Origin of the sequence: Streptomyces sp. NBC_00285, from assembly GCF_036174265.1 — a bacterium.
Lineage (GTDB): Bacteria > Actinomycetota > Actinomycetes > Streptomycetales > Streptomycetaceae > Streptomyces.
This window is the reverse complement of sequence record NZ_CP108055.1, coordinates 9,006,155-9,063,340: the sequence shown is the minus strand read 5'-3', so window position 1 is coordinate 9,063,340 and position 57,186 is coordinate 9,006,155. Positions and strand designations below refer to the sequence as shown.

Genomic DNA, 57,186 nt, shown 5'->3' with positions numbered 1-57,186 from the left:
ATGTTGGTGAGGCCCCGGTACGGCGTGACGACGCCCTTGGGACGGCCGGTGGAACCGGAGGTGTAGATGACGTACGCCGGGTGTTCCAGGCCGAAGGCGACGGAGACCGAGTCGCCCGGTAGCGCGTCGAGTTCGGCGGCGATCTCCGGGTCGTCGAGCAGCACGCGGGGTGTGTCGCCCACCAGTCGCGCCGACACGGCGGCCGTGGACAGCAGCATCGTCGGACGGGCGTCGTCGAGCATCGCGGCGAGCCGGTCGTCCGGGTAGTCCAGCTCCAGTGGCAGATAGGCGGCGCCCGTGCGCAGTACGGCGAACAGGGCGACGACCATGTCGAGGGAGCGGGGCAGGCCGAGGGCGACGACCCGTTCGGGGGCGGCGCCCCGCGCGATGAGCAGCCGGGCCATCCGGTTGATGCGGGTGTCGAGTTCGGCGTAGGTGAGGGTGCGGTCGCCGAAGACGACGGCCGTGGCGTCGGGGGTGGCTGCGGCCTGGCCGGCCAGCAGGTCGGCGATGGTCTCCGTGGGATCCGGGACCCGTCCTGCGGCCCGCTCGACCGCCAACTGGGCGTGCTCGGCGGGGAGGAGCGGGTCGAGGCCACCGACCGGGGCGTCGAGGTCCTGGGTGAGGCGGTCCAGGAGGAGGGTGAAGCGGTCGAGCAGGTCCTGGGCCCGGGGGCGGGCGATGACGTCGGCCCGGTGGGTCAGGGTGACCTGGATGGAGCGGCCCGGGGTGACGACGAGGTTGACCGGGTAGTGGGTCGCGTCGACGTTGGCGACGGCCGTGGCGCCGTGCCGGTCGCTCAGCTCCGCGAGCCGCTCCTCGGTGTCGTTGTTGCGCAGCACGAACAGCGTGTCGAACAACCGCCGGTGCCCGGTCTCGGCCTGCAGCACACCCAGACCCAGATACTCGTACGGCATGACGGCGAGCCGCTCGTCCTGGACGCGGCGCAGCAGTCCGAGCACCGGCTCGGCCGGGTCGTAGGCGATGCGCGCGGGGACGGTGTTGAGGAACATGCCGATGACGTTCTCGATGTCCGGCACCTCGCTGGGCCGGCCGGCGACGGTCGTGCCGAAGACGACGTCGGTGCGGCCGGTCGCGCTGGCCAGGGTGAGTCCCCAGGCGGCGTTGAGCACGGTGTTGAGCGTCAGCCCGTGGCGCCGCCCGATGGCGCGCAGCCGCTCGCCGACCTCGTCCGGGACGAGGACGTCGAGGCTTTCCGGGATGTCCGGTTCCAGGCCCTGGTCGGCGGCGGCGAGCAGTGTGGGTTCGTCGAGTCCGGCGAGGGCGCGCCGCCAGGCGCCGGTGGCGACGGCCGCGTCCTGGACCTCCAGCCAGGTCAGGTAGTCACGGTAGTTGCCGGGCGCGGGCAGGGTGCTCGCGTCGCCGCCGTTCTCGTACAGGGCGAAGAGCTGGTCGAGGAAGGTCCAGGCGGACCAGCCGTCCCACAGGAGCAGATGACGTCCGACGACCAGCCGGTCGCCCCGGTCCGCGCCGAGGCGGACGAGGAGCATACGGAAGAGCAGCGGCCGGGTGAGGTCGAAGCGCCGGGAGCGCTCGACTTCGGTCAACTCCCGCAGCCGTACGTCCTGTTCGTCCGCCGGAAGTCCGGAGAGGTCGACCTCTTCGAGGGGAATCTCGGGGTCGCGCACGATGAACTGCACCGGCTGGCGCAGGCCCTCGCTGGTGAACCCGGCGCGCAGGCTGGGGTTGCGGGACAGCAACACCCGTACGGCGGTGCGGAGTCGGCCGGTGTCGAGGGGTTCGGCGAGGTCGAAGGACTCGTGGACGGTGTAGACGTCCAGGGCGCTGTCGTCGTACGTGGAGTGGAAGAACAGGCCTTCCTGGAGAGGGGCCAGCGGCCAGATGTCCTCGACGGGGTCGGGACTGAGCCGGTGGACTCGCTCGGTCTCCTCGGGCGTGAGGGCGAACGAGGAGCGCAGAGCGGCCACTTCGGCCACGGGCGCCGCCGCTGCGGCGAGGGCGGCCGGGGTGCGGTGCTCGAAGACGTCACGCGGGCCGAGGTCCAGGCCCGCCCGGCGGGCTCGGCTGGAGACGCCGATGGAGGTGATGCTGTCGCCGCCGAGCATGAAGAAGTCGTCGTCGATACCGACCTCGTCGAGTTTCAGTACGGCGGCGAAGATCCCGGTGAGGGCGTGCTCCCGCTCGTTGCGCGGGGCGCGCGTCTCGGCCCGTACCGTCTGCGGGGCGGGCAGCGCGGCCCGGTCGAGCTTGCCGCTCGGGGTGAGCGGGAGAGCGTCGAGGACGACGTAGGCGGCCGGGACGACGGCGGCGGGGAGTTCCTCGCCGAGCGCGGCCTGCAGTGCGGCGGGCGGCGGCACCTCGGCGTCGCGTGCGGGCACGACGTACGCGATCAGCTGACCGTCGCCCACGGTGACGGCGGACTGGGCGACCGTCGGCTGACGGGTCAACGCGGCCTCGATCTCGCCGAGTTCGATCCTGTTGCCGCGAATCTTGACCTGGCGGTCGGTGCGGCCGAGGTACTCGATCACCCCGTCCCCGCGGCGGCGCACGAGGTCACCGGTCCGGTACATCCGGGCGCCGGGCTCGCCGTACGGGTCGGCGACGAACCGCTCGGCGGTCAGCTCCGGCCGGGCGTGATAGCCGCGCGCCAGCTGAACGCCCGTCAGGTACAGCTCGCCGGGGACCCCTTCGGGCGCCGGACGCAGGCAGGAATCCAGGACCCGCAGGCCCGTGTTCCACACCGGCCGTCCGATGGGCACGGTGGTGCCGGGTGTGCCGTCGAAGGAGTGGTGGGTGACGTCCACGGCCGCCTCGGTGGGGCCGTACAGGTTGTGCAGCGGTACGCCGGTCAGCTCGCGCCAGTGGGCGGCGGCGGCGCCGGGCAGGGCCTCACCGCTGCTGAAGACGTTGCGCAGGGAGGCGGCCCAGGCCGGGTCGGCGGTGATCTCGTCGGACCGGAGGAATGCCTCCAGCATCGACGGCACGAAGTGCATGGCGGTGATGCCCTGTTCGCGGATCAGCCCGGCGAGGTAGGCGGGGTCGCGGTGTCCGTCCGGGCGGGCGAGGACCACGGCGGCGCCCTCGCACAGCGCCCAGAAGAACTCCCAGACGCTGACGTCGAAGCCGGCCGGAGTCTTCTGCAACACCCGGTCGGCTGCGGTCAGTTCGTAGGTGCCCTGCATCCAGGCCAGCCGGTTGACGATGGCCCGGTGGGTGACGACGACACCCTTGGGGCGGCCGGTGGAGCCGGAGGTGTAGATCAGGTAGGCCGCGTCGTCGGGGTGGGCGGGCAGCGGCTCGGGGCCGGCCTCCTCGGCGGGGGTGCCGAGCAGCAGAAGGGCATGCCCCGGCGGGAGGTGGGGAGCGGTCGCCGAGGTGGTGACGACGGTGGTGGCACCGGAGTCGGCGAGCATGTGGGCCACCCGGTCGGCCGGGTAGTCCACGTCCACCGGGAGATAGGCGGCGCCCGACTTGAGGACACCGAGCAGCGCGACCATCAACTCGGCCGAGCGCGGCACGGCGACGGCGACGACCGTGCCGGGGCCCACGCCACGAGCAGTCAGCCTGCGAGCCAGTACCCCAGCCCTGACATCCAGTTCGCGGTAGGTGAGCGTCTCGCCCTCGTACACGACGGCGGCCGCGTCCGGGGTGCGGGCCACCTGGGCCTCGATGGTCGCCGCGAGGGTCGTGGCGGGGATGTCCCGGTGTTCGCCGGCCGGGTGGGCGGCCAGGAGCTCCTCGGTGGACAGCAGGTCCACGTCGGCGACCGACTGCCCCGGGTCCGCGGCGAGGGCGTGCAGGATGCGGGAGAGGCGGTCCGCGATCCGGCGTACGGCGTCGGCGTCGAGCCGCTGGGTGTGGTGCTTGAGCCGCAGGTCGAGGCGTCGGCCGGGCTTGACGATCAGGGCGAGCGGATAGTGGACGGCGTCGTGGAACTCGTGGCCCGTCAGACGGAGGGTGCCGGTCGGGTCGGCGAGGTCGGTCGCGGCCGGGTAGTTCTCAAGGACGACGAGAGTGTCGAAGAGCTCGCCGGCGCCCGCGAGGCCCGCGACGCGCTGGAGTTCGGCGAGGCCGAGGTGCTGGTGGTCCAGCAGTTGGGCCTGCTCGTCCTGGAGCCGGCCGAGGAGACCGGCGAGCGTGTCGGAGGGCTCCCAACGCAAGCGTGTCGGGAGGGTGTTGATGAACAGGCCGATCATCGACTCGATGCCCTCGACCTCGGCGTCACGGCCGGAGACGGTCGTGCCGAACACGACGTCCTTGCGTGCCGTGAGCCGCCCGATGAGCAGCCCCCAGGCCCCTTGGACGACCGTGCCCAGGGTCACGCCGTGCTCCCGGGCCCGCGCGGCCAGCCGGGCGGTGACCTGCTCGGACAGTTCGAGGCGGATCTGCGCGGGCTCGACGGGCGTTCCGTCGGCGGGGGTCTCGACGAGCCGGGTGGGTTCCTCGATCCCCGCGAGAGCCGTACGCCAGGCCGAGCGGGCGGCCTCGCGGTCGGCTCCGGCCAGTCGGCGCAGGTAGGCACTGTAGGGCGCGGGCTCGGGCAGCGCGGCCGGGGTGTCTCCGTAGGAGGCCATCAGTTCGCGGTGCAGGACGGGCAACGACCAGCCGTCGGCCACGATGTGATGGAACGTCAGAAGCAGTCGGCTGCGGTGTTCGTCGAGCCGGATCAGCGCGCAGCGCATGAGGGGCGGGTTGGCGAGGTCGAAGCGGTGGGCGCGCTCGGCGGCGGCGACCGCGTCGGCCAGCGGGGCGCGGGCGGGGCCGGCGTGGACGGTCAGGTCCACGTCCCGCCAGGGCAGTTCCAGGTTCCCGGCGACGAGCTGCACGGGCTGTCCGTCCGGGCGGCGGCGGAAGCAGGCGCGCAGCGGGGCGTGCCGGTCCAGGACTCGCTGGGCTGCCAGCCGCAGGGCTTCGCCGTCGACAGGTCCGGTCAGGTCGAGGGCCTGCTGGACGACGTACGCGTCGAGGTCGGCTCCGTCGACGAGGGAGTGGAACCAGAAGCCCGCCTGGAGGGGGCTCAGCGGCAGTGCCTCCTCGACGGTGAGCGGGAACTCGCCCTGGATGTCGGCGAGTTCGACCGCGTCGAGGACGACGAGGGGGGTGTCCGATCGGGCGTCCTCCCGGACGACCTCGCCCGCCGCGGCGGCGAGTGCGACGACCGTGCGGTGCTTGAAGACGTCCCGGGAGCTGAGGCGCAGACCGGCCCGGCGGGCGTGGACGAGGAGCTGGATGGCGGTGATGCTGTCGCCGCCGAGGGCGAAGAAGTCGTCGTCGATGGTGGCCGAGCGCAGGCCCAGCACCTCGGCGTAGGCGGCGCACAGGAGTTCCTCGCGGGCGTCGCGGGGCGGGCGTCCCGCGCTGAGAGCGCCGTAGTCGGGGGTCGGGAGTGCGGCGCCGTCGAGCTTGCCGCTCGGGGTGACCGGGAGCCGGTCGAGGGGGACGACAGCCGCGGGGACCATGTATTCGGGGAGCCGATCGGCGGCGTACGAACGCAGGCCCCTCATCAGGGCGTTGATGTCCCGGAAGGGTGCCGGACGGTTGGCGTGCGGGGCCGTGCCGGAAGGGCGGTAGAGACCGGTGAGCGGGGTGTCGCCGAGGGCGAACACGATGTCGAGGCTGCCGTCGTCGGCCCTGCCGTTCCAGGTGACGGCGGTGCGCAGGCCGTGGCGGGCGCCGAGAGCGTGGAAGACCTCGGGGTCCGGGGCGTCCGCCGTACGGCTGCTGTCGTCCAGGGCGGACAGTGCGGCCAGGTCCTCGGCGAGGCGGGCGTTGGGCACGCCGGTGACGCGGAGCAGTGCGGGTCCTTCGGCCAGGAGGGCTTCGAGTGCCTCGGGCCCGCTCCAGACGATCTCCGTACCGTCGGCCGGCTCCGGGACGGCCGTCTGCTTGCTGAGCATCACGTCGTAGCGGTACCGGGTCAGTTCGTTGTGGTGGGCGCCGCGTTTGACGTGGATCTCGGCGTCGAAGCCGTCGAGCGCCGCGAAGTAGTCGGGGTCCAGGAGGAGTTCGCCCTCCCAGGCCACCGAGCGCTCGACGGCTGCCGACAGGGCCTGCTTGTCGTCCGTGTCGTCGGTGCGACGGCTCTCCACGGCCGCGCGCAGGCAGCGCAGGAGTCGCGCGTTGCGGACGTCTCCGATGAACAGCCGTCCGCCGGGGGCCAGGAGGGTGCCGACCGCGCGGACGACGTCGGTGAGGTAGTCGGCGTTCGGGAAGTACTGGGCGACGGAGTTGATGACGACGGTGTCGAAGTGGGCGGCCGGAAGTCCGCTCACGTCGTGCGCGGGCCGCGCGGACAGCCGTACCCGGTCGGCGAGTTCGGGGACCGCGTGGATCTGGGTGCGCAGGGCGCCTACGGCCTCCTCGGAGAGGTCGGTGCCCCAGTACTCGTCGCAGTCGGGCGCGATGCGGGCGAGGATCAGACCGCTGCCGACGCCGATCTCCAGCACGCGGCGGGGCGCGAGGTCCGTGATGCGGGCGACGGTCGCCGCGCGCCACTCGCGCATCTCCTCGACGGGGATGGGCAGCCCGTCGTACATGCTGTTCCAGCCCGCGAAGTTCTCGCGGAGCGTTGCCGGGTCGTCCGTGCCGCCCTCCGATCCGGCGGCGGAGTACAGCAGTTCGTGCAGGTCCTTCCACTCCTGGACCTGGTCGGCTCTGTCATGGCCGGCCGCGTCGCTGTCCAGCGCGGGCACGACGTACGCGGCGAGGCGGCGGTCGCCGGGGCGGTCCTCGCGTACGACGACCGCTGCCTGGTCGACCGCCGGGTGGGCGCGGAGCACGGACTCGATCTCGCCGGGCTCGATACGGAAGCCGCGGATCTTGACCTGGGAGTCGGCGCGGCCCAGGAAGACCAGTCGGCCGTCGGCCTGCCAACGGACCAGGTCACCGGTGCGGTAAAGGCGTTCGCCCGGTGCGCCGAACGGATCGGCGACGAACCGCTCGGCGGTCAGGTCGGGCCGCCCGAGGTAGCCACGGGCGAGCCCGGCGCCGCCGAGGTACAGCTCGCCGGGGACACCGGCGGGGACGGGCCCCAGGCGGCCGTCGAGGACGTACGCGCGCGTGCCCGGGTCCGGGATGCCGATGGGGACGACGGAACCGGCCGGGATGTCCGGGTCGCACAGGCCGAGGGTGGAGTTGGTGGTGGCCTCGGTGGGGCCGTACGCGTTGAACATCATCCTGCCGCGGGCGTACCGTCCGACCAGCTCGGGCGAGACGCGCTCGGTGCCCGCGAGCAGCGTGGCGGGCGGGAGTTCGACGTCCTCGGGCATCGCGGCCAGCAGGGCGGGCGGCAGGATCATGAACGTGATGCCGTTGGCGTGGGCGTAGTCGGCCAACGCGCGGCCGGGCACCCGGCGTTCGGACGGTACGACAACGAGCCGGCCGCCGGAGAGCAGACCGAGGCACAGGTCCCAGAAGGCCACGTCGAAGCTGGGCGAGGCGAACTGGAGCACCCGGCTGTGCGGGCCGATCCCGAACCGCTCGCTCTGTGTGGCGACCAGCTTGGCGACGCCCGCGTGGGTGAGGACCACGCCCTTGGGGCGGCCGGTGGAGCCGGAGGTGTAGATGACGTAGGCGGCGTTGGCGATCGACAGTGAGGCCGGGTCGGAGTCGGCGGGCCGGTGCTCCGCCAACTCCCGTACGGTGTCGGGCGCGTCGAGGACCAGGACCTGGGTGCCGTCGTTCGCCGGGATGTCGTCGGTGACCTCGGCGGTGGTGACCAGGCAGACGGGGGTGGCGTCGGCGAGCATGTACGAGATGCGGTCGGCCGGGTAGTCGGTGTCGACCGGGAGGTAGGCGGCTCCCGACTTCAGCACCGCGACCTCGGCGACGATCAGCTCCGCCGAGCGGGGCACCGCGAGGGCGACCACGCGCTCGGGTCCGGCGCCCCGGGCGATCAGGGCGGCGGCCAGGCGGCCCGCGCGGTCGTCCAGTTCGGCGTAGGTGAGCCGGGTGTCCTCGAAGACCAGCGCGATCTCGTCCGGGCGCTGCCGTACCTGGTCGGCGAACATCTCCGGCCAGGTGCGCAGCGGGATGTCGTGGTCGGTGTCGTTCCAGTCGCGCAGGACGCGGCCGTGCTCCTCGGCGTCGAGCAGCGCCAACTCGCCGACGGGGGTGTGCGGGTGGGCGAGGGCGTCGGCGAGCAGGGTCGAGTAGTGGTCGGCGACGCGCTCGGCGGTCGCGGCCTCGAAGAGGTCGTCGCGGTAGGTCACCCGCAGCTCACCGGCGTGGACCGCGAGCACGAGGTCGAGCAGGTCCCCGCCGGTCGGCACGTCGCCGAACGCGGTGTTGAAGAGCATGCCGCCGCCCCGGGTGGGGTCGGGGCGCAACAGGTCGACGAGCGTGTCGGGTTCGACCCGGTGGGCCTCGGCCTCCTCACGCGCCTCGGACACCCGCCGCACCAGGTCCGTGAAGGGCGCGTCGCCGTCGACGGCGATCCTCAGCGGCAGTCCGGCGTACCCGAGGGTGATGTCCCGGGCACCGCTGTAGCGGTGCAGGACGGCCGCGTACGCAGACAGGAGAATCGATTCACTGGCGGTTGTGGTCAGCGGGCGGCGAAGGGTGTGCCGATCACCGGTGGCGCGCAGCGGGTACGGGAAATCGACCGGGAGAGCGGTCTCCTGCGGGAGCGGAGCGAGGCGACGCAGCCAGAAGGCCGCGTGTGCGCCTTCCGCGCCGTCGATACCGGGCACGCGTACTTCGAAACCGGACACAGGCGACCGTGCCTCCTGGGTGTACGGACCGGCTCAGCCGGAGGACCGCGGGCCATACTAAGGTAAGCATTGCCTAACCAAAAGACCCCAGTTCCGGCGGACCTGCTTCTCACCTCTACTATTAAGGCCTGCCTAACCTAAGGGAGTTACCCGTTGGAGACCGGACGGTGACGCGGGGCAGAAGGGTTCGCCCCGCTCTGCTGGTGGCGGCGCTGGGCGCCGTCCTGCTCGGACTGTGCCTTCTGTCACTAGCCGTCGGCGCGGCCGGCATTCCGCCCGATCAGGTGGTGCGGGCACTGCTCGGCGACGCGTCCAGCCGGTTCGTCGACAACGTCATCTGGTCGGCCCGGGTACCTCGGACGGCGCTCGGGCTGACGGCCGGAGCGGCGCTCGGGCTGTCGGGCGCGCTCATGCAGGCGCTGACCCGCAATCCGCTCGCGGACCCTGGGATCCTCGGGGTGAGCGCGGGCGCTTCGTTCGCGATCGTGGTGGCCGTCGGGGTGTTCGACATCGCTTCGTTCTACGGATACGTGTGGTTCGCGTTCGCGGGTGCGATGGTGGCCAGCGTCGTCGTGTACCTGCTGGGCAGGCTCGGGCGCTCCGGGCTCACCCCGGTCAAACTCGCGCTCTCCGGCATCGCGGTGACCTCCTTCCTCTCGTCCCTGACCAGCGCGATCGTGCTGACCGACCCCGACGCCCTGGACCGCTACCGCTTCTGGTCGGCCGGTTCGATGTCCGACCAGGACGGCGAGACCGTGCTACGGATTCTGCCGTTCCTCGCCGTCGGCGCGGTGCTGGCCCTCGCCAGTGCGCCCGCGCTCAACAGCATGGCCCTCGGCGACGACGTGGCCGCCTCGCTCGGCCGCCGCCTCGGCCTGGTCCGGCTCCAGGGCGTGGCAGCGGTCACCCTGCTGACCGGCGCCGCCGTCGCGGTCATCGGCCCGGTCGTCTTCATCGGACTCGTGGTACCCCATGTCGCCCGGGTGCTGGCCCAGTTGGCGGGCATCGGCCCCGACCAGCGCTGGCTGCTGCCGCTGTCCGCCGTCCTCGCGCCGATCCTGCTGCTCAGCGCCGACATCATCGGGCGCCTGATCGCCCGGCCCATCGAGGTCCAGGCCGGAGTGATCGTCGCCTTCATCGGCGGGCCCTTCTTCATCGCCCTGGTGCGGCACCGGAAACTGGCGGAGGTGTGAGCATGACGAATCCCAGGACCACCGGCCTCACGGACTCCGCCGACCCCACGGCCACTCCGGCGCCCGCCACCCCGTCCCTTCGGGGCCGGCGCGCCTTCCGTCTGACGGCACCCCCGGTCTCCGGGATCCTCCGCCCCCGCCTGGTGACGGTCGGTGTGCTGCTCGCCGTGGGCGCCTTCCTGCTCTTCTGCTGGAGCCTGACGATCGGCGACTACCCGATCGCCCTCACCGACGTCGTACGGGCCCTGGCCGGCTCCGGCGACCCCGGCACCGTGCTCGTCGTCCAGGAACTGCGGCTGCCGCGCTCCCTGGTGGGGCTGCTGGCCGGGATCGCGTTCGGGGCGTCCGGCGGGCTCTTCCAGACCATGACCCGCAATCCGCTGGCCAGCCCCGACATGATCGGCCTCACCCAGGGCGCGGGACTGTTCGTGGTCGCGGGCATCGTCCTGGGCTGGGACGGCGGCCTCGGCACCCAGGCGCTCGGCCTGCTCGGCGCGCTGGCCTCGGCCGTCATCGTGTACGTACTGGCCTGGCGGCGCGGCACCACCGGCTACCGGATCATCCTGGTCGGCATCGGCGTCGCCTGGATCTGCACGAGCGCCACCGACTACCTGGTCGCCAGGGGCGGCCGGTTCGAGGCCCAGGCCGCGACGGGCTGGCTGGTCGGCAACCTCAACGGCCGCACCTGGTCGGAGGTCGGACCGCTCGCGATCTCCCTGGCCGTCCTGCTGCCGACGGCACTGCTGCTCGGCCGGCTGCTGCGCACACTCCAACTCGGCGACGACGTGGCGACCGGCCTCGGCACCCGCGTCCAGCCCGTACGCCTGGCGGTCCTGCTCTCCGGCGTCGGCCTGATCGCCTTCGCGACGGCAGCCGCCGGACCGGTCGCCTTCGTGGCGCTGGCCGCCCCGCAGATCGCCCAGCGGCTCGCCCGCACCGCCTGGCCGCCCACGCTGACCTCGGGACTGACCGGGGCGCTGATGGTCCTGGGCAGCGACCTCATCGCCCGCACGCTCATCTCCGGCACGGAACTGCCGGTCGGAATCGTCACCGGCGTGCTCGGCGCGCCCATCCTGCTCTGGCTGCTCATCCGCGCCAACCGCGCGGGTTCAGGAGGCTGATCCCATGTCGACGGACCCCACGATGCCGGCTGACGCGCTGTCCACGGCGGCCGAGGCCATGCCGGTCGATCCCCTGCCCACTCCCGGGGACCCGGTTCCCGACCCGGAGCTGAGGGCGACGGGCCTGCGTCTGTCGTACGACAACCGGGTGGTCGTGGACGGCCTCGACCTGGCCGTGCCGCCGGGCCGGATCACCGCGATCGTCGGCGCCAACGCGTGCGGGAAGTCGACGCTGTTGCGTGCCCTGGCCCGGCTGCTGACGCCCCGAGAGGGCGCGGTCCAGTTGGACGGGCGTGCCCTCCAGTCCATCCCCACGCGGGAGTTGGCGCAGCGGCTCGGCATCCTGCCCCAAAGCCCCACGGCGCCGGAGGGGTTGACGGTCATCGACCTGGTGAACCGGGGTCGTTCACCGCACCAGACCTGGTGGCGGCAGTGGTCGAAGGCGGACGAGCAGGCCGTGCACGGGGCGTTGGCCGCGACCGACATGACCGACCTGGCGGATCGGCCGGTGGACGAGTTGTCCGGTGGGCAGCGGCAGCGTGCGTGGATCGCGATGGCGGTCGCGCAGGGCACGCCCGTGCTGCTCCTGGACGAGCCGACGACGTATCTCGACCTCGCCCACCAGATCGACGTGCTGGACCTGATCACGGACCTCAACCGCCGTGAGAACCGCACGGTGGTGATGGTCCTGCACGACCTCAACCAGGCCTGCCGGTACGCCGATCACGTGGTCGCGATGAAGTCGGGGCGGATTGTGGCGGAGGGTTCGCCGGCGGAGGTGATCACGGAGGAGACGGTCGAGGATGTCTTCGACCTGACCTGCCGCATCACCCTGGATCCGGTCAGCAACACCCCGATGGTGATCCCGATGGGCCGCCACCACCGGGACCGGTAGGTTTTCCTCGCCCCCGCCGCCCCTACCCGTCCCGTCCCTGGGGGCTGCGCCCCCGATGTCAGCCCCCAGGGACGGGGAGGGGCGGCGGGGGCGAGCACACCGCTAGGGGTGCCCCGTCAGATATCCGCCCATCGTGCGGAAGTACTCCGTCGCCGCGACCTCCGCCCCGTCCTCCGTCCGCACCCGCTTCACCAACAGCCCCCGCAGCCGCCCGTTCCGCGCCTCCGCCCCCGCGACCACCACGATCCCGTCGCCCTCGCGGATGAAGATCCGGCCCGGGGTGCCGCCGTAGCAGCCCTCCGAGACCGCGGCCTCGACGATGCGTATCCGCCGGCCCTTGTGATGAGTGAAGGCGTTCGGATACGGGTCCGACTGAGCGCGGATCAGTCGCTCCAGCGCCTCGGCGGGCCAACTCCAGTCGATGCGGCTGTCCTCCAGCGACCGCTTGTGGAAGAAGCTCGCCCTGCTGCGGTCCTGCGGGATCCACTGCGCGCGGCCCGACGCGATGAGCGCGAGGGACTCGTGGACCACCGGTGTGATCAAGTCCACAGTGCGATGGAAGAGGTCTGTCACCGTGTCACGGGCCCCCACCGGTACGGCCCGTTGCAACAGCACGTCACCGGCATCCAACTCCGCGTTCATACGGTGTGCGGTGACACCGACCTCCCGTTCGCCGTTGAGGAGCGCCCAGATCAGCGGCGAGAAGCCCGCGTACGCCGGGAGCAGCGAGTCGTGGATGTTGAGCGTGCCGTGCTCCGGGAGGTCGAAGACCTCGGGGGGCAGCACGGTGCGCCAGTTGTTGGCGACGATCAGATCAGGCTCCAACTCCCTTAGCGCACCGAGGAGTTCGGGATCGTCCGGGCGATTCCTCAGCAGTACCGGGATGCCGTGCTTCTCGGCGAGGTCGGCCACCGAGTCGTCCCAGATCTTCTCGTACACGTGATCGCTCTTGGGGTGGGTGACTGCCATGACCACCTCGTGACCGGAGTCCAGCAAAGCCTGGAGGGTCCGATGCCCCCAGGTCTGATAGCCGAACATGACGACCCGCATAGCCGATCCTTCCGTAGGACACACCATTGCAAGGTAAGGCTAACCTTATTTACCATCAGGGCGCCTAGGGGAAGGGAAGTTGCGGTGAACGCACTGCACGACGAACCGGACGCCGTCCATGACGTGCTCGGTATTGGGTTTGGCCCGTCGAATCTGGCGCTGGCCATAGCCATCGCCGAACACAACGCACAAGCCGCGCCCGAGGAGCACATTCACGCCGAGTTCCTGGAGCGCCAGCCGCGGTTCGGCTGGCACCGCGGCATGCTCATCGACGACGCGACCATGCAGGTGTCCTTTCTCAAGGACCTGGTCACCATGCGCAATCCCACCAGCGATTTCAGCTTCCTGTGTTTCCTGCGGGACCGCGGCCGGCTGGTGGACTTCCTCAACGCGAAGACCCTCTTCCCGCTGCGGATCGAGTTCCACGAGTACTTCGAGTGGGCGGCGTCCCGGGTCGCGGACCAGGTCACGTACGACGCGGAGGTCGTGTCCGTGGAGCCCGTACTGACCGAGACCGGCGAGGTCCGCTGGTTCGACGTGGTCAGCCGCGTACCCGGCGAGCCGGGGCGCACGGTGGTACGCCGGGCCCGCAACATCTCGGTGGCCGTCGGCCTCGAACCGCACGTCCCGCCGGGTACCGCCCTGTCGGACCGCATCTGGCACAACAGCGAACTGGTCCCGCGCACCCGCGAACTGACCGGCACGGGTGCCTCCGTGGACCGCATCCTCGTGCTCGGCGCGGGCCAGAGCGGCGCCGAGGCGGTCGACTACCTGCACCGTTCCTTCCCCGACACCGAGGTCTGCGCGGTGTTCGCCAAGTACGGCTACACGCCCGCCGACGACAGCCCGTTCGCCAACCGGATCTTCGACCCGGAGGCCGTGGACGTCTACTTCCGGTCGCGGCCGGAGGTGAAGCAGTCCCTGCACGACTACCACCGCTCCACCAACTACTCGGTGGTGGACATGGATCTGATCGAGACGCTGTACGCCACCATGTACCGCGAGAAGGTCCAGGGCCACGAGCGGCTGCGGATGCGCAACGTGTCCCGCATCCGGGACGTCGAGCAGCTGGACGACCGGCTGGACGTGACCGTCGAGTATCTCCCCACCGGAGAACGGGAGGTGCTCACCTGCGACGTGCTCGTGCACGCCACCGGCTACCGCCCCCGCGACCTCGACACCATGCTGGGCAGAGCCGCCAAACTCTGTCTGCGGGACGACAACGACGCCGTACGCGTCGGCCGGGACCACCGGGTCGAGCTCTCGCCCGAGGTCACCGCCGGCATCTACCTCCAGGGCGCGACCGAGCACACGCACGGCCTGACCTCGACCCTGCTGTCGACGACCGCCGTGCGCTCGGGAGAAATCCTCGACTCCCTGCTCCTCCGGCGCACGAGCGAGGAGGGTGTGAGCGCTGGGCAACCGGTTCCTAGTTAGAGTAGCCTCACCTAAGTTTTAGGCCTGCCCAAGGTCACGTACGCGCATTGGGCAGGCCTTGCTGGTTCAGGCCGAAGTCCGATCCCCGGAGGGGTGCGGGTGAGTAGTCCTTCACAGCTGTCGGGGCGGGACGTCCTGCGACAGACGGTCCGAGGGCAGCGTCGTGACGTCGTCCTCGGCGCGCTCCTCGGCTCCGGCCACCAACTGGGCGAGGCGATGGTGCCGGTCCTGATAGGTCTGGTCATCGACCGCGCCGTCACGGATTCCGACACCGGCTCCCTGCTGAGCTGGCTGGCCGTCCTCGCCGTCGTCTACGTCGCTCTCGCGCTCAGCTGGCGTTACAGCGCCTGGTCCGCCGACCGGGCCGCCGCCCAGGCCGAACACACCCTGCGTATCTCTCTCGTACGCCGGGTCCTGGCACCCGGGGGCGGCGCCGAGGAGGGCCGGCTGCCCGGCGCCCTCGCCAACATCGCCACCGAGGACGCCAAACGCGTCGGCGCCGTCAACATGGCCGCCACGGCCGGTATTTCGGCCCTCGCCGGTGTTGTCGTCAGCGCGGTCGTGCTGCTCCGGATGTCCGTCACGCTCGGCCTGGTCGTGCTGCTCGGCACGCCGGTGCTGCTGTGGCTGGGCCATCTGCTGAGCAAGCCGCTGGAGTCGCGCAGCGAGGCCGAACAGGAACGGGCCGCGCACGCCTCGGCCGTCGCCGCCGACCTCGTGGCCGGTCTGCGCGTCCTCAAGGGCATCGGCGGCGAGTCGACCGCCCTGGGCCGGTACCGCACGACCAGCCGCGACTCCCTCCGGGCCACCTTGAAGGCGGCCCGGGCGCAGGCTTTCCAGAGCGGCATGGTGCTCTCCCTCACCGGCTGTCTGATCGCCGCCGTGGCACTGGTCGGGGGCCGGCTCGCGGCTCAAGGGGACATCAGTCTGGGCCAGTTGGTGTCGGCGGTCGGCCTCGCGCTCTTCCTCCTCGGCCCGCTGGAGGTCCTCGCGTGGGTCAACGCCGAGCTGGCCCAGGGCCGCGCCTCGGCCACCCGCGTCGCGGAGGTCCTCTCCGCCCCGCCCGCCGTCACCCCGGGCACGGCGACCCTCACCGAACCGGTACGCGGCGCCGTCCGTCTCACCGGCGTCCGCCTCGGCGGGCTCCGGGGCCTCGACCTCGACATCGCGCCGGGCGAGCTGCTCGGCGTGGTCTCGACCGACCCCGCGCACGCCACCGACCTGCTGCGCTGTCTGGCCCGGCAGTCCGACCCGGAGGCGGGCACCGTCGAACTGGACGGCGTACCGCTGCGGGACCTGGACCCGGCCGAACTGCGCACCGCGCTCCTGGTGGCCGAGCACGACGCGGACCTTTTCGAGGGCACCGTCCGGACCAACGTCACGGCAGCCGCCCCCGACGCGGCCGACCCGGAAGCCGCGATGACGGCGGCCGGAGTGACCCAGGTCGCCCAGACCCTGCCGGACGGCGAGAACACGGCCGTGAGTGAGCAGGGCCGTTCCCTCTCCGGCGGGCAGCGTCAACGCGTCGCACTGGCCCGGGCGTTGGCGGCCGAGCGGCCCGTCCTCGTCGTCCACGACCCGACCACCGCCGTCGACGCGGTGACCGAGGCGGGCATCGCAGGCGGAGTCCGGGAGATCCGCAAGGGCCGCACGACGGTGCTGGTGACCAACAGTCCCGCACTGCTGTCGGTGACCGACCGGGTCGTCCTGCTGGAGGACGGTCGGGTGACCGAGACGGCCCCGCACGCCGACCTGATCCACCGTCATGAGACCTACCGAGCGGCGGTGCTGTCATGAGCGGCCAGGACCTCCCTGGTACGACAAGGGAGTTGCTGCCCACGGCGACTCCCCGGCGCACCCGTGCCGCGGTCGGCGAACTCGTCCGCCCGCACCGCCCGCTCGCCGTCGGCGCCTTCGCCGTGATGGTCGCCGCGACCGCGGTCGGACTCCTCGTCCAGCCGTTGCTGGGCCGGATGGTGGACCTGGTCGCCGACCACCGCCCACCGGACGAACTCACCCTGCCCGTGGTCCTCCTGGTCCTGGTCGCACTCGCCCAGGGCGGCACCACCGCGCTCGGACTCTCCCTGGTGTCCCGGCTCGGCGAGACCGTACTGGCCCAGCTGCGCGAGCGGTTCGTCGAGCGGGCGCTGCAACTGCCCCTGGAGCAGGTCGAGAAGGCCGGTTCGGGCGACCTCAACGCCCGGGTCACCCGGGATGTCTCGGTGGTCGGCGAGGCGGTGCGGGGCGCGCTGCCCGAGCTGGCCCGCTCCCTGCTCGCCATCGTGCTGACCTTTGTCGCACTGGCCGCCCTGGACTGGCGCTTCCTGCTGGCCGCGCTCCTCGCGGTGCCCATCCAGGCGGGCACCGCGCGGTGGTATGTACGCCACGCGGTGCCCCTGTACGCGGAGCAGCGCATCGCCATGGGCGCCCAGCAGCAGCAGCTCCTGGACACCATCGCGGGCGCCGGGACCGTACGGGCGTTCCGGCTGGAGGGACCGCACACCGAGTCGGTCACCCGCCGGTCGTCCGCCGCCGTCACATTGACCATGCGGGGCGTGCGGCTGGTGCTGGACTTCTACAACCGGCTGCACATCGCCGAGTACACCGGTCTGGCCGCCGTCCTGGTCACCGGGGTCCTGCTGGTGCGCGCCGACTCGGTGTCCATCGGTACGGCCACGACCGCCGCGCTCTACTTCCACAGCCTCTTCGGCCCGGTCAACCAGGCCCTCGCCCTGCTCGACGACGCCCAGTCGGCGACGGCGGCGCTGGCCCGACTGGTCGGCGTCGTGGACGTACCGGCCCCGGAGGGGGCTCCCCCGGCGCCCACCGCACCGCACCGTGAGGGCGCCACGGTGACCGTGACCGGGGTCCACCACGAGTACGAGCCGGGGCGTCCCGTCCTGCGGGACGTGCATCTCACGCTGGCCGCCGGGGAGCGGGTCGCGCTGGTCGGGCCGAGCGGCGCGGGCAAGACGACACTCGCCAAGCTCATCGCGGGGGTGCACCAGCCGACCTCGGGCACGGTCCGCCTCACCGGAGTGCCGACGACCCCTGGCAGCCTGCCCGTTGCCCTGGTCACCCAGGAGACGCACGTCTTCGCGGGCCCCCTCGCCGACGATCTGCGGCTCGCGCGCGCCGACGCGGACGACGAGGCCCTGCGTACGGCCCTGGCCGAAGTGGACGCGCTGGACTGGGTGTCCGCGCTGCCGGAGGGTCTGGACACCGTCGTCGGCGAGGGCGGGCACCGGCTCACCGCCGCCCAGGTGCAGCAACTCGCCCTGGCCCGGCTGGTGCTGGCGGATCCGCAGGTCGCCGTGCTGGACGAGGCGACGGCCGAGGCCGGCAGTACCGGAGCGCGGCTGCTGGAGAGGGCGGCCGACCGGGCGATCGAGGACCGCACCGCCCTCGTGGTCGCCCACCGTCTCACCCAGGCCGCGGACGCGGACCGGATCGTCGTCATGGACGGCGGCCGGATCGTGGAGAGCGGCACCCATGACGAGCTGTGCGCGGCGGCCGGCACCTACGCCCTGCTCTGGCAGGCCTGGTCCGGTACCCGTACGCCGGCCGAGAAGCCCCCCACGCGTCCCAGCACCGACACAACCACCACCGTGAAGGACCACTGATGTTCGGCTCTCCCAGAGGCACTCGGCTCGCCGCGGCGCTCACCTCCGTACTCCTCCTCTTCGGCACCGCCGCCGCCTGCGGCTCCGACGACGACTCCGACACGACGGCCCCCGCCGCCGGCGCGTCCGCCGACTCCGCCTTCCCGGTGACCCTTTCGCACAAGTACGGCAGCACCACCATCAAGTCCGAGCCCAAGCGGATCGTCACGGTCGGTCTGACCGACCAGGACGCCGTGCTCGCACTGGGCAAGGTGCCGGTCGGTACGACCGAGTGGCTGGGCGGCTACAAGGGCGCGATCGGCCCGTGGGCGGCGGACAAGCTGGGCAGTGCGGCGGCGCCGACCGTTCTCAAGGACACCGGCACCGGCCCGCAGACCGAGAAGATCGCCGCGCTCAGGCCCGACCTGATCCTCGCGGTCTACGGCGGTCTGACGAAGGCGCAGTACGACACGCTGTCGAAGTTCGCCCCGGTGGTGGCCCAGCCGAAGGAGTACAACGACTACGGCGTGCCGTGGCAGGACCAGACCGAGATCATCGGCAAGGCGCTCGGCCAGGAGACCAAGGCGAAGGAGCTGGTCTCCGGTGTCGAGGGCGACTTCAAGAAGGCGGCGGCCGAGCACCCCGAGTTCGCCGGTGCGACCGGCCTGATGGCGACCCCGTACGAGGGCACCTTCGTCTTCGGCAGCCAGGACCCGCGCTCCCGCATCCTCACGGACCTCGGCTTCAAGCTGCCCGCCGACCTGGACAAGGTCATCGGTGACAAGTTCGGCGCCAACATCAGCAAGGAGCGCACCGACCTCCTGAACACGGATGCGATCGTGTGGATCGTCTCCGACACCACCAAGGACAAGGCGACGCTCCGCAAGGACCCGCTGTATGCCGACCTGAAGGTGGCCAAGGAGGACCGTGAGGTCTTCGTCAAGGAGAGCAGCGACTACGGCAACTCCGTGTCGTTCGTGTCGGTGCTGAGCCTGCCGTACATGCTGGAGCGGCTCGTCCCGCAGCTGCAGGCGGCCGTCGACGGCAAGACGGACACCAAGGTGACCGAGCCGACCGGCTGACGTTCCGTCATACAGGTGTGGCCCGGCCGGAGTCACCGGCCGGGCCACACCTGTGCAGGTGTCGCCCGGCCAATCGACGCCACCGCCTCCGAGGGGCGGCGGGCTCAGTGGGCCGCGTCCAGTCGGTCCCGCTGCTCGCGCGTCAGTTCCAGGTCGACGGCGGCCAGGTTCTCGTCCAGCTGCGCCAAGGACGACATGCCGACCAGGGGGACGATCGGGAGGTCGGCGCCGATCTGCCAGGACAGCACGACCTGGTTGACGGTCGCGCCGGTCTCCTTCGCCACCTCACCGAGGACCTTCAGGCGGGCCGGGGTGCCCGGGTGGTCGAAGTCCGGGGGCAGCCGGTCCTGATGGGTGTAGGCGCCCTTCAGCAGCGGTGAGTAGGCGACGAGGGTCAGCCCAGGTTCGGCCCGCAGATAGCTCAGCAGGTCCGCGCCCGCGTGGCCGAGGCTGCCGTCGGGGAACAGAGCGTCGGGGATGTCGGTGCGGGGCCGCAGATGGCTGTGCGCGTACTGGAGGATCTCGTAGCCGGGGAGGCCGGCCGCGGCGGCGAGCGCACGGGCCCGTTCGACCCGCCAGATCGCGTGGTTGCTCGCCCCCAGCATGCCGACGGTGCCCTCGGCCACCAGCTCCGCGAATCCCTCCACCGTCTCCTGCAGCGGGACGCCGTGGTCCTCGATGTGCGCGTAGAGCAGGTCCAGCCTCGCCACGCCCAGGCGTTCGCGGCTGCGTTCCGCGGACTCGCGGATCACCTTCGCCGACAGGCCCTCCGCGTTGTCGACGTAGCTCGTGCCGGGGGCCAGGGGGCGGGCTCCCAGCTTCGTGGCGATGACGATCTCGTCGCCGATGCCGCGGCTGCGCCGCCACCGGCCGAGCAGTTCCTCGCTCTGGCCGCCCTGGCCGCCGTCCTCCCAGAAGGCGTAGTTGTCGGACGTGTCGATGAAGGTGCCGCCGGCCTCGACATAGCGGTCGAGGACGGCGAAGGCGGTCTTCTCGTCGGTCCGTGAGCCGAACAGCATCGCGCCGAGGGCGAGGACACTGACCTCGCGGCGGGTCGCCGGATCGGTGCCGATGGTGCGGTACTTCATGATGGTTCCTCCCGTGTGGACCCTGCTTCGGGGCCCACACGGGAGTCTTCATCTTGAAGCGCACTTCAAGTCAAGGCCCCGCGCGCTCACTTGGCGAACGGGCCGTCCAACGCGGCCCATTGGAGCAGCATGATGGTCTTGGCGTCGGCGATCTCCCCGTTGCGGATCATCTCCAGGGCTCTGCGGAAGGGCAGTTCGAGGATCTCGATGTCCTCGCCCTCCTCGTCGAGGCCGCCTCCCTCGTGGGTGCGGGTCGAGGGGGCGTACTCGGCGGCGTAGAAGCTGACCCGCTCGGTGACCGAACCGGGGCTCATGTAGACGTCGAAGACGTGCCGGACCTCGCCGATGGTGTGTCCGGTCTCCTCGACCACCTCACGCCGTACGGCGATCTCGGGGTGCTCGTCATCGTCGTCGAGCAGGCCGCCGGGGGCCTCGATCAACAGTCCGTCCGGGTGTCCGTTGACATACACCGGGAAGCGGAACTGGCGGGTGAGCAGCACGGTTTCGCGGTCCGCGTCGTACAGCAGCATGGTGGCGCCGTTGCCGCGGTCGTGGGTCTCGCGCTGCTGGGTGCTCCAGGTGCCGTCGGCGCGCTGGAGGTCGAAGGTCGTGGCCCGCTCGACGTACCAGTGGCTGGACAGCAGTTTCACGTCCCGGACCTTGACGCGCGGGTTCCCCGTCAGGTCCAGGCCGGTGCGGTCGAGTCCGGTGCGGCCGCGGCGGTCGGGGGTGTCGACGCCCTCGGTCATCGGGCACCGGCCGGGCGGAGGGAGAAGCGGGAGTGGTGCGAGTTGGTCATGACCGCTTCTACCACTTCGGAGCCGGCCGCGTCGCGGGGGGCACCTCTTCCCCTGCCGGCCCCGCGCTGCTTAGCGTGCGGGTATGGATCATCGCCGGCAGCCGTCCGCACGGCACTTCGACCACTGCCCCTGGCTCTTCGCCGAGGAGGCCACCGAGGAACAGCGCGCCGCGCAGCGCAAGACGCAGCGGGGCATCGGCGGCGACACCGAGATCAGTGAACGGTGCTACGTCGCCGGGTCCGCTGCGGTCTTCCCGGACCGGCTGCGGCTCGGCACCGACTCGTACATCGCCGCGCACGCCTACGTCACCGGGGAGCTGAGCACCGGCTCGCACTGCACGCTCAACCCGTTCACCACGGTGCGCGGGAACGTCGTACTGGGCGACGGCGTCCGTATCGGCGCCCATACCTCGCTGCTCGGATTCAACCACTCCATGGCTCCCGACCGGCCCGTCCACCGGCAACCGCTCACCAGCCGGGGCATCCGGGTCGGCGACGACGTGTGGATCGGCTCGCACGTGGTCGTCGTGGACGGCGTACGCATCGGTGACCACTGTGTCGTCGGGGCGGGTGCCGTGGTCACGAGGGATCTCCCGGCCTGGTCGGTGGCCGCGGGGAATCCGGCGCGGGTGCTGCGCGACCGGCGGGACACGAAGGCGGCGGTCTCCGAAGGCGCAGCGGACACGGAGGGCCGCCGTACGTCCACGGCTCGCCCGGTGACCAGCTCCCGCCCCAGCACCCTGGCCGCCTTCGCCGACGCCGCCCGCGCCCGGGCCGCGGAGCTCGTCGACCGTTGCTGGGACGGCGAGCGGTACGTCGACCGGCCCGGCGCCGCCCCCACCGTGCGGGCGCACTGCGACGCCGTGGAGATCGCCGACCTGCTGCTCGGGACCGTGCCGGAGCAGTTGTCCGCGGGCGAGCACATCGAGCGGCTGAGCGGACTCCAGGATCCGACGAGCGGTCTCGTGCCGGAGTTCGGCGAGCCTTCGCCCGTCACGGACACGGACGGCTTCGTCGACGCGGGGGCGGCGCTCTATCACGTACTGTGCGCCGGCTACGCCCTCGACCTGCTGGGCGCCGGACTCCCCCACCCGGTGTCCGGCGTAAGAGATATGACGGCACGTCAACTCGTGGCACGGCTGGACGCGTTGCCGTGGGACACGGGTGCGTGGGGCGCCGGGGCGTGGGTCGACTCCTGGGCCACCGCGGCTCATTGGAACCGGCGGCAGGGGCACGGCGGCGACGCGACGCCGGAGACGCTGTTCGGCTGGCTGCTGACCCGGGCCGACCCGTGGACCGGGATGTGGGGCAGCCCCTCGGCGGAGGCCGGCAGGCTCCAGGTGGTCAACGGCTACTACCGGCTGACGCGGGGCTCGTTCGCCCAGTTCGGGCTTCCGGTGCCTTATCCGGAGCGGGTCGTGGACGCGGTCCTGGACCATGCGCGCGACGCGCGGCACTTCGGGCCGGGACGGGAGAACGCCTGCAACGTGCTCGACGTCGCCCATCCCCTGTGGCTGAGCACGCGACAGCTCGGCCGGGGCACCGACGGCTACCGCTCGGGCGAGATCCGCGCCTGGGCCGAGCGGCAACTGGCCCTGGCCGTGCCGCGCTGGCAGGACGGCCAGGGCTTCGCGTTCGGCCCGGGCGCCGCCGGCCCGGGACCCGAGCCCGGGCTCCAAGGCACGGAGATGTGGCTGGCCATCGCCTGGTACCTCGCCGACCTGCTGGGCCGCTCCGACGAACTCGGCTACCGCCCGCGCGGCATCCACCGTCCCGAACCGGCCCCCCGGGACACCTGACCCCCGCACTCATGGGCAATTCGCACCGCTGTCGGAGCCCTGGGTTAGAGTCTGCGCCGTCCCCGGGCGGATGTTCTGCCGCGGGTGGTCTGCGCTGGGGGCTGACGGCACGATGCGGTTCGACGACGTGGAACTGTCGGGGTACACGATCCAGGAAGCCCTGGGCCAGGGCGGTTTCGCCACGGTGTACCGGGCGCAGCAGCTCGCCGTGGGCCGGGAGGTGGCGCTCAAGGTCGACAGCAGGGTGCTGGCCTCACCCCGGGACCGGCAGCGATTCCTGCGGGAGGTCACCGCGGCCGGGCAGCTGTCCGGACACCCGCACGTGGTCCCGGTGTACGACGCCGGGGTGCTCGCCGACAACCGCCCCTACATGGTGCTGGAGCTGTGCCCGGGCGGCTCCCTGGGCGACCGCCTCCACCGGCACGGCCCGCTGCCCCTCAAGGAGGCACGGGACATCGGCGTGGGCATAGCCGACGCGGTCGCCGCGGCCCATGCCGCCGGCGTGCTGCACCGTGACATCAAGCCCGGCAACATCCTGGTCAACCGGTACGGCGGTGTCGCCCTGGCCGACTTCGGGCTCGCGGCCATGCCCCGGCCCGACCGCGAACTGTCGGTCACCCGAGAGGCCCTCACCCCCGCCTACGCACCGCCGGAGGCGTTCCACCTGGCCGAACCCTCAACCGCCGGCGACGTGTACGCGCTCGCGGCGACGGTCTACGCCCTCCTGCTCGGCCGCCCGCCCCACTACCCCCAGGACGGCGGCCAGCTCAGCCTCGCCGAACTGATCGTGCGGCACACCTGGCCCTACCCCGACCTGCCCGGGGTACCGCACCCGCTGAACGAGGTGCTGCGGCACGCCCTGGCGGCGGATCCCGCGCAGCGCATCCAGGACGCCGCGGTGCTGCGCGACGCCCTGGCCGCGGTGGACCTGGCCGGCGGCCCGACCGTGAGCACGGTCCCCGCACACCGGGATGCGCCCGCGTCGCCGTATCCGCGGGCCGCTCACGACACCGTGCCGCCGGTGCCGTCCGGGGCGCCGACCGTGGGTGAGGCGAGGGGGCGGCGGCCGTGGCTGGTCGCCGGGCTCGCCGCGGTGGCGGTCTCGGTGACGGTGTCCGTCTCGGTGGTCGTCCACGAGAACCGGCAGACGGTCACCTCGCCCCCTGCCTCGGCGACCGGGACCCCGTCCGGCGGCTCCGGCCGGGCCGCCTCCGACAAGAAGGCCGCCTTCGGCGGTGTGGCGACGACCACGGAGGACTGCCCCGCCGCCGGGGTCGAGGGCGTCGGCGGGCGGTGTGTCCTCACACCGGAGTGCTGGAGCGGCATCACCGACATCTCGGGCAGCGTCACCGTGAGCGCCGCGGACTGCCACACCAGCCATGTGTGGGAGACGTTCGCCGTCGCCCCGCTGCCCTCGGACGGGACGACGAACAACGCACGGGACCTCATCAGGCATCCCGACGTCAAGGCGCTGTGCTCGCAGCAGGTCAGGAAGCGGTCCATGAACGCCGCCGGCGCGAGGGCCGCCGCCGAATGGAACGTGGACATCATTCCGCCGTCCGCCACCCAGTGGTCCGAGGGACTGCGGGTCTTCCGGTGCGTCGCGGCGGCGATCACGGAGGACGGCGAGGTGACCGGCAGCAACTTCGGCACCGGCCGACAGCCCTGACCGGGACCGCCGCACACGGCAGGCACTCACGTCATCGGACCTCGGATCATGAGACCTCGAAGGCGCCGAGATCGGGCGCCTGTCCCCGGTACGGCAGGCCGACACCGATGCCCTTGTCGATCAGGGTGCCGTTCACCGCGGGGCGCAGGGCGGGCAGCACGGGCAGGCTGCCGTCGGCCTGGCGGGCCGCGTCCCAGCCGGACGTCGACACGCTCTGGAACTGCGCGTCGGACAGAGCGACTCCCAGGTTCCAGGAGTTGTTCGCGGCGCTCGTGCCGGTCATGTTCGACGTCAGCGTGCCGGTGTAGGCGAGGTTGTTGCGCAGGTTGCCCCGGCCGACAGCGGCGCCGGCCGAGTCGATCCCCAGCATGTTGAAGTCGGGGTGATTGCCGTAACCCGTGTTGTTGAAATAGTCGTTGGCGACCGGATGGTGGTTGGCGTAGAAGCCCGACGCCCTGTTGAGGAAGGCCACCGACGTGCGGACGGTGTGCTTGACGGCGCCGGCGTCGTAGACGCCCCCGTAGCCACCCGCTTTGAAGCCGGTTCCGTTGCCGGCCGCCGTGGTCGTTTCCGGTTTGTACCCGTTGCGCCACGCCCAGGAGTTCTCGATGGTCACGGACGAGTAGGCGCTGATGAGGTCGAAGCCGTCGTCGGCGTTCCACCACGCGCGGCAGCCCCGGAACACGTTGCCGGGATTGCCGGCCGGGATGTGCGCACCGAATCCGTCGGCGTTCTCCCCTGCCCCGTTCGAGGAGTTGGTGTCGTAGTTGTCGTGCGAGTCGGAGTTGAGGACGAGGTTGTTGCCGCCGCTCTGGATGAACAGGCCGGGGCCCATGTGGTGGTGGGTGTCGATCTGCTCGAAGGTGTTGTTGCTGCCCGAGATCCAGATGCCCCAGGACTCGTGGTTGAGGTTGTTGTTCTGCCGTACCCCGGTGACCTCCAGGCCCTTGAGGTGGATCCAGCTGCCGGTGACGTCGAAGCCCTTGATCCGGCAGTCGTCCGTCATCCCCGAGAAGTCGAAGACCGGTTTCTCTCCGGGGTAGGCCCAGTAGCGGATCGGGCTGCCCGAACTGCCGCTCCTGTTCAGGGTGATGGCGTCCACCCTGGCCGTCTGGCTCGTGCAGGTGCTGTTCGCCTTGGTGTAGCGGTAGGTGCCGCCCCGCAGGTACACGGTGTCGCCGGGCTGGACGGCGGCCTGCGCGTGGGCGATCGTCGCCCAGGGAGCGGACTGTGTTCCTGCGGCGCTGTCGCTGCCGCCCGGGGCGACGTAGTAGGCGGTCGCGGCCGCCGCGTCGCTCACGGCCGCCGAACCGGCCGGGATCGTGAAGGGGCTCAGGGCGACCGCCGTGATCAGCAGGGCCCGCCCGGCACGCTGGGCAGAGCTCATCGTTGCCTCCGTGTTCATGCGCCGAGGAATCCGTCCATGGCCGCCGTGGGCCGCCGCGTGCTCTCGTCCCAGGCCGAGCTGTTGTAGTTGTTGAAGGAGGGGTAGCCCTCGGGCTCCCAGAAGAAGGTGCCGAGGCCGCCGAAGCCCTGCAGCCCGGTGATGAACGCCCGCAGCGAGTCACGCACCTGGGCGGGCTTGCCCACCGGGCCGCCGTACTCGACCTGCATGACGGGCTTGCCGTAACTCGACTGGATGGTCCGCATGTTGGCCAGCACGCCCGGCACGTTGCCGCCCTGCGCGTAGGAGGACAGGCCGGTGATGTCCCACCGTCCGCCGTTGTCCCGGTAGGCGTTGAGGAAGGTCTGGATGCCGGTGAGGTTCTGCGGCTGCGCCAGGTGCACCAGCACCGGGGTGCTGGGGAATGCCTGCTTGGACATGTCGTACGCGGCGTTCAGCAGGCCCGTCATCTGAGCGGGGCGGCTGACACTGCCGACCGGCCTGCAGATACCGGAGTTGCTCTCGTTGCCGATCTTCACCCAGGCCGGTGTCACGCCGTAGTACTTGATAACGTTGCACGAGTGGTACACGTAGTCGTACATGGCGTCGAGCATCTGGCTGTAGGTCATGTTCGCCCACGCCGCGGGCGGGTTCTGCACGCCGACGGAGTTCCAGGTGTCGCCGAAGTGGAAGCCGACGAGGACCTGCATTCCGGCGTCCTTGGCCCGTTTCGCCAGCTGGGCGGTCTCCTCGATGGAGCAGTGCCCGTTGGCCGGGTCGCTGGAGGGGTTGACCCAGGTCCGCAGGCTGATCGCGGTGATGCCGTACCCCTTGAGGACGGTGAACGGATCCTGCCGCACTCCGGCGCTGTTGTTCCAGTAGTAGCCCTGTGCCTCCATCTGCGGCAGCCAGCTGACGTCGGCGCCCCTGACGAAGGAGGCGGCCTGCGCCGGGGTCGCCAGGGGGCCGGCGCCCAGGGCGAGCGCGCCCGCGCCGGCCGCCGCGCCGAGCAGCACGCTGCGCCGCCCCAATCCGGAGGGTTCGGTTTTTTCGGTGTCGGTCATGGGGGGATCCTCAGGTCGTCCGTCATCCGAAGGTTCGCCCATAGGTCGCCGTCGGCTCCGGCGAGGTTGCCGCCTGGCCCGAGACATCGGGCGGAGGACGACCGCGAGGGCACCGGGCACACGAAAAGGGCCCCCGCAGGCTCTCGCCTGCGAAGACCCTTCGCACCGTCGGGACGACAGGATTTGAACCTGCGACCCCTTGACCCCCAGTCAAGTGCGCTACCAAGCTGCGCCACGTCCCGGTGCGCTGCCCCGGGATGTACCGGGGACACGCGTACGGAACTTTACCCCACGTCGGGGGCCGGACGAACGTGGGCACCGGGCGCGCGACAATCGACGTATGGCCAGTACATCGTCAGGACGGCAGGCGGACGGGCGGGACCGGGACAGTGAGGGGCGGGCGCGCAACGCCCGGCCCCGTGACGGGCTCGGGCGGCCCCTGCCCTACGGCGCCGACGGCGTCGCCCGGCAGCCGGAGGGCGTGGTGCGCGGCCCGCGGGAGACCGTGGCCGAGGCCCAGGAGCTGCTCGACGCCGGGCGTCCGTTCCATGCGCACGAGGTCTTCGAGGACGCCTGGAAGTCGGGCCCGGACGGGGAGCGCGGTCTGTGGCGGGGCCTGGCCCAGCTCGCCGTGGGGCTGACCCACGCGGGACGCGGGAACGTCACGGGCGGTGCGCGGCTGCTGCGGCGGGGCGCCGGGGCTCTGGAGGAGTGGATTTCGCAGACCGGGCAGGCGCGGCCTCATGGGATGGACCTCACCGGGCTGACCGACTGGGCCCTGCGGCTCGCGCAATCCGTGGAGGACACCGCCGCGGGCATCGACGCGACGGCATGGGCACCGCGGCTGCGGGGATAGTGCCGGTGGGCGCGGGCACCTCGCTGAAGGGGCACGCCCCAGCCTCGCGAACGGCGCCGAAGGACGCGGTGCACGCGCTGTCAGTGGTGTGCGGCAGACTCGGGGTGTGCGAAAGATTCATGTCATCGGTATCGGCGCGGGCGACCCCGAGCAGCTGACCCTCCAGGCGGTCCGGGTGCTGCGAAGCACGGACGTGTTCTTCGTCCTGGACAAGGGCGAGGTGAAGAGCGACCTGACGCGGTTGCGCCGGGACATGCTCGACGCGCACCTGCCCGAGGGGTCGTACCGCGTGGTCGAGGCCCGCGACCCGGAGCGGGACCGCGGTGCGGACGGCACCGCGTACTCCCCCGCCGTCGGGGACTGGCGCAGCGCCCGCGCCGACATCTACGAGCGGCTGATCACGGAGGAGCTGGGCGAGGAGGAGAGCGGCGCGTTCCTGGTGTGGGGGGACCCTGCGCTGTACGACAGCACGCTGGGCGTTCTGGAGGAGATCCTGGAGCGGGGCTCGGTGTCCTTCGCGTACGACGTCGTGCCGGGGATCAGCAGTGTGTCGGCGCTCGTCGCCCGGCACCGCACCGGTCTGAACCGGGTCGCCCGGCCCGTCCAGATCACCACCGGCCGGCGTCTCGCCGAGGGCTTCCCCGAGGGCGTGGACGACGTGGTGGTGATGCTCGACGCCCACCAGGCCTTCCGGGCGTACGCCGATGAGGACATCGACATCTACTGGGGTGCCTACATCGGCACGCCGGACGAGATCCTGGCCTCCGGACCGATCGCCGAGGCCGCGCCCCGGATCGAGCGGCTGCGGGCCGAGGCCCGGGAGCGCAAGGGCTGGATCATGGACACGTATCTGCTGCGCCGTAACCCGCGACGGGGGTAGCCACCCGGCTGGACCGCCCGGCATGCACGGATGGCCCAGCGGTGTGATCGTGCCCTTGTGACAGTCGCCGCGGAAACCGCACCGCCCGCCGCCTCCCAACCGCCCGTGCTGGACGCCCGGCGTCGCAACGTCGTCTTCGTGACGATCATGCTGGGGATGCTGCTCGCCGCCCTCGACCAGACCATCGTGGGCACCGCGCTCCCGACGATCGTGTCGGATCTCGGCGGCGCCGAGCACATGTCGTGGGTCGTGACCTCGTACCTCCTCGCCGAGACCGTCGCGACCGTGCTGGTCGGCAAGTTCGGTGACCTGTTCGGCCGCAAGGTGGTCTTCCAGGTCTCGGCGATCGTGTTCATCACGGGTTCGTTCCTGTGCGGGCTCGCGTCCAACATGTCGCTGCTGATCGCCTGGCGGGCGATGCAGGGCGTCGGTGCGGGCGGTCTGATGGTGACGGCGATGGCACTGATCGCCGACGTCATCCCGCTGCGTGAGCGCGGCAAGTACCAGGGCGCCATCGGTGCCGTGTTCGGGGTGGCCACGGTCATCGGGCCGTTGCTGGGCGGACTGTTCACCGACCATCTGACCTGGCGCTGGGCGTTCTACGTCAACGTCCCGATCGCGGTCGTCGTGGTCTTCGCTGCCGCGCGCACCATCCCTGTGGTGAAGTCGGCCGTGCGGCCCGTCATCGACTATCTGGGCATCGCGTTCGTCGCGCTGGGTGCCAGCTCCCTGATCCTGGCGACGAGTTGGGGAGGCAACGAGTACGCGTGGGGTTCCGGCGTCATCGTCGGCCTGTTCGTCGGCGGCACGGTCGCGCTGGGGCTGTTCTGCTGGGTGGAGACCCGGGCGGCCGAACCGATGCTGCCGATGCGGCTGTTCGCGAACCCGGTGTTCACGGTCTGCTCGATCCTCAGCTTCATCGTGGGCTTCGCGATGCTGGGCGCGATGACGTATCTGCCCACCTATCTGCAGTACGTCGACGGTGACTCGGCGACGGTCTCGGGCGTGCGGACCCTGCCCATGGTGGTCGGCCTGCTCATCGCGTCCGTCGTGAGCGGCAACGTGGTCAGCAAGACCGGGCACTACCGGCTCTTCCCGATCGCGGGCTCCCTGGTGATGGGGTTCGGGCTGTTCCTGATGTCCCTGATGGGGCCGTCCACCGGGGCCTGGCTGGAGTCGCTGTACATGTTCGTGCTCGGCGCCGGGATCGGGCTGTGCATGCAGGTCCTGACGATCGCCGTGCAGAACACGGTCGAGTACGCCGACCTCGGCACCGCGACGTCGGGCGTCACCTTCTTCCGTACGCTGGGCAGTTCCTTCGGCACCGCGGTCTTCGGCACGATCTACACCAACTCCCTGACCTCCCATCTCAAGGACGGCATCGCCTCCGCGGCGCAGGCGGGCGGCGGCGCGGACCTGGCCACCCTCACCAGAGCGGCGACCAGCCCGGACGGCCTGCACGGGCTCCCGTCGGCGGTCGCCGCGCCGATCATCGACGCGTACGCCGACACGATCCAGACCGTCTTCCTGTGGACCGTGCCGGTGGCCGGCCTGGGCTTCGTCGTCGCCCTGTTCCTCAAGCAGGTCCAGTTGCGCGACAGCGCGCGGGCCGGTTCGACCGACCTGGGCGAGGGGTTCGCGTCGCCGTCCGGCGCGGACTCGCAGCGGGTGCTGGAGACCACCGTGGCGAAGATCCTCGGCGGTGCGGACCGCAGTACCGTGCACCGGATCATGACGGACTCGGACACGCGGCTCGATGTCGCCGGGGCCTGGGCCGTGATGCAGGTGGAACTGCACACGCGGATGGTCGGCCATGCCAGTCTCGGCATGATCGCCGCGCGCCGCCAACTGCCTCCCGAGGTGCTGCTGCCGGTCTTCGACCGGATGGTCGAGGAGGGCTATCTGACCCGCGACGGCAACCTGCTCTCGCACACCGGGGCAGGGGCGCGCGAGGCCCGGGTCATCGGTGAGGCGTGGGGCTCCTGGCTGGCGGAACGCGTTCAGCGGGACCTCGGCCGGCCGTCGGGCACGGACCTGCGGGCCGCCGTGGACACGATCGCCAAGCGGCTCCTGGTGGAGGACCTCAACAGCGGACTGCCGCAGCGGTCGAAGGAGTTGACCGGCAGCACGACGTCATGACGCCTCGCACGGGGGGGCTGCGTCACGACACGCTGTCGCCCAGCCACTGCACTGCCGCTGCCACGTCGGGCACGGCTGTCGTCCCGTCCGGGAGGGGTGGTCGGCGTACGACCACCACGGGCAGGGCCAGTTCACGGGCGGCCGTGAGTTTGGCGGACGTCGCCGCTCCCCCGCTGTCCTTGGTCACCAGGACGTCGATGCAGTGCTCCCGCAGGAGCCTCGACTCGTCGGCCACCGTGAACGGGCCGCGGGCCAGGAGCACTTCAGTGTGCGGGGGCATCGGCGGCTCGGGCGGCTCCACCGACCGTACGAGGAAGTGCAGGCCGGTGAGGTGGGCGAAGGCGGCGAGCTCCATGCGGCCCGTGGTGAGGAACACCCGCCGGCCGAGGCCCGGCAGTGCCCGCGCGGCCTCGTCGAGGGAGCCGACCGGATGCCAGCGGTCCTTCGGTCCGGGCCGCCAGCCCGGGCGGCGCAGCACCACCGAGGGCAGGCCGGTCGCCTCCGCCGCCTGCGCGGCATGGGCGGTGATCGTGCGGGCGAAGGGGTGCGTGGCGTCGACCAGGGCGTCGACGTGTTCGTGGCGCAGCCACTCGGCCAGCCCCTGCGCCCCGCCGAAGCCCCCGATCCGTACCTCCCCCGCGATCGCCCCCGGCCGGGTCACACGCCCCGCGAGGGAGGTCGTGACCCGCGTACCCGGGCGGGCCGCGAGCTGTGCGGCCAGTTCGCGGGCCTCGGTGGTGCCGCCGAGGATCAGGACGTGCGGGGACATGGCGGGTAGCGTACGAGGCCGGGGGCGGGGGCGGCACGCTGGGTGGCCGGTTCGGCAGGGAGCGTGGCCAGGTCCCTGAGCACCCGCAGTCACCTGCTCCGACGCCACCTGCGCGGCGTCAGCCGATCAGCAGTTGTACGCCGCCCACCACCGTTGCCGCGATCACCAGTTGCTCGAAGAGTCGCTGGTTGATCCGGTTCACAGCCCATTTGCCCAGGAACGCGCCGGGCACGACGAACGCCACGAGGGCGAGGTCGAGCAGCAGCGAGTGGCCGTCGATCAGGCCCAGGCCGACACTGAAGGGCACCTTGGAGACGTTGACGATCAGGAAGAAGAACGCCGAGGTGCCGAGGAAGCCGAGTTTGCGGAAGCCCGCCGACAGCAGATACATCGACATCACCGGGCCGCCGGCGTTGGCGACCATCGTGGTGAAGCCGCCGAGGACGCCGAAGGAGCGGGCCTTGACGCGGCCGGTCCGAGTGCCGACCGAGTCGGGGTCCTCCTCCGCGTCGGCCGTGCGGCGGCGCCACATCGTGACCCCGGCCATCAGCAGCAGGATCGCACCGATCGACGTCCGTACGATCCCGTCGTCCGCCCACGTGAGGAACAGCGTTCCGGCGACCACACCGACGGCGACCGCGGGGAACAGTTTCCACAGCGTGGGCCAGTGGGCGTGCCGTCGGTAGGTGAGCACCGCGAGCACGTCCCCGGCGATCAGGATCGGCAGCAGCGCGCCGGTGGAGGCGCGGGCGGGCAGCACGGCGGCGAAGATCGCGAGGCTGACCGTGTTGGCCCCGCTCACGGCCGTCTTGGAGAAGCCGACGAGCACGGCCGCGGCGGCGAGGGCGGCGAACTGCCAGCCGGAGATGTGCCAGAGGATCATCGTGTTCATGCGGAGACCGATGGTAGGTGCAGGCAGCGGGGCGGTGTAAGTGTCGTCTCGCCTTGTGGTCCTGTCGATCGGGCCGAGGGCGGGAAAGGCAGCCGGAGGGCTGCGACGAGCCTCGCCGATCCCGGCCCCGTGCGCAGCCGGAGGCACCGGCCGGCCCGACGTGTTCGAGGAGACGAACAGGGTGGCCGTCCTCGCGGATGTGACGGACCTCATCGACGGTGTGCCCACACGCTGAGACGACGCCGTTTGCGGGGGTTCGCCCGGGGCACCCGCGCCTGCATGGAGTGGTTGCGTCGAGCTGCCTGCGTGGGAGAGGACCCCGAGCTGTTCTTTCCCGTGGGCACTCAGGGACCGGCACTGCGGGACGCGGCGGCCGCGAAACGCGTCTGCGCCCGCTGCCCGGTGTCGGTCCAGTGTCTGTCCTACGCCCTCAGCAGCCGACAGGCCGCGGGTGTGTGGGGAGGGACCTGCGAGAAGGAACGCGACGCACTGCTCCGGACGTCCGAGGACCGCACCCGGACGTCCACGGCCGACGCCGGAAGGAGAAGCACCGTATGACTGTCAAGAGCACACTTCCCGACGATGACCGTCAGGTCACCGGGGACGCGTTGCAGAGCACCCTGGTGGATCTCGTCGGGCTCTCCCTCATCGGGAAGCAGGCCCACTGGAACCTGGTGGGGCCGCGTTTCCGTTCCATCCATCTCCAGCTCGACGAGGTGGTCACGGCCGCCCGCGACTTCTCCGACACGGTCGCGGAGCGCGCCGCCGCGCTCGGCCTGCCGCCCGACGGCCGGCCCGAGACGATCGCGTCCGCCTTCACGCTTCCCAGCCCGAAGGACGGCTGGGTGCGGGACACCGAGGTCGTCGAGGTCATGGTCGAGTGCCTGACGGCGGCCGTCGGACGACTGCGCGAGCGCATCGAGTCGACCGAGAAGGCCGACCCGGTCTCCCAGGACCTGCTGATCGGCATCACGGCGGAACTGGAGAAGCAGCGCTGGATGTTCGACGCGGAGAACTGGCCCAAGGACTGAGAGCGCGCGGCGGACGTACGGACGGAAGGGGCCCCGATGACCGACGCCCTCGAACTCGACGCGCTGTGGGAGGACTTCCACCGTGCGGTGAACATGACCTCGCAGGAACTCGCCGCCTGGCTGCGGGTGATCGACGCGGACGAGTCCACGCAGCCGCTGCCGGAGCACGCGGGTGAGCCGACGGGACAGCATGTCCTGGCGATCCTCCAGAAGCGGCGGACGGACCTGACGGACACCGACCTCGAGGTGATGTACGAGGTGGTGGACACCGTCGCCGCGGAGGCCGACGTGGGACACGAACCCGAGGCCGAGTCGACCCGCCGCCGGCGCCGGTTGATGACGCTGGGGCACGACCCGCTCAAGGCGTGAAGCGGTCGTTGCCGGCCACCGTCGAGGACAGCACCAGCAGCCCCTGTATCGGCTGCTGGTGCTGTGGCGTTTCCGGGCCGGTGCGGCCTTGAGCGGCGAGGTGGCCGAAGACGGCCTCCGTGCCGGGTGATCGTGGCACACTGCTCGCACACAGTGCCGAACCCGAGCAGAGGAGCCGTGTGTGACCGGGACCGAGTCGGCCGGCCGGCGGATCGACACGAGCAGGCCGCATTCGGCACGGGTGTACGACTGGTTCCTCGGCGGGAAGGACAACTACCCCGTCGACGAGGAACTCGGACGGCGGATCACGGCCCAGGGGGACGCTCCCCGGCAGGCGCGCGCCAACCGCCGCTTCATGGAGCGGGCCACGCGGGTCGCCGTGCGGGAGGCGGGAATCCGCCAGTTCCTCGACATCGGCTCCGGCATCCCCACCGAGCCCAACCTCCACCAGATCGCCCAGTCCGCCGTACCGGACGCGCGGGTGGTGTACGTCGACAACGACCCGATCGTCCTCGCCCACGCGGCGGCCCTGCTGCACGGCACGCCGGAGGGGGCGACGCACTACCTGCAGGCCGACGCCCGCGAACCGGAGCGGATCCTCCAAGGAGCCTCGGCCGTCCTCGACTTCGAGCAGCCCGTCGCGCTGTCGCTGGTCGCCCTGCTGCACTTCATCTCCGACGAGGACGGCGCCCAGGAGCTGGTGGACAAGCTGGTCGGTGCGCTCGCCCCGGGCAGCTGTCTGGTGCTGTCGGCGATGACGGCGGACTTCGATCCGGAGAAGGTGAACGCGGGCATCGCGGCGTACACGGCGAGCGGGGTGACCCTGGTGGCCCGCTCGCACGACGAAGTGAGCCGTCTCTTCAAGGGACTTGAGGTGCTGGAGCCCGGGATCGTGTCCCTGTCGCGGTGGCGTCCGGACGAGCGGGAGGACGGCGACCTCGTGTCGCTGTACGGGGCGGTCGGCATCAAGCGCTGAGCCCGCGAGCCACCCCTCACCCCAGCAGCCATCCGCCGTCCACGCTCAACTCCACCGCGTTGACGGAGCCGTTGCGCAGCAGGAAGTCCACGGCGTCCACCACGTCCGCCACGCTCGCGAGCCGTCCCGTCGGTGTCCTGGCCCGCGGTCCCGCCAGTACCTCCTCCGGTTTGGCCCGCCAGTAGGGGCTGTCCCCCACCACACCGGGATGGATCGCGTTGACCCGGACGGGAGCGAGTTCGACGGCGAGGGTGTGCGTCAGCCCCCTCACTCCGGCGTTGACGGTCGCCACGGTCGTCGCCCCGGGATAGGGGCGCTCCTTGGCCTGGCCGCCGAACAGCACGATGGCGCTGTCGTCGTGCAGCCGGGACCGCAGTGTGTGCACGACCTCGGTGTAGCCGACGAGTTTGAGCGTGACGAGGTGGACGGCCGCGTCGATGTCGTAGTCGCTCACCCGGTTCTCGTCACGGGAGACACCCGCGAGCACGAGGTGGTCGACGCGTCCCACGTCGCTCAGCGCGTCGGCGATCCCCCTGGGCCGGGCGAGATCGAGGGCGAGCCCCCGGGCGCCGATCTCCTTGGCCACGGTGTCCGTGCGGTGGGCGTCCCGTCCGGTGATCACCACCTCGTCGCCCCGCGCCGCGCGCACCCGGGCGAACTCCCGCCCGATGCCCGAGGTTCCGCCGACCACCACGACACTGCTCATCGGGACGCCTCCCTCAGGTACTCCCAGTCCCTGGTGAACCGGTAGGAGTGCCGCACCGGCGGTTGCGGTGCCTGTGTTTCCAGCCAACGCAGCGGCCCGTCACCGGCGTTGGCGAAGCCGTGCACGCAACCGGCGCCCGCCCACGCGCAGTCGCCCGGGCCGAGCCGGTGTCGCGAACCGTCGAAGACCGCGTCCGCCTCACCTTCGAGGAACAGATAGGTCTCCTCGAAGGGATGATCGTGGGTGCCCGCGACGCCGTCGGGCGCGTACTGCACCATGAACATCGTCGAGGCGACCGCGCCCAGATCGCCGTCGACCATCATCTTCACGGTGATTCCGCTGTACACGAGGAGCGCCGTGCGCATGCTCGCCGAGACCGCGAGCAGGTCCTGGGACTGCTTCCCGGGATCCATCTGGGCGGGTTCGAAGTGACCGAAGGACCGGGTGCGCGGGTCGCGGACGTCGATGCGGACGGGCGGGCGCACGGGCCACGGGGGGACGGACGTGGTGTCGTACCCATACCGGGCTCTCGGTACCGGCGCCAGCATGTCCGCCCAGCGGGCGACGCCGTCCCCGGCACCGCGCCAGGCGTGCGGGACTCCGGTCGGAAGGAGCCCGTAGTCACCGTCCTCCAGCAGATACGACCCTTCGGGCGCATCGAGGATCACGGTCCCGTCGAGGACGTGGAAGCTCTCCTCGTACGAGTGCACATGGGCCGCGACCGTCCCGTCGGGGCGCAGCTCGCACACCCCGAAACCGGTGTGCGAGCTGCCGTCGCCCTCGCCGACCAACTCCCGTCGCCGGTAGCCGTGTTCGTCGTACGACGGCTGTGGGGCGTCGGTGGCCCGGCGCACCAGGTGCCGTGTCACGCCCGGGCCTCCTTGGCGGCCAGCAGCCGGTCGCGGGACTCCTCGACGAGCCGCACGGCGCGTGCCGTGTCGGCCGTGAGCTTTCCGTCGCGCTTGCGGACGACCCCGTCGACGATGACGGTCTCCACGTTGGAGACGTCGGCGCTCAGTGCCACCGCCGCGGCGGCGTCGTGAACCGGGGCCACGTTCAGGGCGGTCGCGTCGATCGCGACGACGTCGGCACGCCTGCCCGGGGTTAGCGAGCCGGTGCGGCCCTCCAGGCCCGCCACATGCGCGCCGTTGCGGGTGGCGATCTCCAGCATCTGACGTGCCGTCAACATCGTGTCGGGGACCGGTACATCGGCCTGCCAGCTGGCTGCGTTGACGCGGGCACGCTCGGCGCCGAAGGCCGCGCGGATCTGGGTGAACATGTCGCCGGGCACGGTGGTGACGACGTCGATGCTGAGCGACGGTCGCAGCCCGTACTCGATCGCCTTCATCACCGGCGGCCAGCCGTGCCCCATCTGCGTCTCGACCTGCGGCGCGATGGAGACCGTACCGCCGCTGTCGGCGACCAGCCGCCACTCCTCCTCGCTGAGATGGCAGCAGTGGATGTAGGTGGTGTCGGGGCCGAGGAGGCCGAGGTCGTGGAGCTGCTTGACCATGCCGAAGCGGCCGGCGAGCCGTCCCATGGCCACGTGCACGGTGATCGGGATGTCGAGTTCGCGGGCCAGGGCCCATTCGGAGGTGACGACGTCGGTGACGCAGAAACCGGGGCCGCGGGTGGCCAGGGCCAGGGTGAGCAGGCCGTCGTCGGAGGCGAAGTGCTCGGTGCGGATGCGGCGTACGTCGTCGCCCGGGATCGCGATCTTGCTCTCGAACCAGTAGTCGGCGAGGGAGGTGTTGGCGCTGCCGTACGCGTACTGGGCGCGGATGCCGCTCTCCGTGAGGGCCCGGATCGCCGCGTCCGGGTGCTCGGGGGTGTTGTTGATGTGGGACCAGTCGACGAGCGTGGTGATGCCGGCGTTGAGGCATTCCAGGGCGCCCGCGAGGTTGGCGGCGTACACGTCCTCGGGTGTGTAGAGGGGCGCGAAGGTGTCGAGGATGTCGACGAAGTAGTCGTCGAGGGTGGCGTCGGGCGCCACGTTCCGGATCGAGGCCTCCCAGGTGTGGCGGTGGGTGTCGACGAAGCCGGGGATGACGATCCGGCCGGTCATGTCGAGGACTTCGGCGTCCGCGCTGATCTCGCGCTCCACCGCCGCGATCCTGCCGTCCTCGATCAGGACGTCTCCCCTCGGCAGGTCCCCGACCGCGGGGTCCATCGAGAGCACATGTCCGGCACGAAGGAGTGTCCGATGGGTCATCGCGCTTCCTCCTCAGGGGTGTTCAGTACGCGGCCAGGCTCCTGACGGCCGCCACGACCTTGTCGACGGTGGGAATGACCTGTTCCTCCAGCGCGTCGGCGAACGGCAGCGGCACGCACTCCCCCGCCACCCGCCGCACCGGCGCGTCCAGCAGCCCGAACCCCTCGTCGGCGACGACGGAGACGACGGTGGCGCCCCAGCCGCCCTGGTACGGGTTCTCCTCGACGACGACCAGCCGGGACGTCCGGCCGAGTGAGGCGAGGACGGTGGCCATGTCCAGGGGGACGAGACAGCGCAGGTCGACGACCTCGACGTCGATGCCGTCCACGGCGAGCAGTGCGGCCGCCTTCAGCGCGACCGGCACCATCGACGCGAGCGCCACCAGCGTCACGTCGGCGCCCTCACGGACGACGGCGGCCCGGCCCAGCTCGACCACGTGGCCCGGTGGCGGGGGCGCGCCCTTGGTGGCCAGCAGTCCCTTGTGCTCGAAGAAGACGACCGGGTCGTCGCTGCGGATCGCCGCCGCCATCATCCCGACCACGTCGGCGGGAGTGGAAGGCGCCGCGATCTTCAGCCCGGGAACGGTCAGCGCCCAGTTCTCGGTGGCCTGGGAGTGCTGGGCGCCGAAACCGAGCCCGCCGCCGTTGGCGGTGCGAACGACGAGGGGCACGGTGACCTGACCGCCCGTCATGTACCGCACCTTGGGTATCTCGTTGGCGAGGTAGTCCCAGCAACAGGCAAGGAAGTCGGAGAACATGATCTCCGCGACGGGCCGCATCCCGGTCATCGCGGCGCCCATCGCCGCACCCACGATGGCCTGTTCGGAGATCGGGGTGTCCCACACCCGCTCGGGTCCGAACTCCTTGAAGAGCCCGGCGGTCGTCTTGAACACCCCGCCGGCCTCGCCGATGTCCTCCCCCAGGCACACGACGGCCGTGTCCCGGCGCATCTCCCGCGCGATGCCCTCGGCGACCGCCTCGCGATAGGTGATCACGTCCGCCATGCGGCACCTCCGTCGGCCCATACGTCGGTGAACGCCTCGCCCGGATCCGGCGGCGGTGCGCCCTTCGCCGCCTCGACGGCCTGTCGTACGGTCTCCTGGGCGCGCGCGTCGGCCGCGTCGACCGTCTCCTGCGGCACTCCGGCCTCGGTCAGCCGGCCCCGCGCGATGTCCAACGGGTCGTGCCTGAGCCAGCGTTCGACCTCCTCGGCCGGGCGGTACGTCGCCGGATCGGTCCGGCTGTGCCCGAAGTGACGGTAGGTCTCGGCCTCCAGCACAGCGGGCCCGTCTCCGGCCCGGGCCCGCCGCGCCAGCCGTGCCACCACCTCTCGTACGGCGACGACGTCGTTGCCGTCGACGACCTCGCCGGGGATGCCGTACGCGGGTGCCCGGTCGGCGGCGGGCCGGGGCACCGCGGTCACGGAGGCGATCGGCGTGTACTCCATGTACAGGTTGTTCTCGCAGATGAACAGCACGGGCAGCTTCCATACGGCGGCCAGGTTGAGCGCCTCGTGGAAGGCACCGATGTTGGTGGCGCCGTCGCCGAAGAAGGCGACCGCGAGCTGTCCGGTGCCGCGCAGCCGGGCGGACCAGGCGGCGCCGACCGCCATCGGGAGGTGGGCGCCGACGATGGCGTAGGAACCGAGCATGTTCGCATCGGCCTTGGTGAGGTGCATGGAGCCGCCCTTGGCCCGGCACAACCCCGTTGCCCTGCTCATGAGTTCGGCGAGGCATTCCTCCGGGGTGGCGCCCCGGGCCAGCGCGTGGTGGTGGCCGCGGTAGGTGGCGAAGACGTAGTCGTCGTCGCGCAGGGCGGCGCTCGCTCCGACGGCGATCGCCTCGTGGCCGGCGGCGAGGTGGGTGGTGCCCTTGACGAGGCCCTGGAGGAACAGGTCGTGGGCGGCCTTCTCCGTGCGGCGGATGAGGGCCATCTGCTCGTACAGGGTGAGGAGTTCGGCCGCTTCCATCAGTGCTTCCCGTTGTTGAGATGCGACTGCGACTCACGGCGGGTGTTCAGCTCGCCGCCCACCGTCCAGTACTTGCGGCCCGCCACCAGCAGTTCCTCGGCGGGGAACTTGGTGATGACCTCGCAGCCGTCGGCGGTGACGACCAGTTCCTCCTCGATCCGGGCGGCGGACCAGCCGTCGGCGGCGGGCCAGTAGGTCTCCAGGGCGAACACCATGCCCGCTTCGAGGACTTCGGGGTGGTCGAGGGAGACCAGCCGGCTGAAGATGGGCTTCTCCCAGATCGACAGGCCCACCCCGTGGCCGTACTGGAGGGCGAAGGCGGCTGTCTCGTCGGCGAAGCCGAACTCCTCGGCGCGCGGCCACACCTGGACGATGTCGGCGGTGGTGGCGCCGGGCCGGACCAGGGAGATCGCCTCGTCCATGTACTCCCGGCAGCGCACGTAGGCGTCCTGCTGGGCGCGCGAGGCGCTGCCGACGGCGAAGGTGCGGTAGTAGCAGGTGCGGTAGCCGAGGTGGCTGTGCAGGATGTCGAAGAAGGCGGGGTCGCCGGGGCGGATCAGGCGGTCGCTGTAGACGTGCGGGTGGGGTGAACAGCGTTCCCCCGAGATGGCGTTGACGCCTTCGACGTACTCGCTGCCCAGGTCGTAGAGGACCTTGCTGACGAGTCCCACGCACTCGTTCTCGCGGACGCCGGGGCGCAGGTAGCCGTAGAGCTCCTCGTAGGCCGCGTCGACCATCGCGCAGGCCTGGGCGAGCAGGGAGATCTCGTCTCCGGTCTTGACGCGGCGGGCCTCCAGGAAGACCTGCTGACCGTCGACTACGTCGATGCCCTCGGCCCGCAGGGCGGCCAGGACGGGCATCTCGGCGACGTCGATGCCGAGCGGTTCACCGGCGAGGCCGTGGGCGCGCAGTTCCGAGGCGACCTTCGCGGCGACGTCCTCGGCGATCCCCGCGTCCGGGTGGAAGGCGCCGCGCAGGGTGGAGATGCCGGCGCGGGCTCCGGTGGGCGGGCCGCCCTTGCCGTCGCTGTGGTCGAGCCAGGGGTTGTAGAGCTGGTGGTGGCGGGCGGCCGAGCCGAAGTCCCAGACGACCGGTTCACCGCCGCGGACCAGCAGGGCGAAGCGGATCAGCTTGTCCATCGCCCAGGTGCCGATGTGCGTGGCGGTCATGTAGCGGATGTTGGCGAAGTCGAAGCTGAGCACGGCGCCCAGCTCGGAGCGGTTCAGCGAGTCGTGGAGCCGGGCCAGGCGCTGCCGGCGCAGCCGGTCCAGGTCGACGCGTTCTTCCCAGTCGACGGCGTTGGGGCCGTAAGTGCGGATCGCCATGGCGACCACCCCCACCTTCGAGTGAACGACCGTCCGCGGGGGGTGTCAAGTGTCACTGAACAGTTTGGCCGGTCACGAACCAGACGCCCACGGCCGGCTCGTCGCCGTCGTTGCGGTAGCGGTGGGGGGTCGTGGACTCGAAGCAGACGGCGTCACCGGGGTGCAGGACCTGCTCGTCGAAACCGAGGGTCAGGACGAGTTCGCCGGAGGTCAGACAGCCGTACTCCGTGCCGGCGTGCCGCATCAGGCCGCCCGAGCCGGAGGAGGAGCCGCCGGGCCGGTAGGTGACGAGGAGGAAGCCGACGTCCGTGCCGGGGACGTGCCCGAGCCGCTCCCACACCACGCCGGAGTCCAGTTCCAGCACCTCCCGCTCACCCGGGGTGACCAGGGGGCCGATACGCCGGCCGGGGTCGGCGGCGAAGGCCGCGAGGGCGGGCACGACGGTGGCCGGACTCAACGCCACGGCGGTCTCCCGCACCTCGAACAGGGATTCGACGGAGATCCCGAGAGCCGTGGTGATGGCGTACAGCGTGCTCACCGACGGCTGGCTCTTGCCGGTCTCGATCTGGGAGACCAGGCTCGCGGAGACGCCGATCTCGCGGGCCAGGGCGCGCAGGCCCAGGCCGCGCTCCAGACGCGCCTGCCGGATGCGCGCGCCGACGGACGGCGCGGGGGCAGGGGACACGGGTGGGCTCCTCTCGTGTGCAGCTCCATTGAACATCCCGAAGCCCACCCCGGAACAGACCACCCGCCCCACTCAGAACACCACCCGCCCCACCCACAGCCACCGCCCGCCTCACCCCGGGAAGATCGCCCGCACCTCCCACCCGTGCCCGGTCCGTGGTCCCGCGTGGAGTTTCCCGCCCAGTGCCGTCACCCGCTCCCTGAGCCCGACCAGCCCGAACCCGCCCCCGTGCGCCGCGGCGGGCAACTGGCTGCCACCGCGCCCGTCGTCGGACACGGTCACCGCCAGGCGGCCTTCCTCGTACCGCAGCCCGACGGTGACCTGGGTGGCGTCGCCCGCGTGCCGCCGTACGTTCGTCAGCGCCTCCTGCACGACGCGGAAGGCCGCCGCCTGGACCTCGTGCGGGAGGGTGTCGGGCACGGCGGGTCCGCGGTGCAGGGTCGCCTTCTGGACGGGGCTCGCGAAGCCGTCGATGAGTCCGGCGATGCCCGCGAGGTCGCCCACGGGGCGGCGGTCCGCCGCGTCGTCGGTGTCGCGCAGCACACCGACCGTGCGGCGCATCGACGCGAGGGCCTCGGTCGCGGCGCGCTCGATGCCGGCGAGGACCGGGTCGAGGTCGTCGGAGTCGTTGTCCGCCATCATGCGGGCCACCTGGGTCTGCACCAGGATGCCGGTGACATGGTGGGCGACGAAGTCGTGCAGGTCGGCGGCGATGGCGAGCCGCTCCGAGCGCCGGGTCTCGCTGACGGCGACGGTCCGCCGGTAGTCCTGCGAGCGCAGATACGCCGCGAACGCCACCGTCAGCCCCACCAGGACGAGCCCGACCAGCATGTACGCCAGCATGGTGTCGGTCTGGTGCGGGAACGCCCGTACCGGAAGCGCCAGCACGGCGCCCCCGTCGAGCGACGCGCACACCACCACCGCTTTGCGCGGACAGTGCCGTACGGCGACGAACAGCAGGCACAGCAGGATCGCCGGCTCACCCGGGCCGAAGTCGGCGCCGGAACGCACCACCGAGTCGGCCGTGCACAGGAGGGAGGCCACGGCGGGCGCGACCGTACGCACCTGCGGGGTGAGCCAGGGCGGACGCCGGTGGGCGGGCCACAGTACGGCGGAGCCGCCGAGCAGCAGCACGGCCACCTGCAGCCAGTGGACGCCGCTCTCGGCGCCGGAGGCGAGGAGGTCGACCACCGCCGCCGCGACGAGGGCGCCCACACCTGCGCCCCATACGCAGCCACGGGCGGAAACGGACTTCATGGCGATCACGGTATGCGCAACCGACGACGCCGGGATCGGCCGAACGGTCGAGGCACCGCCGCGCCGGGCCCCGGAACCGTGGCCGTTCGGCCGAGGCGGGTGCCCGGCCCCGCGGGTGAGGGTGGAGCCACTTCCCCGGGAGAGCCCTCCTCCCCTGTCCTCAGGAGCACGTCATGCACGGCACGTACGCCGTCGGCGCGATGGCCGGAGCCGCCGTCGTGTCCGGACCCGGCGGCCGTTTCCTGGCCGGCACCTCGCCTGAGGCATGATCGACCCATGACGAGCCCCCCGTCGGCCGTGCCCATCCGCGTGCTGATCGCCGACGACCAGGACATGGTCCGTACCGGATTCCGTTTCTTCCTGGACGCGCAGCCCGACATCACGGTGGTCGCCGAGGCCGCGGACGGGGAGGCGGCGGTGCGGCTGGCGCGGGAGGTGCGGCCCGACGTCTGTCTGCTGGACATCCGGATGCCGAAACTGGACGGCCTGGCGGCGACCCGCATACTGGCGGGGCCCGAGGTGGCCGACCCGATGCGGGTGGTCGTGGTCACCACCTTCGACCTGGACGAGTACGTCTACGGCGCGCTGCGCGGCGGGGCCTGCGGATTCCTGCTGAAGGACTCCGGGCCCACGCTCCTCGCGGAGGCGGTCCGCGCGGCCGCGGCCGGCGACTCGCTGGTCTCCCCCTCGGTCACCGTGCGCCTGCTCCGCCACCTCACGGCCGGCCCGGCGCCGGAACCGGTCGTCACGGCCCGCCAGGCGCCGGTCACCGAGCCTCTGACCGAGCGTGAGCTCGACGTGGTCCGCCTGGTCGCCCTCGGCCGTACGAACGCCGAGATCGCCGCCGAACTGTATGTGTCCCTCTCCACGGTCAAGACCCACCTGTCCAGCGTCCAGATCAAGCTCGCCGCACGGAACCGCGTCGAGATCGCGGCCTGGGCCTGGCAGTACGGACACGCGCAGCCGGAGGGCTGACCGGCCCTTTCCGCATCGCTCCAGCGGAAGGCGGCGGGCGTCCGAGTCGCCGTTTCGGGGACAGGCTGATCATCGGGCGGCACAATGGCGGCAACGGCCGTACGCACGAGAAGGAGCACAGTCGTGAGCGACAGCCACACCCCGTCGGGTGCGTCGGCGAGGCTGAACACAGGTGTGGCGCACAACGCGCGCGTGTGGAACTACTGGATCGGCGGCAAGGACAACTACGAGGTCGACCAGGGAGTCGGCGATCACGTCGCCGGGATGTTCCCGATCATCCGGGAGATCGCGCGCGCGGACCGCTGGTTCCTGGGCCGCTCGGTGCGCTTCCTCGCCGAGGAGCAGGGCATCCGGCAGTTTCTCGACATCGGCACCGGGCTGCCGACGGTGGACAACACCCACGAGATCGCCCAGCGCATCGCTCCCGAGTCGCGGATCGTCTACGTCGACAACGACCCGATCGTCCTCGTCCACGCCCGCACCCTGCTGACCAGCACCCAGGAGGGCGTCACCGACTACATCGACGCCGACGTCCACGACACGGCCGCCATCCTCGAACGCGCCGCGCGGACCCTCGACTTCACCGAACCGGTCGCGGTGATGATGCTCGGCATCCTCAACTTCGTCCTCGACACCGACGAGGCGCGGCGGATCGCGCGCGAGATTATGTCCGCGCTGCCCGCGGGCAGCCATCTCGCCCTGACGCACCCCACGTTCGACGCCGACCTCGGCGGCGAGGGCCAGATCCCGGCCATGAAGTTCTGGAACGAGAACGCCACTCCGCCGATCACCGCCCGCAGCGGTGCGGACATCGCCACGTTCTTCGAGGGCCTCGACCTCCTCGACCCCGGCCTGGTCTCCTGCTCGCAGTGGCGTGCCGAGTCCGGGACCCCGGTGGTGGTACCGCAGTTCGGCGCGGTGGCCGTGAAACCCTGACGCGGGATCCGATCCATCCGAGCCCGTCGTGGAGGACGTATGACCACCCTTGCCGACCCTGTCCCCGGCGGCCGCCCCGGTGACGTGAAGCGCGCCGGCGCGCTCACCGAGGACCTGTCGGGCCGAGGGGTGCGCGGCATCGTGCTGGCCTACGTGGACACGGCGGGCGTCTGCCGGGTGAAGACGGTCCCCACGGCGAAGCTGGCCTCGGCCGCGGCCTGGGGCGTGGGCATGTCCCCGGTGTTCGACACCTTCCTGGCGAACGACTCCATCGTCACCACCGACACCCTCGGCTCCCCCGACGGCGACCTGCGTCTGTATCCCGACCTGGACCGGCTCGTGGCACTGGCCGGGCAGCCCGGCTGGGCGTGGGCACCGGTCGACAGGATCACTCAGGAGGGCGCACCGCATCCGGGTTGCTCCCGCACCGCCCTCAGGCGGATCGTCACCGAGGCCGCCGAGCTGCACGGGATCTCCTTCAAGGCGGGCATCGAGATCGAGTGGGCGGTGGGCCGGGGCCCGGCGGCCGACGGCGCTTTCGTGCCCGCGGTGTCGGGACCGGCGTACGGCGCCACCCGGCAGGTGGAGCTCTCCGACTACACGGCCGACCTGCTGGCGGCCTGCGAAGAGCAGGGCATCGAGGTCGAGCAGCTGCATCCCGAGTACGCGGCCGGGCAGTTCGAGATCTCGACGGCCGCCCTGGACCCGGTGGCGGCGGCCGACGTCAGCGTGCTCGTACGGCAGACGATCAGGGCGGTGGCCGGCCGGCACGGGCTCGTCGTCTCCTTCGCCCCGTCGGTCTTCGCCGAGGGCGTCGGCAACGGCGGCCATCTCCACCTCTCCGCCTGGCGCGCGGGCGTGAACCTGCACTCCTCGGGCGAGGGCCGCTACGGCATGACGTCCGAGGCCGAGTCGTTCGTGGCGGGAGTCGTCGCCCACCTGCACGCGCTCACGGCCCTGACCGCGCCCAGCCCGGCCAGCTATCTGCGCCTCAAGCCCTCGCAGTGGGCCGGGGTGTTCACCGCGTGGGGCCGCGAGACGCGGGAGGCGGCCGTCCGGATCATCACCGGCACGACGGGACTGACCGACCGGGCCGCGAACCTGGAGCTGAAGCCGGTCGACCTGGCCGCCAACCCGTATCTGGCGTTCACCGGTCTGATCGCCGCCGGACTCGACGGCCTGACCTCGTCCGCCCCGCTGCCCGAGGAGATCACCGGGGACCCGGCCATGCTCACGCCCGACGAGGCGGCCGCGGCGGGCGTACGCCGACTGCCGACGTCGCTCTCCCAGGCGGTCAAGGCGTTCCGCGCCGACGAACGGCTGCGGGCCGCGCTGGGCCCGGCCCTCGCCGACGCCGTGGTCGCCGTGCGGTTCGGCGAGGTCGATTCGGTGGCCGACCTGGACGACGAGCAGCTCGCGGCCGCGTACCGCTGGACGTACTGAGCATGGGCGCGCACCCGGTCCACGAGGCCCTCGATGCCGCCCGGCTGGTGGATCACCACTGCCACGGGGTGGTCACCGACGGCCTGGACGGGGCCGGCTTCGCGTCACTGATCACCGAGGGCGCGCTCTGGCCCGGGATCTCCCCCTTCGACAGCCCTGTCGGTGTGGCGGTCCGCCGCCACTGCGCTCCGGTGCTGGATCTGCCGCGGCACGCGCAGCCCGAGGACTACCTGGCCCGGCGGGCCGAGCTCGGCCCGCGGGAGGTCAACCGCCGCTTCCTGACCGCCGCGGGCACGGACGTGTTCTGTGTGGACACCGGGTACACGCCGGAACGTCTCACCACCGCGGCGCAGCTGGCGGAGGCCGCGGGCGGGACGGCGTACGAGATCGTGCGGCTGGAGGGTGTCGCGGAGGCGGTGGCGGCGCGGGGCGTGGAGCCCGACGCGTACGCGGACGTGTTCCGTGCTTCCTGTCTGGAGGCCGTGGGGCGCCCGGGAGTGGTCGCGGTGAAGTCCGTGGCTGCCTACCGGACGGGCTTCGACCTGGACCCGGCGCGTCCCTCGGACGAGGAGGTCACCCGTGCCGCCGCCGGCTGGCTGGCCCGGGGTGGGCGGCTGGCCGATCCGGTTCTCGTCCGGCATCTGCTGTGGACCGCCGTGGACCTGGGGCTGCCGCTCCAGCTGCACACCGGGTTCGGCGACAGCGACATCCGGATGCACCGCGTGGACCCGACCCACCTCACGGACTGGCTGCACCTGACCGCGGGCACCATCCCCGTCCTGCTGCTGCACTGCTGGCCGTATCAGCGGCAGGCCGCCTATCTGGCCGCGGTGTTCGAGCAGGTGTACCTGGACGTGGGTCTCACCCTGCACTACGTCGGCCCCGCGCGGTCCCGGGCGATCCTGGCGGAGGCGCTGGAGATCACGCCGTTCCGCAAGCTGCTGTACAGCTCCGACGCGTACGGCGTGGCCGAATTCCATCTGCTCGGCGCGCTGTCCTTCCGGCACGGACTGGCCGGGCTGCTCCAGGAGCGGGTGGACGCCGACGAGCTGAGCCTGCCGGACGCGTTGCGCGTCGCGGCCTGGACGAGCGGCGACAACGCCCGCCGCCTCTACGGACTTCCTGCCCCCGCCCCGTCCCACCAGGCGAGCGCGACCACGCGCCCGCCGTCCCCGGAAAGTATGATCTAGCAATGTCTGACTTGACCGAAACCACGCCCGGCTGGCTGAGCGCCGACGACCTCGAGCAGGCGCGCGCCCAGATGCCCATCCTGTACGTCGAGGCCGTGCCCGTGCGCGTCGACGACAGCGGCGAAGTCACCAGCGTCGGCCTGCTGCTGCGCATCGGCCCCGACGGAACGGTCAGCCGGACGCTGGTCTCCGGCCGCGTCCTGCACCACGAGCGGGTCAGGGACGCCCTTCTGCGCCACCTGGAGAAGGACCTGGGACCCGTGGCCCTGCCCCGGATTCCGTCCTCGCTCCAGCCGTTCACGGTGGCGGAGTACTTCCCGACCCACGGGGTCACGCCGTACCACGACCCGCGTCAGCACGCGGTGTCCCTGGCCTACGTCGTCTCGGTGGCCGGTGACTGCCGGCCCCGTCAGGACGCCCTGGACCTGGTGTGGTTCAGCCCGCAGGAGGCCCTGTCACCCGCGGTGGAGAGCGAGATGCCCGGTGGTCACGGCGTGCTGCTCAAGCAGGCGCTGGCCCATGTGGGCTGCGTCGTCTGAGGTCGCCCCTCAGTCGGTGTCCTTGCGCTGTGTGGTGCCGGGCTCGCCGGTGTCCCGCGTCCATTCGACGACCAGCTCGTCCTTGGTGCCGAAGCGGACCAGATGGCTGCCGACGACGCCCTCCAGGAGGTCGAGGTGCTCGGCCTCGGTCTCCAGGGCGAGCAGCAGCGCGCCCTCGGTGGCGGTGAGGGTGCCCCTGCCGCCGTTCTGGAAGGCGATGCTGCCCGCACCGCTGTCCTCGTCCCAGCTGGTCTCGCTGCGGCGGCCCAGGTGCGAGGCGAGCTGCTTGGCGTAGCGGTGCGGGCGGTCGGTGGCGACGCGCGCTTCGGAGCGGGGCATGGGACGACTCCCTGTGGTGCGGTGCTGCGGGACGACTCGATGCTCCCGCAACACCGGGCACCATGGGCCCATTCCCCGCCCGTCGCAGATCGCCGGGTACGGGTGCGCTTCAGGCGCGCGTCTTGTGCGTCATCGAGAACTCGTCGGCCTCCGCGAGGTCGAACTGGCCGTGGTCGCTGCCCAGCCCCTGTGCCACCAGTGCCGCGGCGGCACTGCCGAGTACGGCCGCCTCACGCGGCGTACGGCCCAGGCTCACGCCCCGCAGGAACCCTGCCGAGAAGGCGTCGCCGCAGCCGGTGGTGTCGATGACGTCGACATCGAAGGCGGGGACGGTCTCCGTGCCCTCGGCGGTGACCAGGAGGGCACCGTCGCCGCCACGGGTGACCGCGACCAGACCCGCACCGCCGGCCAGGAACTTCTTCGCGCCGGTCACCAGGTCCTGTTCCTCACTGAAGCCGAGGACCTGGTCCTCGTTGGGGAGCAGGTAGTCGACGTACGGCAGCAGCGGTTCGATCTGGTCGAAGGTGCCGAGTTCGCCGGGGGCGAGGAGGTCCACCGAGGTGACCACGCCGTGGTCCTTGGCGTGCGCCAGGATGCGCGCGGCGACTTCGGCGCCGATCAGCTCGGGGCCGCCGAGGTGCAGGTGGGTCGCCTCGGCGACCGCGTCCCAGGGCACGTCGTCGAGGCCGTAGGTGATGTTGGCACCGAGCAGGTGGAGGGTGGGGCGGTCGCCGTTGGGGCGGATGGGCAGGACGGTCGCGGAGGTGGAGGTGTCGACGCGGCGGACGAGCAGCGCGGTGTCGATGCCCGCCCTGTCGAGGAGCTGCGTGAGCAGGTCGCCGGTCGGGTCGGTGCCGATCGCTCCGGCGGTGCGCACCGAGGCGCCCAGCTTGGCGAGGGTCAGGGCGGTGCCGGCGGCGGTGCCGGCGGCGGTCATGCGGATGTCCTCGACCAGGGTCGTGCCCTGGCCCTCGGGTATCTCCTCGACCGGCCGGACCAGCACGTCCAGTACGTGCACACCCATGGTGACGACGTTCTGCGCCTTCATCGGTTTCCCTCCTGAGCGGATTGCGTGGTGCCGTAGTTGCGGGCGAGGGCTGCCTCGATCACCGCGATCTGCTGCTGTTCGTCGAGGGCGCGTGGTTTCCCGAGGGCGGCCGCGTGCTGGTACACGCCGCAGGCCCACTCCAGGAGCAGCGCGTGCTCGACCGCCTTGTCCAGGCTCGGGGCGTGGGTGACGGCCCCGTGGTTGGCCATCAGGGCCGCGCCCCGGCCCTCCAGGGCGGCGAGGACCGACTCGGCGAGGTCCGGGGTGCCGAAGGTGGCGTACGGCGCGACCCTGACGGTGCCGCCGAGGGCCAGCATCTGGTAATGGATGCAGGGGAGTTCGTCGAGGACGAGGGAGAGCGCGGTGGCCATCGGGGCGTGGGTGTGCACGACGGCGGTGGTGCCGTATCGCCGGTAGACGCCCAGGTGGAGGTCGAGCTCGGAGGTCGGCAGGAGGCTGCCGGTCACGATCTCGCCGTCGAGGTCGACGACGGTCACCTGGTCCGGGGTGAGCTCGGCGAGGACCGCGCCGGTCGCGGTGATCGCCACGTGGTCCCCGGCCCGTACGCTGACGTTGCCGGCCGTACCGATGAGCAGGCCCTCGGCTCCCAGACGGCGGCAGGCGTCCGCCACGGCGGCCCGCTCCTGGTCCAGTGCCGGGCTTGAGTCGGTCATGCGCGCGACGCTAACCTAAACCTGAAACAAAGTCACGTTCACATTCGGAGGTTGTCACGTGGGTGAGCCCACCCCGGACGCCGACTCGGCGGCATGGATCGCGTCGCTGCGGCGCACGCCCCAACAGGCCCGCAGTCGTGCCCGGTTGGCCAGAGTGCTGGACGCCGCCGAACGCATCCTGGTCGAGGAGGGCGTCGAGTCGCTCACCACGACCCGGATCGCGGCCGAGGCGCGGGTGTCGGTCGGTTCCCTGTACCAGTACCTGCCCGACCGCGGGGCGATCATCGAGGCGCTCGCGGCCGGCTACTTCGCCAAGCTGGAAGCGGCGATGGACGAGCTCGTCCGGGCCGCGTCCGCCGAGCGCTGGACGGACCCGGTCGGCGTCCTCATCGACGCGTACGCCGAGATCTACCGCACCGAACACGGCTTCCGCGCCCTGTGGTTCGGCAACGGACTGACCGAGCGGACCCGGGCCGCGGACCGTGAGCACAAGCGCCGGATGGCCGACGGGATCCGGCGCATCCTGCTCGCCCTGCACCTCGCCGAGGACGACGACAACCTCGCCCGTGCCTGCCACGCCGCCATGCTCGCGGCCGACGTCCTCGCCCAGGAGGCCTTCCGCAGGGACACGAAGGGGGACGCGGCCCTGCTGGAGGAGGCGAAGATCCTGCTGCGTGGTTATCTGACTGACATCGCCGCGCGGTACGACGTGTCCTGACGTTCTCGAGAGACGGTGCCTCATGCAACTCTCCTTCACCGGCCGGGTGATCGAATGGCGCGGTCCGGCGCCGTACTTCTTCGTCCCGGTGCCCCAGCAGGAGTCCGCCGACATCGGCGAGGTGGCCCGGATGGCCACGTACGGCTGGGGCGTGATCCCGGTGGAGGCCCGCATCGGCGGGGCCGCGTTCACGACGTCGCTCTTCCCGAAGGACGGCGGCTATCTGCTGCCGCTCAAGCAAGCGGTGCGCACACCGCAGGGGCTGGCCGCCGGGGACACCGTGAGTGTGCAGCTGACGGTCCGCTTCTGATTCCCACGGGGACCCGATCAGCCCGTCCACGTATCGTTCAGCCGTGATCCAGACCGAGCCGATGCGCCTGCCCGACATGCCGCTGCACGACCCGTTCGTCGTCGCCGACGAACAGACGCGGACCTACTACCTGTACACGTCCAACGAGCCGTCCGTGTCCGGGGTGGAGGGCGTCGGCACGATGGTCTACCGGAGCCGTGATCTTCGGGAGTGGACCCGGCCGGTCGTGGTGTTCCGGGCGGGTGAGCAGGAAGGGATCTGGGCGGCTGACGGCGGCTGGGCTCCCGAGGTGCACGAACGGGCGGGCAGGTACTACCTGTTCACCACCCTGCACGACGAGAACAGCCCGCTCCCGGTGCCGCCGCCCGGCCGCTGGGGTACCCCCTTCGCACTGCCGAACCATCTGCGCGGCACGGTCACCGCCGTGTCCGACTCGCTGCTGGGCCCCTTCACCGTCGTGGACCCGGCGCGGCCCACCCCGCCCGCGCATCTCATGACCCTGGACGGCACGCTGTACGTCGATCCGGCCGGGCAGCCCTGGATGGTGTACGCGCACGAGTGGCTGCAGACCGTCGACGGCACCATGGAGGCGATCCGGCTGGCTCCGGACCTGACCGCGACGATCGGCGACCCCGTGTTCCTGTTCAGGGGATCGGACGCGTTCTGGCTCACCGAGCAGATCCCCGCCGGCGTACCGCACCAGCTCGCGCCCTACGTCACCGACGGGCCGCAGCTCTACCGCACCCCTGACGGCGCCCTCCTCATGCTGTGGTCCACCTACGAGAAGAACACGGCCGGTGCGGACGGCACCGTCAGCGGTGGGTACGTGCAGACCTACGCCGTCTCCAGGTCCGGTGCGCTGACCGGCCCCTGGGAGCAGCGCCGGCCGCTGGTGCGGGACGACAGCGGGCACGGCATGCTGTTCCGGGCCTTCGACGGCCGGCTGATGATGATCCTTCACCGTCCCTTCGAGAACGCTCGGGGGAAGCTGTACGAGGTGGGGTTCGAGGGCGACGAGCTGCGGGTGCTGCGGCAGTGCACCGACCTCGACGGCGACGGGTGAGGCCCCGACAGGTGCTCAGCGCCTGAGGTTCGCGTTCTGGGCGGCGGTGATCACCCGGTCTCGTTCGGAGGCGCTCAACAGCCCCGCGGAGAACCAGACTCCGGCCAGTGTGCGAACCGCCTGGACGAAGGTGCCCGAGGACGTGAAGGGCGCCTGCGCCCACAGCACGTCCAGGAACGTCAGCCCGTCGCCACGCGGCCGGTTCGGGACGCCCGAGTCGCTCCCGCCGAAGACGATGACCGGTTCGGCCCGCTTGAAGTAGGCGTGATAGCGGGTGTCGTCCGCGATGTGGAAGGGGGCGAGGGTGAGCCCGTGCGTGGTGAAGTGCAGCGGGCGGCCCTCGGGGCGAACCGTGTCGGCGAGATCGCCGCGCAGCGTGAAGTCCTTGTAGAAGGAGAACGTGCGCAAGGTCGTGGCCGGGCTCTGCGCCACCAGCAGGACCGGACCGTGGAAGAGGGACTGGACCGTCGGATCGTCCGGCGCCCTCTCGATGCGCAGGCGGTAGGGGGTGGAGATGCCCACCCGGTCGCCGGCCCGCCAGTCCCTGCTCAGGGTGGCGTAGCTGCCGGGCACCGCCTCGACCGCCTGCCGTACGCCGTTGACGGTGACGGTGACTCCTGCCGTCGCCCAGGACGGGACGCGCAGTTTCAGATCCAGCCTGCCGCCGCCCTCGCGGAACGTCAGCGTGCGGACACCGTCGTACGGGTAGGTGCTCGTCTGCTCGACGACGAGCCCGCGCTCCGGCCAGCGCAGGGTCGAGGCCAGGTACAGGTTGACGTACAGCGCGGTGCCGTCGGCGGAACGGAAGTAGATCGAGTCCTGGTACTTGGTGTGGTTCTCCATGCCGGTGCCGCCGCAGCACGTACCGGTGTTGTCGTACTCGCGCACCACCCCCGGGCCCATGCCCACGAAGTACGTGACCTCCGGACTGCTGGTGCTGGGCGTGTCCCGGCGCGAGGCGAGGATGTGGTTGGTCAGGCCCCGCTCGTAGTAGTCCGGGTACTTGGGGTCCGGGTCGCGGAAGAAGAGCTGACGGGACAGCTTGAGCATGTTGTACGTGGCGCAGGTCTCGGCGTTGTTGTCGCCCAGGGTGGCCGCGATGGCGTTCCTGGCCCGGAACATCTCGCCCTGGCCTGTGCCGCCGAGGCTGTAGGTGCGGGGTCCTGCGACCATGCCCCAGAAGTTGCGGGCCGCGGCGGAGTACCGCGGCTCCCCTGTGTGGTCGAACAGCCGGATGTATCCGGTGAACTGGGGGATGTGCTGGTTGGCGTGCCGCCCGTCCAGGACGTCCCGGCCCTCGGAACAGGCGTCCAGCAACGCGGTGTTGTCGAAGCAGCGGGCGGCGGCCAGGTGTTCGGGCCGTCCGGTGAGGGCGTGCAGGTCGGCCAGCACCTCGTTCATGCCGCCGTACTCACCCGCGATGTAGATCGACCACATCCGCTCCAACTGGGCCTTCGGCAGCCCGGCGAGGCGGCTGTGCACCCAGTCGCCCATCGCCGAGGCGATCTGCAGCGCCTGCTGGTTGCCGCCCAGGGTGTGGGCGTCGAGCAGACCTCGCATGATCTTGTGGCAGGTGTAGTACGGCGCCCAGATCGTGGGGTACGTCGTGTAGCTCTCCAGCAGGATGAACTGCGTCTCCGGGTACGCCGCCAGGTAACCCGGGTGGCTCGGCCTCGGCGAACCGTGCTCCGCGAAGGCCCGCCGGCACTCTCCGAGGGCGGTGACCAGGTAGTCGAGTTTGGTCTTGAGGGCGGCTTCCCTGGTCCCGGCGTACGCCTGGGCGATCAGCGAGAGGAAGTGGCCGCCGTAGTGGCCGCGCAGATTGCCGTCGGCGGTCTCCCAGCCGCCGGGGGGCCGGGCGCCACGGGTGTCGATCCCGGCGTTGGCGCGGAAGACGGCCAGGATGCGGTCGGCGGGGTAGGAGCGGGCGTAGTCGAGCATGAGGTCGCGCTTGCGCCGGAACACGCCCTCGCCGAGGGCGACTTGATCGAGAGGGAAGGGGTGCACCGCCCAGTCGGGTGCTGCGGCGGCATGGGACGGAGAAGCGATCTGCGCGAGGGGCGCGGCGGCCGCGGTGGCGGCGGCGATCCCTAACACTCTTCTGCGGGTGGGGGGTTGGGACATGCTCGGTCTCCGATCGTGGGGGGTCTCGTCAGCGCTGGGTGAGGGGCAGCCACACGCGCATCGTCGAAGGGCCGCGGTTCGCCCAGGAGTTGTACGGCACCAGGGTGATCCCCGCCGGTTCGGCGGCGGGTGCGGTGGCGTGCCCGTGCGGGCGGTAGGGCCATGCCGGGTCGTCCGGCTCGGTGAGTTCACCCGGGGCCACGACGGTGCCGTCCGGCCCGTCCACGGGCTCGGCGGCCGCATCCACCCGTACGGCGTCGGCCTCCCGCCCGTCCGGCAGGTCCACGGACTCGGCGCAGTACACGAGCGGGCCGCGCTGGACGGCGAGCGTCCCGCGCACCGCGTCGACGCGGGGGTCCGCCTCGATCCAGCGGGGTGCGACGGGCAGTTCGAGCCGGATCTCGTCGCCGGGGCGGAAGACCCGGGTGACCGTGGCCGTGCCCGGAGGGGCCGGGCGACGGGTTCCGTCCGGGTCCACCAGCCAGGCCGTGGCACCCTGCGTCCACGCCGGGACGCGCAACGACAGGGTCCACGGGTGGTCCGGGGAGCGGGCGATCCGGACGGTCACCGCCCCGCCGGACGGGTAATCGGTGCGGACCCGCAGGGCGATGCCGTCCACGGAGATCTCCGCGTCCGCGTACTGGTGGAGCTGGATGCCCTGGTCGTCGACCGACGCGAGGTAGGTGGGCAGCAGGGCCAGCGTGCGCGCCACGTTGGTCGGGCAGCATGACACCGCGAACCAGGGGGCGCGCAGGCTGGATTCGGCGCGTGGGCTCACGGCGTCCGCGGCGGGCACGGTGCCGCGCCGGCGGCGGTGCAGGGTGTTGGCGTAGAAGAAGGACCGGCCGTCCGTGGACGGTGAGGTCGCGACGACGTTGAACAGGGTCCGCTCGGCGAGGTCGGCGAAGCGCGGTTCGCCGGTGGCGAGGAGCAGGCGCCAGCTGAGCATCACGGAGGCCACGGCCGCGCAGGTCTCCGAGTAGGCGCGGTCGGGCGGGAGGACGAAGTCGTCGCCAAACGACTCGTCGCGGTGGTGGGAGCCCATGCCACCGGTGAGGTAGGTGCGTCGGGCGACCGTGGCCTCCCACTGCCGTACGACCGCCGCGAGGAGTTCGTCGTCGTGCGTCTCCACGGCCACGTCGACGGCACCGGCCGCGAGGTAGAGGGCACGGACTGCGTGGCCGCGCAGGACGCTCGCCTGCCGTACGGGGAGGTCGTCCTGGTGGTAGGCGCGGCCGAACTCTCCGTCGGCGAGCGTGCCGTGGCCCCGGCGGTCGACGAAGAGCGCGGCCTGGTCGAGGTAGCGCTGTTCGCCGGTGGCCCTGGCCAGCTCGACGAGGGCCGTCTCGATCTCCGGGTGTCCGCAGACGCTCTCGATGCCGCCGGGCCCGAAGGTGTTGCACACATGGTCGGCCGCCCGCTGGGCGGTCTTCGCCAGCTCCCCTTCGCCGCGGGTGCGGATCTGGGCGACGCCGGCCTGGATCAGGTGGCCGTAGCAGTACAGCTCGTGGCCCCATTCGAGGTCGCTGTAGCGGGGTTGCTGACCGGGCCTGCCGAAGGCGGTGTTGAGGTAGCCGTCGGGTTCCTGGGCGGAGGCGATCGCCTCGGTGACCGGGTCGGACCCGGTTCCCGCCCAGGCCATCGCTTCGAGCAGCTTGTAGACGTCGGAGTCGGCGAACTCCCGTCCGCGCCGCTCCTGTACGGGGGCGCGGAAGTTGCCGGTCCAGCCGACGCGTTCCATCCAGTGGAGGCAGTGGTCGAGGGTGGCGGTGGCGTTGACCTCCCGGCGCCGGGCCCAGAAGCCGCCGGTGATCCTGACCTCGTCGAGGCCGAGGGGGCGTAGCCGGCCGCGGCTCGGCGCCACCGGTACGACAGGGTCTGTGTGCGCCTTCGAATCAGGCTTCGACTCAGACTTCAACGCGTCATCCCTTCAGGGCACCGGACATGAACCCGCGCACGTAGTGCCGTTGCAGAAGCAGGAAAACGAGGAGGCAGGGCACGGCGAGGACCACCACGCCGGCCTCGGTGGCGCCGTAGTCGACGGCGCCCATGCTCTGTTGCCGCAGGTTCGCCACAGCCAGCGGCAGGGGTGCCTTCTGGCTGTCGGAGATGAGGATCAGCGGTGCGATGAAGTCGTTCCAGGCCGCGAGGAACGCGAAGAGTCCCACGGTGATCAGCCCTGGCCGTACCGCCGGGAGCAGCACCCGGCGCAGGGCGCCCGCCGTGCCGCAGCCGTCGACGAGCGCCGACTCCTCCAGTTCGCGCGGGACGGCCTCGAAGGAGATCCGCATCATGAAGGTGGCGAACGGGAGTTGGAACATGGCGAGCACCAGGCTCAGCCCGATCAGGGAGTTCTGCAGGTGCAGCCGGCCGAGGAGGACGTAGAGCGGGATGAGGAGGGTGGCGTACGGGACCATGAGGATGGCCAGGGTCAGCAGGAACAGCACGTTCTTGCCGGGAAAGCTGAAGCGGGCGAAGGCGTAACCGCCGAACAGGGACACGCCGAGGGTGAGCGCCACCGTGAGGGCGGAGACGACGGTCGAGTTGAGGAGGTAGCGCCACAGGCCGGCGTCGTAGTCGAGGAGGGTGCGGTAGTTGCCGAGGCCGTAGCCGGACTCCTGGGCGGTGCCGGGCTGGGCGCTGACCGAGGCCCAGGTGTTCCACAGCAGCGGGAAGAGGAAGATGACGGCCAGGCCTGAGGCGACGACGTAGTACGGCGTCCGGCCGAGAGCTCGGGTGGGCACGGTGAGGTCCCTCCTCATGATTCGTCGGCGCGGCGCAGACCGCGGAACTGGAGGGCGTTGAGGAGCAGCAGCGCGGCCAGCACGATGATCGAAAGAGCTGCCGCCGTACCGAGGTTCAGCCGCTGGAACGCCTCCCGGTAGA

Annotated in this window: 48 protein-coding genes and 1 tRNA gene (2 of these 49 only partly in view); 24 read left to right on the top strand and 25 right to left on the bottom strand. The window is 71.5% G+C overall.

Going from position 1 to position 57,186, the window contains the following annotated elements:
* A protein-coding gene (locus OHT57_RS41505) for a non-ribosomal peptide synthetase (protein WP_328752108.1) crosses the window boundary here: on the bottom strand, nt 1-8,693 show its beginning. The gene continues 10,039 nt to the left of window position 1, outside the view; the window shows 8,693 of its 18,732 coding nt (coding positions 1-8,693); its start codon is at nt 8,691-8,693; its stop codon lies off the left edge, out of view.
* A 167-nt stretch (nt 8,694-8,860) separates the two neighbouring features.
* On the opposite strand from OHT57_RS41505, the gene OHT57_RS41500 reads away from it, so the two are divergent.
* From OHT57_RS41500 to OHT57_RS41490, 3 genes are read left to right on the top strand one after another with little or no spacing between them, the layout of a single operon-like run.
* Entirely contained in the window at nt 8,861-9,886 is a 1,026-nt protein-coding gene (locus OHT57_RS41500; protein WP_328752107.1) for a FecCD family ABC transporter permease, read from the top strand.
* Between the two features lie 2 nt (nt 9,887-9,888).
* Complete coding sequence (locus OHT57_RS41495) at nt 9,889-11,007, top strand: FecCD family ABC transporter permease (protein ID WP_328752106.1); 1,119 nt, start codon at nt 9,889-9,891, stop codon at nt 11,005-11,007.
* A gap of 58 nt (nt 11,008-11,065) precedes the next feature.
* Nucleotides 11,066-11,902, top strand: coding sequence for an ABC transporter ATP-binding protein (locus tag OHT57_RS41490; RefSeq protein ID WP_328753477.1), 837 nt, complete (start codon nt 11,066-11,068; stop codon nt 11,900-11,902).
* Between the two features lie 102 nt (nt 11,903-12,004).
* Here the strand turns inward: OHT57_RS41490 and OHT57_RS41485 are convergent, their stop codons facing one another.
* On the bottom strand, nt 12,005-12,952 hold the full coding sequence (locus OHT57_RS41485) for a methionyl-tRNA formyltransferase (RefSeq protein ID WP_328752105.1): 948 nt from the start codon (nt 12,950-12,952) through the stop codon (nt 12,005-12,007).
* 84 nt (nt 12,953-13,036) lie between these two features.
* Here OHT57_RS41485 and OHT57_RS41480 point away from each other — a divergent pair, with 84 nt between their 5' ends.
* The 4 genes from OHT57_RS41480 (at nt 13,037) to OHT57_RS41465 (ending at nt 19,073) form a co-directional block, all read left to right on the top strand.
* Entirely contained in the window at nt 13,037-14,389 is a 1,353-nt protein-coding gene (locus OHT57_RS41480; RefSeq protein WP_328752104.1) for a lysine N(6)-hydroxylase/L-ornithine N(5)-oxygenase family protein, read from the top strand.
* A 99-nt stretch (nt 14,390-14,488) separates the two neighbouring features.
* Nucleotides 14,489-16,186, top strand: a complete 1,698-nt coding sequence (locus OHT57_RS41475; RefSeq protein ID WP_328752103.1) for an ABC transporter ATP-binding protein — start codon at nt 14,489-14,491, stop codon at nt 16,184-16,186.
* On the top strand, nt 16,183-18,012 hold the full coding sequence (locus OHT57_RS41470) for an ABC transporter ATP-binding protein (RefSeq protein WP_328752102.1): 1,830 nt from the start codon (nt 16,183-16,185) through the stop codon (nt 18,010-18,012). The genes OHT57_RS41475 and OHT57_RS41470 overlap by 4 nt, the downstream gene beginning before the upstream one ends.
* Entirely contained in the window at nt 18,012-19,073 is a 1,062-nt protein-coding gene (locus OHT57_RS41465; protein ID WP_328752101.1) for an iron-siderophore ABC transporter substrate-binding protein, read from the top strand. The genes OHT57_RS41470 and OHT57_RS41465 overlap by 1 nt, the downstream gene beginning before the upstream one ends.
* Nucleotides 19,074-19,177: 104 nt before the next feature.
* On the opposite strand, the gene OHT57_RS41460 is transcribed toward OHT57_RS41465, so the two are convergent.
* Nucleotides 19,178-20,161, bottom strand: coding sequence for an aldo/keto reductase (locus tag OHT57_RS41460; protein WP_328752100.1), 984 nt, complete (start codon nt 20,159-20,161; stop codon nt 19,178-19,180).
* 86 nt (nt 20,162-20,247) lie between these two features.
* Entirely contained in the window at nt 20,248-20,910 is a 663-nt protein-coding gene (locus tag OHT57_RS41455) for an NUDIX domain-containing protein (protein ID WP_328752099.1), read from the bottom strand.
* Nucleotides 20,911-21,043: 133 nt separating this feature from the next.
* On the opposite strand from OHT57_RS41455, the gene OHT57_RS41450 reads away from it, so the two are divergent.
* Nucleotides 21,044-22,759, top strand: a complete 1,716-nt coding sequence (locus tag OHT57_RS41450) for an acyltransferase (protein ID WP_328752098.1) — start codon at nt 21,044-21,046, stop codon at nt 22,757-22,759.
* Between the two features lie 112 nt (nt 22,760-22,871).
* A complete protein-coding gene (locus OHT57_RS41445) occupies nt 22,872-24,428 on the top strand; it encodes a serine/threonine-protein kinase (RefSeq protein WP_328752097.1) in 1,557 nt (518 codons plus the stop codon).
* 46 nt (nt 24,429-24,474) lie between these two features.
* Here OHT57_RS41445 and OHT57_RS41440 read toward each other — a convergent pair whose 3' ends face one another.
* The 3 genes from OHT57_RS41440 to OHT57_RS41430 form a co-directional block, all read right to left on the bottom strand.
* A complete protein-coding gene (locus OHT57_RS41440; protein WP_328752096.1) occupies nt 24,475-25,815 on the bottom strand; it encodes a right-handed parallel beta-helix repeat-containing protein in 1,341 nt (446 codons plus the stop codon).
* 14 nt (nt 25,816-25,829) lie between these two features.
* Nucleotides 25,830-26,876 carry a glycosyl hydrolase 53 family protein gene (locus tag OHT57_RS41435; protein WP_328752095.1) on the bottom strand — a complete coding sequence of 349 codons (1,047 nt, stop codon included), beginning with the start codon at nt 26,874-26,876 and terminating at the stop codon, nt 25,830-25,832.
* 168 nt (nt 26,877-27,044) lie between these two features.
* Nucleotides 27,045-27,118: transfer RNA gene (locus OHT57_RS41430), tRNA-Pro, on the bottom strand.
* 98 nt (nt 27,119-27,216) lie between these two features.
* Here OHT57_RS41430 and OHT57_RS41425 point away from each other — a divergent pair.
* The 3 genes from OHT57_RS41425 to OHT57_RS41415 all read left to right on the top strand — a co-directional run bounded on the left by OHT57_RS41425 (nt 27,217) and on the right by OHT57_RS41415 (nt 30,751).
* A complete protein-coding gene (locus OHT57_RS41425; RefSeq protein ID WP_328752094.1) occupies nt 27,217-27,732 on the top strand; it encodes a DUF309 domain-containing protein in 516 nt (171 codons plus the stop codon).
* Between the two features lie 106 nt (nt 27,733-27,838).
* On the top strand, nt 27,839-28,612 hold the full coding sequence (cobF, locus tag OHT57_RS41420) for a precorrin-6A synthase (deacetylating) (RefSeq protein WP_328752093.1): 774 nt from the start codon (nt 27,839-27,841) through the stop codon (nt 28,610-28,612).
* A gap of 57 nt (nt 28,613-28,669) precedes the next feature.
* Nucleotides 28,670-30,751, top strand: coding sequence for an MDR family MFS transporter (locus OHT57_RS41415; protein WP_328752092.1), 2,082 nt, complete (start codon nt 28,670-28,672; stop codon nt 30,749-30,751).
* A gap of 22 nt (nt 30,752-30,773) precedes the next feature.
* Here the strand turns inward: OHT57_RS41415 and OHT57_RS41410 are convergent, their stop codons facing one another.
* Both OHT57_RS41410 and OHT57_RS41405 read right to left on the bottom strand, forming a co-directional pair.
* A complete protein-coding gene (locus OHT57_RS41410; RefSeq protein ID WP_328752091.1) occupies nt 30,774-31,520 on the bottom strand; it encodes a cobalt-precorrin-6A reductase in 747 nt (248 codons plus the stop codon).
* Between the two features lie 118 nt (nt 31,521-31,638).
* Entirely contained in the window at nt 31,639-32,412 is a 774-nt protein-coding gene (locus OHT57_RS41405) for a sulfite exporter TauE/SafE family protein (RefSeq protein WP_328752090.1), read from the bottom strand.
* Nucleotides 32,413-32,691: 279 nt separating this feature from the next.
* On the opposite strand from OHT57_RS41405, the gene OHT57_RS41400 reads away from it, so the two are divergent.
* The 3 genes from OHT57_RS41400 to OHT57_RS41390 are packed head-to-tail and all read left to right on the top strand — an operon-like array spanning nt 32,692 to nt 33,812.
* Nucleotides 32,692-32,970: a WhiB family transcriptional regulator gene (locus OHT57_RS41400; RefSeq protein ID WP_328752089.1), complete on the top strand. Its 279-nt coding sequence runs from the start codon at nt 32,692-32,694 to the stop codon at nt 32,968-32,970.
* Nucleotides 32,967-33,443, top strand: a complete 477-nt coding sequence (locus tag OHT57_RS41395) for a Dps family protein (RefSeq protein WP_328752088.1) — start codon at nt 32,967-32,969, stop codon at nt 33,441-33,443. The genes OHT57_RS41400 and OHT57_RS41395 overlap by 4 nt, the downstream gene beginning before the upstream one ends.
* A gap of 36 nt (nt 33,444-33,479) precedes the next feature.
* The gene (locus OHT57_RS41390) at nt 33,480-33,812 is read left to right on the top strand and encodes a DUF3140 domain-containing protein (protein ID WP_328752087.1); all 333 of its coding nucleotides are present in this window, start codon (nt 33,480-33,482) and stop codon (nt 33,810-33,812) included.
* Here OHT57_RS41390 and OHT57_RS41385 read toward each other — a convergent pair.
* Nucleotides 33,802-33,951, bottom strand: a complete 150-nt coding sequence (locus OHT57_RS41385) for a hypothetical protein (RefSeq protein WP_328752086.1) — start codon at nt 33,949-33,951, stop codon at nt 33,802-33,804. The genes OHT57_RS41390 and OHT57_RS41385 overlap by 11 nt on opposite strands.
* Nucleotides 33,952-33,993: 42 nt before the next feature.
* Here OHT57_RS41385 and OHT57_RS41380 point away from each other — a divergent pair, with 42 nt between their 5' ends.
* Entirely contained in the window at nt 33,994-34,788 is a 795-nt protein-coding gene (locus OHT57_RS41380) for an SAM-dependent methyltransferase (protein WP_328752085.1), read from the top strand.
* 16 nt (nt 34,789-34,804) lie between these two features.
* Here OHT57_RS41380 and OHT57_RS41375 read toward each other — a convergent pair whose 3' ends face one another.
* The 8 genes from OHT57_RS41375 to OHT57_RS41340 form a co-directional block, all read right to left on the bottom strand.
* On the bottom strand, nt 34,805-35,494 hold the full coding sequence (locus tag OHT57_RS41375; protein WP_328752084.1) for an SDR family NAD(P)-dependent oxidoreductase: 690 nt from the start codon (nt 35,492-35,494) through the stop codon (nt 34,805-34,807).
* Nucleotides 35,491-36,363, bottom strand: coding sequence for a cupin domain-containing protein (locus tag OHT57_RS41370; RefSeq protein ID WP_328752083.1), 873 nt, complete (start codon nt 36,361-36,363; stop codon nt 35,491-35,493). The genes OHT57_RS41375 and OHT57_RS41370 overlap by 4 nt, the downstream gene beginning before the upstream one ends.
* Nucleotides 36,360-37,706, bottom strand: coding sequence for an amidohydrolase family protein (locus OHT57_RS41365; protein WP_328752081.1), 1,347 nt, complete (start codon nt 37,704-37,706; stop codon nt 36,360-36,362). The genes OHT57_RS41370 and OHT57_RS41365 overlap by 4 nt, the downstream gene beginning before the upstream one ends.
* 22 nt (nt 37,707-37,728) lie before the next feature.
* Complete coding sequence (locus OHT57_RS41360; RefSeq protein ID WP_328752079.1) at nt 37,729-38,709, bottom strand: alpha-ketoacid dehydrogenase subunit beta; 981 nt, start codon at nt 38,707-38,709, stop codon at nt 37,729-37,731.
* Nucleotides 38,697-39,674, bottom strand: a complete 978-nt coding sequence (locus OHT57_RS41355; RefSeq protein ID WP_328752077.1) for a thiamine pyrophosphate-dependent dehydrogenase E1 component subunit alpha — start codon at nt 39,672-39,674, stop codon at nt 38,697-38,699. The genes OHT57_RS41360 and OHT57_RS41355 overlap by 13 nt, the downstream gene beginning before the upstream one ends.
* Nucleotides 39,674-40,999, bottom strand: coding sequence for a M24 family metallopeptidase (locus OHT57_RS41350; RefSeq protein WP_328752075.1), 1,326 nt, complete (start codon nt 40,997-40,999; stop codon nt 39,674-39,676). Before OHT57_RS41350 ends, OHT57_RS41355 begins: the two co-directional genes overlap by 1 nt.
* A gap of 52 nt (nt 41,000-41,051) precedes the next feature.
* Nucleotides 41,052-41,684: a helix-turn-helix domain-containing protein gene (locus OHT57_RS41345; RefSeq protein WP_328752073.1), complete on the bottom strand. Its 633-nt coding sequence runs from the start codon at nt 41,682-41,684 to the stop codon at nt 41,052-41,054.
* A gap of 111 nt (nt 41,685-41,795) precedes the next feature.
* A complete protein-coding gene (locus tag OHT57_RS41340) occupies nt 41,796-42,941 on the bottom strand; it encodes a sensor histidine kinase (RefSeq protein ID WP_328752071.1) in 1,146 nt (381 codons plus the stop codon).
* A 276-nt stretch (nt 42,942-43,217) separates the two neighbouring features.
* Between OHT57_RS41340 and OHT57_RS41335 the strand changes: the two genes are divergently transcribed.
* The 5 genes from OHT57_RS41335 to OHT57_RS41315 all read left to right on the top strand — a co-directional run bounded on the left by OHT57_RS41335 (nt 43,218) and on the right by OHT57_RS41315 (nt 48,024).
* A complete protein-coding gene (locus OHT57_RS41335; protein ID WP_328752069.1) occupies nt 43,218-43,916 on the top strand; it encodes a response regulator transcription factor in 699 nt (232 codons plus the stop codon).
* Nucleotides 43,917-44,039: 123 nt separating this feature from the next.
* The gene (locus OHT57_RS41330) at nt 44,040-44,852 is read left to right on the top strand and encodes an SAM-dependent methyltransferase (RefSeq protein WP_328752067.1); all 813 of its coding nucleotides are present in this window, start codon (nt 44,040-44,042) and stop codon (nt 44,850-44,852) included.
* Between the two features lie 39 nt (nt 44,853-44,891).
* Nucleotides 44,892-46,295 carry a glutamine synthetase family protein gene (locus tag OHT57_RS41325; protein WP_328752065.1) on the top strand — a complete coding sequence of 468 codons (1,404 nt, stop codon included), beginning with the start codon at nt 44,892-44,894 and terminating at the stop codon, nt 46,293-46,295.
* A gap of 2 nt (nt 46,296-46,297) precedes the next feature.
* Nucleotides 46,298-47,485, top strand: coding sequence for an amidohydrolase family protein (locus tag OHT57_RS41320; protein WP_328752063.1), 1,188 nt, complete (start codon nt 46,298-46,300; stop codon nt 47,483-47,485).
* 2 nt (nt 47,486-47,487) lie between these two features.
* Entirely contained in the window at nt 47,488-48,024 is a 537-nt protein-coding gene (locus OHT57_RS41315) for an NUDIX hydrolase family protein (protein ID WP_328752061.1), read from the top strand.
* A 9-nt stretch (nt 48,025-48,033) separates the two neighbouring features.
* On the opposite strand, the gene OHT57_RS41310 is transcribed toward OHT57_RS41315, so the two are convergent.
* The 3 genes from OHT57_RS41310 to OHT57_RS41300 form a co-directional block, all read right to left on the bottom strand.
* A complete protein-coding gene (locus OHT57_RS41310) occupies nt 48,034-48,363 on the bottom strand; it encodes a DUF2218 domain-containing protein (RefSeq protein WP_328752059.1) in 330 nt (109 codons plus the stop codon).
* A gap of 109 nt (nt 48,364-48,472) precedes the next feature.
* Nucleotides 48,473-49,411: a carbohydrate kinase family protein gene (locus tag OHT57_RS41305; protein WP_328752058.1), complete on the bottom strand. Its 939-nt coding sequence runs from the start codon at nt 49,409-49,411 to the stop codon at nt 48,473-48,475.
* On the bottom strand, nt 49,408-50,085 hold the full coding sequence (locus OHT57_RS41300) for a class II aldolase/adducin family protein (RefSeq protein ID WP_328752056.1): 678 nt from the start codon (nt 50,083-50,085) through the stop codon (nt 49,408-49,410). Before OHT57_RS41300 ends, OHT57_RS41305 begins: the two co-directional genes overlap by 4 nt.
* 58 nt (nt 50,086-50,143) lie before the next feature.
* Between OHT57_RS41300 and OHT57_RS41295 the strand changes: the two genes are divergently transcribed.
* From OHT57_RS41295 to OHT57_RS41285, 3 genes are all read left to right on the top strand, one after another.
* Nucleotides 50,144-50,803 (top strand): TetR/AcrR family transcriptional regulator, encoded by a 660-nt coding sequence (locus OHT57_RS41295; RefSeq protein ID WP_328752054.1) that lies wholly within the window; start codon nt 50,144-50,146, stop codon nt 50,801-50,803.
* A 22-nt stretch (nt 50,804-50,825) separates the two neighbouring features.
* Nucleotides 50,826-51,113, top strand: coding sequence for a DUF1905 domain-containing protein (locus OHT57_RS41290; protein WP_328752052.1), 288 nt, complete (start codon nt 50,826-50,828; stop codon nt 51,111-51,113).
* Nucleotides 51,114-51,174: 61 nt separating this feature from the next.
* Nucleotides 51,175-52,176 carry a glycoside hydrolase family 43 protein gene (locus tag OHT57_RS41285; protein WP_328753476.1) on the top strand — a complete coding sequence of 334 codons (1,002 nt, stop codon included), beginning with the start codon at nt 51,175-51,177 and terminating at the stop codon, nt 52,174-52,176.
* 15 nt (nt 52,177-52,191) lie between these two features.
* On the opposite strand, the gene OHT57_RS41280 is transcribed toward OHT57_RS41285, so the two are convergent.
* The 4 genes in view from OHT57_RS41280 to OHT57_RS41265 are tightly spaced (at most 58 nt apart) and all read right to left on the bottom strand, a layout consistent with a single transcriptional unit that may run on beyond the window.
* Entirely contained in the window at nt 52,192-54,300 is a 2,109-nt protein-coding gene (locus OHT57_RS41280) for a glycoside hydrolase family 127 protein (RefSeq protein ID WP_328752051.1), read from the bottom strand.
* A gap of 28 nt (nt 54,301-54,328) precedes the next feature.
* Nucleotides 54,329-56,164, bottom strand: a complete 1,836-nt coding sequence (locus OHT57_RS41275) for a glycoside hydrolase family 127 protein (RefSeq protein ID WP_328752049.1) — start codon at nt 56,162-56,164, stop codon at nt 54,329-54,331.
* A 58-nt stretch (nt 56,165-56,222) separates the two neighbouring features.
* Nucleotides 56,223-57,044, bottom strand: a complete 822-nt coding sequence (locus OHT57_RS41270; protein WP_328752048.1) for a carbohydrate ABC transporter permease — start codon at nt 57,042-57,044, stop codon at nt 56,223-56,225.
* 14 nt (nt 57,045-57,058) lie between these two features.
* Nucleotides 57,059-57,186, bottom strand: partial view of a carbohydrate ABC transporter permease gene (locus OHT57_RS41265; protein ID WP_328752046.1) — the end only. The gene runs 823 nt beyond the window's last position; 128 of the gene's 951 nt are visible here — the last part of the coding sequence; its start codon lies off the right edge, out of view — the gene reads right to left on this strand; the stop codon is at nt 57,059-57,061.

Coding starts and splice junctions, on each gene's coding strand:
- OHT57_RS41495 (WP_328752106.1), top strand. CDS start 9,889: ATGACGAATCCCAGGACCACCGGCCTCACGGACTCCGCCGACCCCACG.
- OHT57_RS41490 (WP_328753477.1), top strand. CDS start 11,066: ATGCCGGTCGATCCCCTGCCCACTCCCGGGGACCCGGTTCCCGACCCG.
- OHT57_RS41485 (WP_328752105.1), bottom strand. CDS start 12,952: ATGCGGGTCGTCATGTTCGGCTATCAGACCTGGGGGCATCGGACCCTC.
- OHT57_RS41470 (WP_328752102.1), top strand. CDS start 16,183: ATGAGCGGCCAGGACCTCCCTGGTACGACAAGGGAGTTGCTGCCCACG.
- OHT57_RS41465 (WP_328752101.1), top strand. CDS start 18,012: ATGTTCGGCTCTCCCAGAGGCACTCGGCTCGCCGCGGCGCTCACCTCC.
- OHT57_RS41460 (WP_328752100.1), bottom strand. CDS start 20,161: ATGAAGTACCGCACCATCGGCACCGATCCGGCGACCCGCCGCGAGGTC.
- OHT57_RS41455 (WP_328752099.1), bottom strand. CDS start 20,910: ATGACCGAGGGCGTCGACACCCCCGACCGCCGCGGCCGCACCGGACTC.
- OHT57_RS41450 (WP_328752098.1), top strand. CDS start 21,044: ATGGATCATCGCCGGCAGCCGTCCGCACGGCACTTCGACCACTGCCCC.
- OHT57_RS41445 (WP_328752097.1), top strand. CDS start 22,872: ATGCGGTTCGACGACGTGGAACTGTCGGGGTACACGATCCAGGAAGCC.
- OHT57_RS41440 (WP_328752096.1), bottom strand. CDS start 25,815: ATGAGCTCTGCCCAGCGTGCCGGGCGGGCCCTGCTGATCACGGCGGTC.
- OHT57_RS41435 (WP_328752095.1), bottom strand. CDS start 26,876: ATGACCGACACCGAAAAAACCGAACCCTCCGGATTGGGGCGGCGCAGC.
- OHT57_RS41425 (WP_328752094.1), top strand. CDS start 27,217: ATGGCCAGTACATCGTCAGGACGGCAGGCGGACGGGCGGGACCGGGAC.
- OHT57_RS41410 (WP_328752091.1), bottom strand. CDS start 31,520: ATGTCCCCGCACGTCCTGATCCTCGGCGGCACCACCGAGGCCCGCGAA.
- OHT57_RS41405 (WP_328752090.1), bottom strand. CDS start 32,412: ATGAACACGATGATCCTCTGGCACATCTCCGGCTGGCAGTTCGCCGCC.
- OHT57_RS41400 (WP_328752089.1), top strand. CDS start 32,692: ATGGAGTGGTTGCGTCGAGCTGCCTGCGTGGGAGAGGACCCCGAGCTG.
- OHT57_RS41395 (WP_328752088.1), top strand. CDS start 32,967: ATGACTGTCAAGAGCACACTTCCCGACGATGACCGTCAGGTCACCGGG.
- OHT57_RS41390 (WP_328752087.1), top strand. CDS start 33,480: ATGACCGACGCCCTCGAACTCGACGCGCTGTGGGAGGACTTCCACCGT.
- OHT57_RS41375 (WP_328752084.1), bottom strand. CDS start 35,494: ATGAGCAGTGTCGTGGTGGTCGGCGGAACCTCGGGCATCGGGCGGGAG.
- OHT57_RS41365 (WP_328752081.1), bottom strand. CDS start 37,706: ATGACCCATCGGACACTCCTTCGTGCCGGACATGTGCTCTCGATGGAC.
- OHT57_RS41360 (WP_328752079.1), bottom strand. CDS start 38,709: ATGGCGGACGTGATCACCTATCGCGAGGCGGTCGCCGAGGGCATCGCG.
- OHT57_RS41355 (WP_328752077.1), bottom strand. CDS start 39,674: ATGGAAGCGGCCGAACTCCTCACCCTGTACGAGCAGATGGCCCTCATC.
- OHT57_RS41350 (WP_328752075.1), bottom strand. CDS start 40,999: ATGGCGATCCGCACTTACGGCCCCAACGCCGTCGACTGGGAAGAACGC.
- OHT57_RS41340 (WP_328752071.1), bottom strand. CDS start 42,941: ATGAAGTCCGTTTCCGCCCGTGGCTGCGTATGGGGCGCAGGTGTGGGC.
- OHT57_RS41335 (WP_328752069.1), top strand. CDS start 43,218: ATGACGAGCCCCCCGTCGGCCGTGCCCATCCGCGTGCTGATCGCCGAC.
- OHT57_RS41325 (WP_328752065.1), top strand. CDS start 44,892: ATGACCACCCTTGCCGACCCTGTCCCCGGCGGCCGCCCCGGTGACGTG.
- OHT57_RS41320 (WP_328752063.1), top strand. CDS start 46,298: ATGGGCGCGCACCCGGTCCACGAGGCCCTCGATGCCGCCCGGCTGGTG.
- OHT57_RS41315 (WP_328752061.1), top strand. CDS start 47,488: ATGTCTGACTTGACCGAAACCACGCCCGGCTGGCTGAGCGCCGACGAC.
- OHT57_RS41310 (WP_328752059.1), bottom strand. CDS start 48,363: ATGCCCCGCTCCGAAGCGCGCGTCGCCACCGACCGCCCGCACCGCTAC.
- OHT57_RS41305 (WP_328752058.1), bottom strand. CDS start 49,411: ATGAAGGCGCAGAACGTCGTCACCATGGGTGTGCACGTACTGGACGTG.
- OHT57_RS41300 (WP_328752056.1), bottom strand. CDS start 50,085: ATGACCGACTCAAGCCCGGCACTGGACCAGGAGCGGGCCGCCGTGGCG.
- OHT57_RS41290 (WP_328752052.1), top strand. CDS start 50,826: ATGCAACTCTCCTTCACCGGCCGGGTGATCGAATGGCGCGGTCCGGCG.
- OHT57_RS41285 (WP_328753476.1), top strand. CDS start 51,175: ATGCGCCTGCCCGACATGCCGCTGCACGACCCGTTCGTCGTCGCCGAC.
- OHT57_RS41280 (WP_328752051.1), bottom strand. CDS start 54,300: ATGTCCCAACCCCCCACCCGCAGAAGAGTGTTAGGGATCGCCGCCGCC.